Source organism: Kitasatospora sp. NPDC092948 (genome assembly GCF_044754805.1).
Classification (GTDB): domain Bacteria; phylum Actinomycetota; class Actinomycetes; order Streptomycetales; family Streptomycetaceae; genus Kitasatospora.
In genome coordinates, this window is record NZ_JBIVPU010000005.1 from 1 (window position 1) to 57671 (window position 57671).

At 72.6% G+C, this 57671-nt stretch carries 42 protein-coding genes and 1 pseudogene (1 of these 43 running past the window's edge); 15 read left to right on the forward strand and 28 right to left on the reverse strand.

Annotated elements, in window-relative coordinates; translation table 11 throughout:
- Positions 1–60 precede the first annotated feature (60 nt).
- Both ACIQF6_RS16985 and ACIQF6_RS16990 read right to left on the reverse strand, forming a co-directional pair.
- Positions 61–438: a hypothetical protein gene (locus ACIQF6_RS16985; RefSeq protein WP_400895380.1), complete on the reverse strand. Its 378-nt coding sequence runs from the start codon at positions 436–438 to the stop codon at positions 61–63.
- Between the two features lie 656 nt (positions 439–1094).
- On the reverse strand, positions 1095–1322 hold the full coding sequence (locus ACIQF6_RS16990) for a hypothetical protein (RefSeq protein ID WP_400895382.1): 228 nt from the start codon (positions 1320–1322) through the stop codon (positions 1095–1097).
- A gap of 1763 nt (positions 1323–3085) precedes the next feature.
- On the opposite strand from ACIQF6_RS16990, the gene ACIQF6_RS16995 reads away from it, so the two are divergent.
- Positions 3086–3745, forward strand: a complete 660-nt coding sequence (locus tag ACIQF6_RS16995; RefSeq protein WP_400895384.1) for a hypothetical protein — start codon at positions 3086–3088, stop codon at positions 3743–3745.
- 51 nt (positions 3746–3796) lie between these two features.
- Positions 3797–4564: a transposase gene (locus tag ACIQF6_RS17000; RefSeq protein WP_400895388.1), complete on the forward strand. Its 768-nt coding sequence runs from the start codon at positions 3797–3799 to the stop codon at positions 4562–4564.
- A 66-nt stretch (positions 4565–4630) separates the two neighbouring features.
- On the opposite strand, the gene ACIQF6_RS17005 is transcribed toward ACIQF6_RS17000, so the two are convergent.
- Both ACIQF6_RS17005 and ACIQF6_RS17010 read right to left on the reverse strand, forming a co-directional pair.
- Entirely contained in the window at positions 4631–5158 is a 528-nt protein-coding gene (locus tag ACIQF6_RS17005) for a hypothetical protein (RefSeq protein ID WP_400895390.1), read from the reverse strand.
- Positions 5159–5832: 674 nt separating this feature from the next.
- On the reverse strand, positions 5833–6729 hold the full coding sequence (locus ACIQF6_RS17010; protein WP_400895393.1) for a Fic family protein: 897 nt from the start codon (positions 6727–6729) through the stop codon (positions 5833–5835).
- A 1019-nt stretch (positions 6730–7748) separates the two neighbouring features.
- On the opposite strand from ACIQF6_RS17010, the pseudogene ACIQF6_RS17015 reads away from it, so the two are divergent.
- Positions 7749–7955: pseudogene (locus tag ACIQF6_RS17015) on the forward strand (VOC family protein); the annotation flags it as partial.
- A 58-nt stretch (positions 7956–8013) separates the two neighbouring features.
- On the opposite strand, the gene ACIQF6_RS17020 reads toward ACIQF6_RS17015, so the two are convergent.
- From ACIQF6_RS17020 to ACIQF6_RS17070, 11 genes are all read right to left on the reverse strand, one after another.
- Positions 8014–9246, reverse strand: a complete 1233-nt coding sequence (locus tag ACIQF6_RS17020; protein WP_400895394.1) for a hypothetical protein — start codon at positions 9244–9246, stop codon at positions 8014–8016.
- Positions 9247–9636: 390 nt separating this feature from the next.
- Positions 9637–11985, reverse strand: a complete 2349-nt coding sequence (locus tag ACIQF6_RS17025) for a Helicase associated domain protein (protein ID WP_400895396.1) — start codon at positions 11983–11985, stop codon at positions 9637–9639.
- Positions 11986–12065: 80 nt separating this feature from the next.
- Positions 12066–12503, reverse strand: coding sequence for a hypothetical protein (locus ACIQF6_RS17030; RefSeq protein ID WP_400895398.1), 438 nt, complete (start codon positions 12501–12503; stop codon positions 12066–12068).
- The gene (locus ACIQF6_RS17035) at positions 12500–13207 is read right to left on the reverse strand and encodes a helix-turn-helix domain containing protein (protein ID WP_400895400.1); all 708 of its coding nucleotides are present in this window, start codon (positions 13205–13207) and stop codon (positions 12500–12502) included. The genes ACIQF6_RS17030 and ACIQF6_RS17035 overlap by 4 nt, the downstream gene beginning before the upstream one ends.
- Entirely contained in the window at positions 13204–15744 is a 2541-nt protein-coding gene (locus ACIQF6_RS17040) for a hypothetical protein (protein WP_400895403.1), read from the reverse strand. Before ACIQF6_RS17040 ends, ACIQF6_RS17035 begins: the two co-directional genes overlap by 4 nt.
- A gap of 7 nt (positions 15745–15751) precedes the next feature.
- Positions 15752–16084 (reverse strand): helix-turn-helix domain-containing protein, encoded by a 333-nt coding sequence (locus tag ACIQF6_RS17045; RefSeq protein WP_400895406.1) that lies wholly within the window; start codon positions 16082–16084, stop codon positions 15752–15754.
- A 1157-nt stretch (positions 16085–17241) separates the two neighbouring features.
- Positions 17242–17805 carry a hypothetical protein gene (locus tag ACIQF6_RS17050; RefSeq protein WP_400895409.1) on the reverse strand — a complete coding sequence of 188 codons (564 nt, stop codon included), beginning with the start codon at positions 17803–17805 and terminating at the stop codon, positions 17242–17244.
- A gap of 1671 nt (positions 17806–19476) precedes the next feature.
- Positions 19477–20163: a putative T7SS-secreted protein gene (locus ACIQF6_RS17055; protein ID WP_400895411.1), complete on the reverse strand. Its 687-nt coding sequence runs from the start codon at positions 20161–20163 to the stop codon at positions 19477–19479.
- Positions 20164–20233: 70 nt separating this feature from the next.
- Positions 20234–20848, reverse strand: coding sequence for an SMI1/KNR4 family protein (locus ACIQF6_RS17060; RefSeq protein WP_400895413.1), 615 nt, complete (start codon positions 20846–20848; stop codon positions 20234–20236).
- A complete protein-coding gene (locus ACIQF6_RS17065) occupies positions 20845–21372 on the reverse strand; it encodes a hypothetical protein (protein WP_400895415.1) in 528 nt (175 codons plus the stop codon). Before ACIQF6_RS17065 ends, ACIQF6_RS17060 begins: the two co-directional genes overlap by 4 nt.
- 89 nt (positions 21373–21461) lie before the next feature.
- Positions 21462–21893, reverse strand: coding sequence for a DUF6228 family protein (locus ACIQF6_RS17070; protein ID WP_400895417.1), 432 nt, complete (start codon positions 21891–21893; stop codon positions 21462–21464).
- Between the two features lie 432 nt (positions 21894–22325).
- On the opposite strand from ACIQF6_RS17070, the gene ACIQF6_RS17075 reads away from it, so the two are divergent.
- Positions 22326–22769 carry a hypothetical protein gene (locus tag ACIQF6_RS17075; protein ID WP_400895419.1) on the forward strand — a complete coding sequence of 148 codons (444 nt, stop codon included), beginning with the start codon at positions 22326–22328 and terminating at the stop codon, positions 22767–22769.
- 557 nt (positions 22770–23326) lie between these two features.
- On the opposite strand, the gene ACIQF6_RS17080 is transcribed toward ACIQF6_RS17075, so the two are convergent.
- Complete coding sequence (locus ACIQF6_RS17080) at positions 23327–24337, reverse strand: quinone oxidoreductase family protein (protein ID WP_400895422.1); 1011 nt, start codon at positions 24335–24337, stop codon at positions 23327–23329.
- 1002 nt (positions 24338–25339) lie between these two features.
- Here ACIQF6_RS17080 and ACIQF6_RS17085 point away from each other — a divergent pair.
- Both ACIQF6_RS17085 and ACIQF6_RS17090 read left to right on the forward strand, forming a co-directional pair.
- Positions 25340–25924, forward strand: a complete 585-nt coding sequence (locus ACIQF6_RS17085) for a hypothetical protein (protein WP_400895424.1) — start codon at positions 25340–25342, stop codon at positions 25922–25924.
- Between the two features lie 487 nt (positions 25925–26411).
- Positions 26412–26924: a tetratricopeptide repeat protein gene (locus ACIQF6_RS17090; protein ID WP_400895427.1), complete on the forward strand. Its 513-nt coding sequence runs from the start codon at positions 26412–26414 to the stop codon at positions 26922–26924.
- A gap of 520 nt (positions 26925–27444) precedes the next feature.
- Here ACIQF6_RS17090 and ACIQF6_RS17095 read toward each other — a convergent pair.
- Complete coding sequence (locus ACIQF6_RS17095; RefSeq protein WP_400895430.1) at positions 27445–28272, reverse strand: SDR family oxidoreductase; 828 nt, start codon at positions 28270–28272, stop codon at positions 27445–27447.
- Between the two features lie 130 nt (positions 28273–28402).
- Between ACIQF6_RS17095 and ACIQF6_RS17100 the strand changes: the two genes are divergently transcribed.
- A complete protein-coding gene (locus tag ACIQF6_RS17100; RefSeq protein ID WP_400895432.1) occupies positions 28403–29047 on the forward strand; it encodes a TetR/AcrR family transcriptional regulator in 645 nt (214 codons plus the stop codon).
- A 392-nt stretch (positions 29048–29439) separates the two neighbouring features.
- On the opposite strand, the gene ACIQF6_RS17105 is transcribed toward ACIQF6_RS17100, so the two are convergent.
- From ACIQF6_RS17105 to ACIQF6_RS17130, 6 genes are all read right to left on the reverse strand, one after another.
- Positions 29440–29730, reverse strand: coding sequence for a DUF427 domain-containing protein (locus ACIQF6_RS17105; protein ID WP_400895435.1), 291 nt, complete (start codon positions 29728–29730; stop codon positions 29440–29442).
- A gap of 543 nt (positions 29731–30273) precedes the next feature.
- Positions 30274–30600 (reverse strand): hypothetical protein, encoded by a 327-nt coding sequence (locus ACIQF6_RS17110; RefSeq protein WP_400895438.1) that lies wholly within the window; start codon positions 30598–30600, stop codon positions 30274–30276.
- 970 nt (positions 30601–31570) lie between these two features.
- A complete protein-coding gene (locus ACIQF6_RS17115) occupies positions 31571–32242 on the reverse strand; it encodes a DUF4328 domain-containing protein (RefSeq protein WP_400895441.1) in 672 nt (223 codons plus the stop codon).
- Between the two features lie 156 nt (positions 32243–32398).
- Positions 32399–33889, reverse strand: coding sequence for a transferase (locus ACIQF6_RS17120; RefSeq protein ID WP_400895443.1), 1491 nt, complete (start codon positions 33887–33889; stop codon positions 32399–32401).
- 235 nt (positions 33890–34124) lie between these two features.
- Positions 34125–34796: a response regulator gene (locus tag ACIQF6_RS17125; protein WP_400895445.1), complete on the reverse strand. Its 672-nt coding sequence runs from the start codon at positions 34794–34796 to the stop codon at positions 34125–34127.
- On the reverse strand, positions 34793–35992 hold the full coding sequence (locus ACIQF6_RS17130; RefSeq protein ID WP_400895449.1) for a sensor histidine kinase: 1200 nt from the start codon (positions 35990–35992) through the stop codon (positions 34793–34795). Before ACIQF6_RS17130 ends, ACIQF6_RS17125 begins: the two co-directional genes overlap by 4 nt.
- 460 nt (positions 35993–36452) lie before the next feature.
- On the opposite strand from ACIQF6_RS17130, the gene ACIQF6_RS17135 reads away from it, so the two are divergent.
- Positions 36453–37955, forward strand: a complete 1503-nt coding sequence (locus ACIQF6_RS17135; protein ID WP_400895451.1) for an alpha/beta hydrolase family protein — start codon at positions 36453–36455, stop codon at positions 37953–37955.
- A 195-nt stretch (positions 37956–38150) separates the two neighbouring features.
- Positions 38151–38792: a dihydrofolate reductase family protein gene (locus ACIQF6_RS17140; RefSeq protein ID WP_400895454.1), complete on the forward strand. Its 642-nt coding sequence runs from the start codon at positions 38151–38153 to the stop codon at positions 38790–38792.
- A gap of 44 nt (positions 38793–38836) precedes the next feature.
- Here the strand turns inward: ACIQF6_RS17140 and ACIQF6_RS17145 are convergent, their stop codons facing one another.
- Complete coding sequence (locus ACIQF6_RS17145; protein ID WP_400895456.1) at positions 38837–40129, reverse strand: ROK family protein; 1293 nt, start codon at positions 40127–40129, stop codon at positions 38837–38839.
- 281 nt (positions 40130–40410) lie between these two features.
- On the opposite strand from ACIQF6_RS17145, the gene ACIQF6_RS17150 reads away from it, so the two are divergent.
- A complete protein-coding gene (locus ACIQF6_RS17150; protein ID WP_400895458.1) occupies positions 40411–41019 on the forward strand; it encodes an HAD family hydrolase in 609 nt (202 codons plus the stop codon).
- 81 nt (positions 41020–41100) lie between these two features.
- Here ACIQF6_RS17150 and ACIQF6_RS17155 read toward each other — a convergent pair whose 3' ends face one another.
- Positions 41101–45414, reverse strand: coding sequence for an LPXTG cell wall anchor domain-containing protein (locus ACIQF6_RS17155; RefSeq protein WP_400895461.1), 4314 nt, complete (start codon positions 45412–45414; stop codon positions 41101–41103).
- 786 nt (positions 45415–46200) lie between these two features.
- Here ACIQF6_RS17155 and ACIQF6_RS17160 point away from each other — a divergent pair.
- Positions 46201–46467 (forward strand): hypothetical protein, encoded by a 267-nt coding sequence (locus ACIQF6_RS17160; RefSeq protein ID WP_400895464.1) that lies wholly within the window; start codon positions 46201–46203, stop codon positions 46465–46467.
- Positions 46468–46587: 120 nt separating this feature from the next.
- On the opposite strand, the gene ACIQF6_RS17165 is transcribed toward ACIQF6_RS17160, so the two are convergent.
- From ACIQF6_RS17165 to ACIQF6_RS17175, 3 genes are all read right to left on the reverse strand, one after another.
- Entirely contained in the window at positions 46588–46917 is a 330-nt protein-coding gene (locus ACIQF6_RS17165; RefSeq protein WP_400895466.1) for a DUF1330 domain-containing protein, read from the reverse strand.
- A gap of 141 nt (positions 46918–47058) precedes the next feature.
- The gene (locus ACIQF6_RS17170) at positions 47059–47661 is read right to left on the reverse strand and encodes a GNAT family N-acetyltransferase (protein WP_400895468.1); all 603 of its coding nucleotides are present in this window, start codon (positions 47659–47661) and stop codon (positions 47059–47061) included.
- A 113-nt stretch (positions 47662–47774) separates the two neighbouring features.
- On the reverse strand, positions 47775–49832 hold the full coding sequence (locus ACIQF6_RS17175; protein ID WP_400895471.1) for a BTAD domain-containing putative transcriptional regulator: 2058 nt from the start codon (positions 49830–49832) through the stop codon (positions 47775–47777).
- Between the two features lie 208 nt (positions 49833–50040).
- On the opposite strand from ACIQF6_RS17175, the gene ACIQF6_RS17180 reads away from it, so the two are divergent.
- The 4 genes from ACIQF6_RS17180 to lanKC form a co-directional block, all read left to right on the forward strand.
- On the forward strand, positions 50041–50919 hold the full coding sequence (locus ACIQF6_RS17180; RefSeq protein ID WP_400895474.1) for an alpha/beta fold hydrolase: 879 nt from the start codon (positions 50041–50043) through the stop codon (positions 50917–50919).
- Between the two features lie 316 nt (positions 50920–51235).
- Complete coding sequence (locus tag ACIQF6_RS17185) at positions 51236–51517, forward strand: hypothetical protein (RefSeq protein ID WP_400895476.1); 282 nt, start codon at positions 51236–51238, stop codon at positions 51515–51517.
- Between the two features lie 218 nt (positions 51518–51735).
- Positions 51736–54198: a hypothetical protein gene (locus ACIQF6_RS17190; protein ID WP_400895479.1), complete on the forward strand. Its 2463-nt coding sequence runs from the start codon at positions 51736–51738 to the stop codon at positions 54196–54198.
- 1448 nt (positions 54199–55646) lie between these two features.
- Positions 55647–57671, forward strand: the 5' portion of a protein-coding gene (gene lanKC, locus ACIQF6_RS17195; RefSeq protein WP_400895482.1) for a class III lanthionine synthetase LanKC. It continues 483 nt past the right edge of the window; only the first 2025 of its 2508 coding nucleotides appear in the window; it begins with the start codon at positions 55647–55649; its stop codon lies beyond the right edge, outside the window.

Below are 57671 nucleotides of genomic sequence, written 5' to 3' on the forward strand. Positions count from 1 at the left end.
GACCTGTCGATCGTACCGATCACCGCGACGGGCCCGCCGGCCCTTCGGCAGCGGTCCGGTCTACGACTCTTCCGCAGATCTCAAACGCGGTCTCAGATTGAAGGCTTTCATAATCTGCACTGCCAGGCGATCGGGAAGCGGGCGCTCATCATATAGCAACCCGTTGATCTGATGCAGAGAAACCTGAGTCTCCCTCACGATGGTGAGAATTATATCATTCTTTTCCTTTGGAGACTTCCGTAGAATCCAGGCCCGCAGGGCATCCGATTTCTTCAGTGTTTGAGCTTCTCGAATTCGACGATTTGCACCGTCCTTCAATCCTTCCCGATCCCACCCCGAATACCCTAGCGAAAGGATCTCAAGCCTTCCAATTTCGCGCTCCACCTTGGGCACCTCGCCCGGATGGGCCATAGCCAATAGCTGAAGCCATTTGGTCACGTCGGCAAAATTATCCACACCGCATGCCTGAAGATAGGAAACCAGCAGCAGAACATTGACCGGCCTCGCTCCGGATATGGCCGCAGCAATCGCCGAGTGCGAATACCTGGAGCCTCGAGCGACCTCACGAAGAGAGAGGGACCTGTACTGTCGGAGCGATTCCATGGAAAGTCGAAGGTCAAGAGACGAAGAGGCCCGGTGCGGCGGCGTCATGCTCCCGGTTCGCTGCCAGCGCTTCCAGGTCTTGCCCCACGAGGCTCTGCGCCTGGTCTCCGCAGTGAGATCGCCCAACGGAACAGCAGCATGATTGTTCTTATATCTGATATCCCTGCTCGTCTCCTCCCATCTCCGACGCCACTCCTCAATTTCGCCGCCACATGCCTCGACATAGGCCTTAGTCGTGCGCCATGTCGGAAATCTCATTCCCCCGGCTGCTCCAGATAGCGAGGCGACCGACGCGTCGCACATCTGCGACATCTCAGACAGCGTGAAATTCCCCGAATTCTGACGCAGGACGCGCAGGGCCGCAGCAAAATCAACAACTTTTGGATCCGCCCCGTCGGACGGCAAAGGAACTGTCGGCCTACCCACTTCTCTCCCCAGGAAAGCAAAGACTGCGGGGCTCCTCATGAATGGAGCCCCGCATCATCCGACGGCTAGGCCAAGCGGCGGCGCAAGTCGGCCGCAAGGAGGCCGGCTGCTGCAGCCGCCTGAACGGCTGCAGCGATCGTCCAACCCTTGAGCAGGAGCGCCAGGATGAAGACGATCAGCAGGAGAGCGGAGATCGGCGCGGCTTCGCGCCGAGAAACAGTTCGCCTCTTGCGAGACATATGCACCTCTTGAGTCTTTGGAGCAGCAATGTGCTGCAGGTCGATCCGGACCATGCCTAGGCAGCTGGGCGGTTGGCGCCATCCAGCGGCAGCATCATCGTCCCCGACTCGCCGACGGCCTGTCCATTCGCACTGTACAGAAGGTGAAAAACCAGAAGGCGGTTATTCACAATCTGGACACACCATTCGGGGGTCTGAGCTGAAAAATCCTGATCTCAAGAAAAGTCGCAGGTCAGCGCATCGTTTTTCAGTCCTTGTCTTCTGCTGTACACACGGCAGGCAGCTCCGCTGCCAGGGCGGGCATCATCTCTGCAATGATGAGGAAGCCGCTCTCTTGCGAGTGGCAGCTTGATCGTTTGGCACCTCAGTCTCTGATCCGGACCGTTGCCTCGCACAAGCACGGGAACGCCTGTTGGCGCAGGCTGAACCACGAGGGGCCGATCAACCATCGGTCCCTCTCCGTCTATCTGGTGCACCCCATACGACCCATGACGCCAGGGCGATGCCGAGGGCACCTCGTACCGTCGCTGCGAGTGGCGTCCAGCCGCTCGCTAACGTGGCTGACCATGCCGACATGCTCGCGCCTCACGAAATCAACGGGGCTGCCTTGCCGCAGGGAAGCAGCGGAATGGCCCGGACCCTACGACGGCCTCCCACCCGCAGTCGCGGCCTGCCACGCCCACATGACCCAGAGAGAATGGACGGCCTGCCTAGAGGCTCGCAAACGCCAATCCGCAGAGCTACAGGCACACTGGGCAGCGCAGCGAGCCGAACGCGGGGCTTCGGACGAAGCACCCACTCCTCGACCGTTCCAACCAGTGCGGCAGCCCTGCATAAACCGGTGCGTCTCGCAGGAACAAGCGTGGGGTCGCGACTCAGACAGCGCGTCGTGCCTGTGCGCCCACTGCGATGGCTACGTCTGCCTGTCATGTGGCACCACTGAAGTCGACGGCCTCCTCGAGTTCTGCGCCCCCTGCTCCGCCCGAGAGGAGCTCAGCTACAACGACTACTGGGACAACCACCGCTGGGATACCCCTCCAGAGGACTGGATTCCACCAAGAGATCAGCTGTCCCACCTGGTCAACAAACTCGTCGCCATGACCGGGAGGACACATCGCGAGGTTAACGGGCGGATCAACCGGGCGGCGGGCGTGACCACACGGTCAGGGGCAGACGACCAGGTGCTATATCGCGCAGTTGACGCTGCGCGCGTCTGGCTTCACCAAATCGCCAGATCAGCTGGTCCACCACCCGAACGCTGAATGCGCCATCAGCCCGCACGTCGCAGACCGCCGCCGACACCGAAGACGTCATCGAAGCGATGAGCCTGACGGGTGCTCACCAGGTAGTAGGAGCCGCCGGGGTGCTTGATGGACGGGGGCGCGACGCACCCGATCCCCTGCTCCCGCTCCGCTGCCCCGCAACAGCCTCCGCCGGCCTGCACCGGACCGCGCCGGCTGCTCACCGACGCCCTGACGCCCCACCACCCGGCAGCCGTCCACGGCACGGTGCAGCGCGCCTCGGACACCACCCGCCCCACCGCGTACGTCACGCTCGTCACCGCCGCGCCCAGCACCGACGGGCAGCCGTTCGCCGTCCGGGCTGCGCACCGGCCGGCCCACGCTGCTGCACACGATCCGGTCCGGGCCCGGTACCGGCGGTGGACACCCGGCCGCTGCGGCCAAAGGCGGACGAGGTGCCGCTGTGGCCGAGCACCCAGTGGCCCGAACACCGGGGAACCCACCACCATCGCCCACCCCCGGGGCGGCGCGGACCGGTGTTCGCGCGCCGGGTTCTGGTCCAATCACCTCCTGGCCATGTGCCGGTTCACCTCGGGTGGGACCCGGCCGGCACCCGAGTGGTTCGGTGACGACGGCGCCGACACGGACGCCCTGTCCGAAGTCCTCCTGGACGACCAGGCCTGGCCGGCGTTCCGTATCCCGTTCCAAGGCGGTCACAGCGCTGTCGTCGTCTACCGGAACCTCATCGGTGACTTCGGGATCGACTACGTGCTGACCCAAGCGGATTGGCCTCGGACGGAGGTTCTGTCCAGCTTTGACGGCGACTGGTACGGCCCGGGCCTGTCCTGGCGCGACATCGTGCACATCGCCGAGACGCCGGACCTGACCGCACCCGGCGTGTACGACATTTCGGCCCGATTCCTGCTCCTGCTGCCGCTGCTCGCTGACGACGAGCTGCCGCCGGCAGCGCCAGCACGGGTAAGCGCCGCGCTCACAGCCGTCGGAGCCCCCGAGGACTCTGCCCAGCACACGGCGGACCATCTCCTTCGGAACAGGCGGCCCACAGCCAGGAACCGTGGTGGCGCCGACTCCCCTTTGAGCGGCAGCAGCAACCGGCACACTGAGCCGGACTCGGACGAATCGGCAGTGTTGTGGGCACTCAACCTCACCCGATACCAGAACGATGCCCTCGCCGACGCCCTGGAAAGTAGGCCGCTGCCGACACCAGCTTCTTGAGTGCCACGAGCTGGCTCCCGGAGCAGTGATCACGGCTGGGATGATCTCGCCATGGCTGGTGTGATCACGGCGTCGGAGTCGTCCTGGATATCCCCGTTCACGGGGCTGAGCCCGCGCGACTTCGGCAAGCTGATCACGATGCTGCGGCGAGAGGGCGCTGACATCGTGCGGCCGGGCCGGCCCTGGAGCCTTCCGCTGGAGGACCCGGTCCTGCTGGTCGCGGCCTACTGGCGGACCAACCTGACGCTACGGCAGCTCGCGCCGCTGTTCGGCGTGTCCAAGTCGGCGGCCGATCGGATCATCGACCACGTCGGCCCCCTGCTTGCGCTCAAGCCCCGGCGCCGGTTCCGCAAGGACACCGTGCTGATCGTCGATGGCACCCTCGTCCCCACTCGCGACCACACCATCGCGGAGAAGTCGAAGAACTACAGGTACTCCACCAACCATCAGGTCGTCGTCGACGCTCACACCCGCCTGGTCGTCGCGGTAGGCACCCCGGTCCCGGGCAACCGCAACGACTGCAAGGCATGGGCGGAATCCGGCGCCAAGGCCGCCGTCGGCCGGACCACCACCATCGCCGACGGAGGCTACCCCGGCACCGGTCTCGTGATCCCGCACCGCCGGCCCAAGGGCGGCGAGCTCACCGAATGGCAGACCGAACACAATCGCGACCACAAGCGGGTCCGGGCCCGCGTCGAGCACGTCTTCGCCCGGATGAAGGCATGGAAGATCCTTCGCGACTGCCGTCTCAAGGGCGATGGCGTCCACCACGCCATGCTCGGCATCGCCCGCCTCCACAATCTCCTCCAGGCTGCATAGCCCGGGTCTGCCACCGGTGGACGAGGCTTGCCCAGCCACCGGTGGCGATCAATTACGGGACAGCCCTTAGACGACGACCTCGATCGCCTCCATCGGACGCGCCTGCAAGGTTGTGCCGACCTGGATGTAAGAACCGGTCGCCCAGCCCTGCCAGCCGACGTTGCGCAGGTGCGCGTTGGCCGACACCGTGCCGTTGCCGATCTGGAGCTCGACAGCTTCGATCGCCCGGTTCTGGTGCTGGGTGCCGATGTACAGGTCCTGGCCGTCCGCCACGCAGACCCAGGACTGCCAGCCGACGTCGGAGACGTGAGCACGGGCACACAAGCCCCCCGTGCCGGACGTCGCGAAGTTGAGCATCTCAACCTGCTTGGCCAGGCTGGTGGTGCCGGCCATGGCGCCGTTGCAGGCAACGAAGTTCTGCCAGGCGTCGTCCTGAACGTAGGCCTTGTAGCAGATGGAGCGGCCGCTCAGATTCTGCGCGGCGGTCGCCTGGGCAGTGCCGGAGGTGGCGGCGCCGGCGGAGCCGGCGCCGATCAGCGAACCGCTGACGGCGAGTGCCGCGGCGGCCAGGGTCATGGACAGTGCTTTGCGCATGGGCATGCCTTTCCAGGACGTAACCAGTACGGCGCCTTAACGGGGCCGGCACCGCCGAGATGATTAATGCTGTGCACTCAAACTTGGATAGTCAATCTTTAAAGATGTTGATCCGATCGCCTATCGTATGGATATTTTCCGTAAAGTCCGTAATTGATCCGGTGGAATTCTGGTCGCCAGGAGATCAATTTGGCTTGATCCGATGGACGGCAAGCACGCCGGAGCACCGTAGACACCGACGACCAGCCCGGCCCGCCCGGGCGGCCGCGACCTCCGCGGCCCGAAAGCGGCCGAACCGGGACGAGCTCCTCCTCCGCCCGGGCACCGGGCACACGCCCGGCCCCCTGCTCCCCACCGGCGACAGCGGCGACGTCGACCCGGCCGCCGCGCGGCAGCCCAGCCCGTCCGGCTGCACACGGTCGAGGCACCGGCGACGACGGCGACAGCGACGGCGACGGCCACCGAACCACTCGGCCCGCCGACCGACCACCCGAACCCCCAGACCCCCAGACCCGCAAAGCGGCCGAGACGGCGCCGAAGCAGCCGCCCGCCGCCGAGGGCACCGGATCGGGGTTTGACCTTTGACAGGTGACCTTGACCGATTGACATGTGAGTTCGACCGGCCGGGCCAGGGCGCTCCCCGCGGTCGTCGGCCGGATCTCACAGCCGTCCCGCTACCCCTGCGGGGGAAGAGCCGAGTTGCGGCGGGTCTCCTTGATGTGGCTGTCGATGTACCGGGCGAGGATCAGGCCGTCCTGCGGATCGTCGGCCTGGAAGGAGATGCGCCGGAGCAGCAGGACGTCGTCGAGCGTGATGCCTTCGCGGGCCAGGACGAAGACGAGGGCGAGGAAGGCGGCGCGGGCGTTGCCGTCGTCGAAGGGGTGGAAGAAGCAGACGTCGAGGTAGGCGCGGGCGGCGCGGGCGGCGCGGGCGGTGATGGGCAGGGGGTTGTCGTCGGGGTGGGAGGCGCTTTCGGCCAGGCAGGAATCCATCAGGGCACGGGTGTCCGGGCCGATGCCGTAGCGTTCCCGGCCTTCTTTCGCGAACGCGGGCGCGCTGCGGAACGGTGGCGGCTGAGCGGTGTCCAGGACGTGCCGCTGCCATCCGCGGAGAAGTTCGAAGTCGAGTGCGGCACCGCGCGCGGCGCCGTCCCGAGCCAGGCCGAGTGCGGCGAGCATGCCCTGGGCGCGAGCGGGGTCCACCGCGTGGTCGAAGGCGCGGATGTCCTCGGCCGCGCCGTCCCGCGCCGCGGTCACTGGTCGACCGTCGTCGGCGGGGCACTCCTGCCAGGGCACAGTCGCACGCGTGGCGAGCCAGCTCTGCAGGTGGTCCCGAAGGGGCGGGTCGGAGCGCACCCCGTGGTCCGGCCGCAGCGACATCGAGAGCCGCTCGGCGATGTCCTCGACCAGTAGCACGTCGGGGGCCGTCCAGCTCTTGAACCGCCCGCCGATCGCCTGCTCCACCATGGCTTGTGCGACCGGCGGCTCGACTCCCCAGCGGGCGAGGACCCAGACGAGCACCTGGTGGCAGTGCCCGTACCAGCCGCTGCCGCCCCCCGTACGGTCGGCCACCTGCAGGACCAGATGGCGAACCGCGCGCTCCCACAGGATCCGCTGCCCCCGACCGAGACGAGCCCCAGCGGATACCCCTCGAACCGCCCGGCAAGACTCTCCAACCACGCACGCCACTCGGACAACGCAACAACGACCCGCACCGGCGTCTCCTGCGCCGTGGTGATCGAGTCCCTGGGACAGCACCAGCTCCCCACCGGCCCGCCGTCGAAGTCGCCCTCGTCGTGTGCCCAGCGCCAGCCCACGGCCCAGCGGCCGTAGTGCTCGACGAGGGCGTGGGACATCGCGTCGGCCCACGGCCTGCCCTCCCCGTAGCTCCACGCGGTCATCGCCCGATCGGCCAAGGAGAGGTCGGGGCGCGGGGGTACGCGCGAGGCCGGCCCGAGAGAACGCACCACTTCCAGTGCGGCGGCGGCGTCGAAGGGATGCCGGGCAGGATCTACGTCCTCCCAGCTCAGGTGGCCGGGGGCCAGCTCATGGATCACCGCGCAAGCCTGCCGCCCGCCCGCTCTCCCCTCAAGCCGTTTTCCGTGGACGCGGCCCCCGGGCAGGCCCGGTGATGCGCGGGCCGGCACGGCGGCAGCCGACACCCCCCGTCCCCCGTCAAGATCAGGCGGCAGAAACCCGGCACCTGTCAGGATCGGGCGACAACCGGTCAAGGCCGCCTGTCGAAGGACACCGCAGTCGGCAGGTTGTCCCAGCTCCGTCCCAGGTGCAGGACGAAACGCCGTCACCGGGGGAAATGACCTGGGACCGCCCCAGCAAAACGGACATTCCGGATGTGCTGGGGCGCCGGTGGGACAGCGCTGGGACAGGGTTGTCCCAGCACTGTCCCAGGCCGCGATCGGGCGCGGCGGCCGGGGTGCCGGGCAGGCCGGCGGCGCCGGTTGCACAGCGGGTCCGGCCCCGTCCCCGAGCGCCGGCACGGGAAAAGGGCCGGCGCTCGGGCAGGGCGGCCGTCCGCGTCGGCGGGCAGGTCCAGCAGCGGCTTGTAGCCGGCCGCGTCGTCGGTGACGAGCCGCCCGACGATCATCCTCGGCCGCAGGGACGAGCCGGAGAAGAGCAAGCCCCGACCGCACATCGACGTCAACCCCACCGACCACGACACGGACGCCGAACTCGAACGCCTCATGGCGCTCGGCGCCCGCCCGGGGGAGTCCTCGCACCTCCCGGCCGACCAGGAGGGCAACGGGTTCTGTCCGCTTGAGGCCCGCCCCGACCCGCTCCGGCCGGCCTGCTGCTCCTACCAGTTCGCCGGGCGACGGCCGCGGGGGCCGTCGCAGGTCACCAGGTGATGAGGACGTACCCGGGGCCCCCGTCGAGGCCGCTGGCGCCGACGTTCCCGGCGTCGCCGGCGAAGCCCGCCTCGCTCGCGGGGTTGGGGGAGGGCGCGCCGCCGTGGCCGCTCATGCCGCCCGTACCGCCGTTGCCGCCCTGCCCGCCGGATCCGCCGACGCCGGCCCCGGCGGGCAGAGCGGCCACCGCTTTGCCGGGCGCACCGCCTGTACCGCCTCTGCCGCCCTCGCCCCCCTGCCCGCCCTCGCCCCCCTGCCCGCCGTAGCCGCCGTACCCCGCCTTTCCGGGCTCGCCGGGGCCACCGGTGACACCCGGCTCCCCGTTTTCACCCGGGCTGCCGGAGCTGCCGGCCAGGCCGGCGCTCTGGGCGAGGGCAGTCCCGCCGTCACAGGTGGCGGCGGGGCCGCCCGCGCCGCCCGCGCCGCCCGCGCCGCCGTTCCGCGAGGCGCCGCCCGGGCCCCCGGCGCCGCCCTTCGCCCCGCTCCCGCGCCCGCCCTGCCCGCCTCCGCCGCCGCCTTCCCCGGGCGAGGACGACATCCCTGGAGCACCGCCGCCGGCGCCGACGAAGAAGTCGCCGCCAGTGACGGCCGTCTGCCCGGGGGCGCTGCCACTGCCGCCAGTCGAACCGCCGCTTCCCGCGCGGCCGGGCGTGCTGGGCTGCAGCCCGTTGTCGGCGCGGCCTCCCGCACCGCCGGCCCCACCCGCGCCGCCACCCGCGCCGGCGCCGCGCGCACCGCTGCCCACCTGCACGGCGAGCATGGTCGTACCGAGGACCGGCACCGGGACCCTGCACACCACGAAGGCCCCTCCACCACCGCCCCCTCCACCACCGGCCCCGTTTCCGCCGCCCCCCGCGCCTCCGCCACCGCCGCCGGCCGGGCCGGTGACATAGCTGCCCCCGCCGCCGCCTCCCCCGCCGCCACCACCGCCAGAACCCGGGCCACCGAAGCCGCCGGGGCCCAGGGCGTAGACCGTCAGCTCGCTCACCCCCTCCGGGACGGTGAACAGGTACTGGCCCGGCTGGGTGTACACCTCGCTGCCGCCCGCCCGAGGACCGGCCGGGCCGGCCGGACGCCCCCGCTCCTGGCCGCCGGGGCCCCGGCGGGGCGCCTGGGCAGCGAACGCCGTCGGCGTGGTGAGGGCGAGGACCAGCGCGGCGGCGCAGGCCACACCGGTGGCCGCCTGCGCGCGGCGCGCGGCCGGATCATGGACAGGGATCACCGGACGAACACCTCTCCTGAGAAACGTGACATGCAGTGGCGCCCACACGCGCACCGGAGCGAACGAACTGTCGAGCACTTCGCCAGCATGCGCACCAATATGTGGTCCCCCACCCCGCCGCGCCACTCCGCGCTCGCCCCGGACGCCCGCCGCGCCCACCCCGGCAAGCCGACGGTCGGAGTCGCAACGGTGCGCGCGAGACCGGGCTGCCCGGAGCCGACCAGCCGACCTACACATCGCCGTGCCTGAACTGCGGGCCGGAACAGAGCCGAGCCATGGAAGTCGCAGCCCGCAGGACCGGGGCATTGCCGCGAGTGGGAAGCACTCGTCGTGCTGGTCTTCGTCCACGGCGAGTTCCCCCTTCGCTTCATGTCGCTCGGGGCGGCGGCGTCAGCTCCGGAGGGCTTCAAGGAGGACGGTCTGCCGGGAGGTGAGCTTGCCTTCGGTGCGGGCCTTTGCCTGCTTGCGCAGCCAGGTGCCGGGGCGGAACGCGGGGTCGTCGCCGAGGCCGGTGCGGTTGACGGGGCCGTCGAGGGCGCCGCCGGCGGCAAGGTAGGCGAGCAGGCGGCGGTAGGAGCGGTTCCAGTCCGGCTCCAGCCGCCACAGCTCGTCCAACACGTCCAGCTTGGCGACCTGGTCCGCGGTGAGATTCTCGGCCTTGCGCTGGCGGCGCATCCACGCGCCCACCGCGTAGTCGTCGAGCTTGGCGGTCGCGGGGATGGCGAGGTGGCCGTGCCGGCGGTGGAACGCGGCGGCGTGGGCGTAGCCGCGCTCCCAGGCGCCCGCGTTCTTCGACCAGATCATGCCGAGTGCGTCCAGTTCCGAGACGCGGGCCGGGTCGAGCAGGCCCTGGCCGTTCAGGTGGCGCTGGCGGGCGAGCCAGGAGATCAGCTCCGCGTGCTTCGTCCTGTCTGTGGGGTCGAGGTGGCCGTGCTGGAGGTGGAACGCGGTGGCGACGGCGTGCATCCGCTGCCACTCGGTCGCACGCGGGTTGAACGCGCGGAGCTTGACGGTCTGCAGGATCTGTGCGGCGTGCTGCCGTGCGTTGATCTTGAGCCACTCGATCGGCGACTCGGCCGGGGCCGGCTGCTGCCCGCTCTCCCCGGCCTCGGTGGCAGCTGTGGTCGTGGTGGTGTGCGCGGCGCCCTGCGAGCGGGAGGCGCGCAGCTCGGTGATCCGGCCGACCACCCGCGCGTCGTGCGCCGCGAGCGCGCGCAGGACCCGCCAGATGGTGCGGAACGAGGAGGCCTCGATCTCGGTGTCGGCCTCGGCCTTCACGGCCTCGCCAGCGTCGTGGACCTCGGACGGGTCCGCGGCCGCCGTGTCGTCGCCGACCTCCGGCGTCGGGAGGTAGACCGGGATGACGACCCAGGAGACCTTGCCCTGCCGGTAGGACTGGCGCAGCGCACGGCCGACGGCCTGAACGATGTCGATGACCGAGGACTTGGGGTCCGCGAAGCAGATGGCGTCGACGGCGGCGACGTCGATTCCTTCCGTCAGGAGGCGGCTGTTGCAGAGGATGCCGCACTCCTCGCCGTCCTCGCCGGTGTGGGCCTTGAACTCGGTGAAGGCGGCGCGGCGGTCCTTGAGGCGGTCGGCGCCGGCGACCGCCTTCGCCCAGATCCGCTCCGGGCGCTCCGCGTCGGGCAGCAGTTCCGCGGTTTCCAGCAGGGTGTCGGCGAACTCCCGTGCCGCGGACACCCGGGAGTGGAAGGTGATGACGCGGCGCAGTGCGAGGTCGGCGATCGCGCGCAGCACGGCGATCTGCAACGCGAGGCGCAGCAGTTCCTCGTTGGTGCGCTGGGCGCGCAGGTCGGCGACGGCGGGGAGGTTGAGCAGCTCGCGCAGGTCCTCGTCGGTGACGACCGGGACGAGGACGCGGTAGTCGGCGAGGTAGCCGTGCTCGATGCCCTGTCCGAGGGTCCAGGTGAACACGGTCTTGCCGTAGATCGTCTCGTCGTCCATCGAGCAGAGCGCCGGCAGGGCCTGGCGGTCGCTGTCCGGGGCGGTGCCGGCGGGGGCGAGGTCGGCCAGGCCGTCCTTCGCGCGCCGGTCGTCCGCGATCCGCGGGGTGGCGGTGAAGTACAGCCGGCGCGCGGCGGGGACCTGGTCGTCGTCGTGGACCGCCGCCCAGGCCTTGCCGTCCGAGCCGGCGGTGCGGTGGGCCTCGTCGATGATCACGAGGTCCCAGGCGGGCAGGCCGAACTGCCGGTGGGCCTGGACGATGCGCTCCAGCGAGGCGTAGGTGGCGTACACCGTCACCGGCTCGCCCGCCTTCTCCTTGGCGACGAGGTCGGTGATCCGGGCGGCCTGGGTGGTCACCTCGGCGTGGATCCGTCCGCCGGCCTCCGCGCTCTCCAGCGCCTCCTCCCTCGAACACGCCGCCACCGCCAGCCCCCGGCGCCCGCCCCGCAGCGACCAGGCTTCGGCGGTCTGCTCCAGCAGCTCGATCGTCGGCACCAGGACCAGCACCCGGCCCCGAGCGGCCAGACGGCGGGCGCAGCCGGCCGCGATCAGGGTCTTGCCGGAGCCGGTCGCCGCGACCACCGTGGCGCGGCCGCCGTCCCTCACCTCACGCACCGCGGCCGCCACCGCGTCCTTCTGGAACCCGTGCAACGGCAGCGGGTTCACCGCGGCGGTGGTGGTGACGGCGGGCGGCTGTGCCGGGAGCTGCGGCACGGCCCGGGCACGCCGGACGGCCGGCGCGTCCCGGTCGACGGTGGCGGAGGCGGTCTCCACGGTGGTGCTTCTCCTTCGTCGGCCGGGCGGTGCGGGGTGGCCGGGCGGCGGGCAGGCGGGTCGGCGGGCCGGGGCTTTGTTCAGTCGGGGTAGGCGTAGCGGTTGAGGGCGTCGATCAGGCTCTCGACCAGGTCTCCGAACTGGGTGATCTCCCAGTCGGCCTCGAAGCCGTCTCCGCTGAGGAGCAGGTCGGCGAGCTCGTCGGTCAGCTCCTGGGCGTCCGTTTCGGTGGGCGGGGCGGCCGCGTCGAGGACGACGCCGCGTGCCTGGGCGGCCCGGCGCAGCAGGGTGAGTTTGTCGTCGGTGCCGGTGAGCCAGGTCGGGCGGTCGGGGTCGGGTGTCCCGGGTTCGCATGTGGGTGTGGTGGGGGGCCGGCGGGTTGTGCCGGGTGGGGTGCGGGGGTTTCGGGCGGTCCGGCCGGTGGTGTGGCCGTTGTCCTTCGGTTCGGCGGTCTGGCGGCGCGGCTCTCTGTGCTCAGCGGGGCCGGGGCGGTGGTGGGGGGTCTGTTCGGGGCTCACTGGTTCTCCTCGGGGATCCAGCCGCGGACTTCGAGGTAGGCGATGTCGGCGTCCTGGACGGCGCGGCCGGTCTCCACCAGCCATTCGCGCATCGCCTCGGTGACGTCGCCGTGGTGGTCGGCGACCCGCCGGGACCACTCGGCGGCGTCGAAGCCGCCCGTGCTGGCGGAGCCGTAGGTGCGCTCCTCGGTGCCGTCGGAGCGGGGTACGAAGCCGCGGCGGATGCCGCCGGAGTCCTTCTCCGAGCCCGCGCTGTGGACGTACTGGTCGGCTTTCATCCGGACGGTGAAGGCGAGGCGGCCGCCCGCCTGGCCGGTGGCGTGGACGACCGGGGCGAGGTGGCTCGCGCCGGACCTGATGGCCTGTCGTCCGGCGCGGCCGGCCATCGACGCGCCCGCCTCGCCGACGGTGTCCTTGCCGCGCACCCGCGCTTTCTGGCCGGTCCTGGTGCGGCGGCGGCTGGTGTTCGCCCCGGCGATGGAGGACAGCGTCTCGGTGTCGCGTTCGCCGCCGCGTACCGCGCGGACCAGCTGGCGCAGTGCGGCGACCATGCTCGCGCCTTTGCCCTTGGTGAAGAACTGGGAGATCAGGGAGGCGTCGCGGCCGAGCATCTTGGCGATCTGGCGTTTGGTGTAGCCGTGGTCGATGAGTTCCTGGGTGAGGCGGGCGGCTTCGTTCGGCTGGTTCGGGTCGGCCGGGCTCACCGGTCGGTCCCGTTCTCGGTGGCGGTGAGTTCGGCGCGGCCCAGGGCGCGCAGCTTCAGGTACTGCTCCTGGGTGGCGGGGTGCTGGACGGGGCCGGTGAGGTGGCCCTTGAAGAGGTAGTCGCCCGGCTCTCCCCGGTAGGGCCACATCTGGCGCTCGGTCAGGGCGATGCCGTCGGTGCCGAAGTAGACGACGGTGCCGGGCCTGGCGTGGAGGGCGCCGGCGTGGCCGATGATCTCTTTGCCCTGGCGGTATTTCATGTCCAGCAGGGCGGCGCGGGCGCCGGACCACACGTAGGCGGCCCACTCGGGGTGGGCGTAGGGGTCGCGGGAGAAGCCGGCCCGGCGCTGCCAGGTGACCACCGTGTCGTCCTGGCCGAGGATCTCCGCCCCGGCGGGGAGCGCCTCGCCGATGGGGGTGGTGCCGGAGACCAGGCGCGGGCGCTGGGCGAAGCCGCCGAGGCCGAACAGCAGCACGGAGCGGACGGCGCGGGACGCGAGGTAGGCCGCTGTGCGCTGGCGCTCGTCGCCGTGCAGCTTGGAGAGGTTGGTCAGGTCCGCCCACGCGGCTTTGAGGCGCTTGCCCCATTCGTCGAGGGGCTTGCCGTCCTCGAACAGTAGGCCGCCGAGGATCTCGACCTTCCACGGTGCGATGTGGTTGGCGAGGGCGAGGTGGACCTCCGCGCCGCCCGCCCAGGTGGTGAAGGTGGCGCCGGGCGCGGCCGGGTAGGTCCAGGCGCGGTCGCCGGTGACGGGGGCCGGCAGCAGGCCGACGTGCTGCCAGCCGGCCGGGACGGTCACGCGGACGTTCCAGTGCGAGCAGGACATCAGCGCCTTGGTCTGCTCCTGCTCGGTCATCGCGGCGAACGCGGCGGCGGTGATCCGGCGCGGCACGCCGACCGGCGACTTCCACAGGTGCTTGGCGTAGGCGAAGGTCCGGTCGTACTCGACCAGGGCGGGCAGCTGCTCCGGGACGCGCGGCGGCAGGACCAGCTCGGTGCGGCCCTGGCCGCCGGTCGCGTGCAGCAGCCCCCGGAGTTCCTCGGACAGCACCGGGTAGCCGCCGGCCCACTTGCCCGTCGTCGGGATCGTGCGCGACCACAGGTCCCGGCCGGTCTGCGACGGCGAGCCCATCAGCACCGCGTCGTCCCAGTGCCGGCGCAGCGCCTGCCACAGCAGCGTGAACGCCTGACGGCAGGTCACGACGTCCGCGCCGTCCGGATCGAACCACTCCCCCATGCTCCGGACCTCCGTGACCGGCCCGTCCGGCGCGCTCGCGGGGGCGTAGCGGCCGACGGGCTGGCGCTGGTGGACGAAGTGCCCGGCGAGCCTGTCCCGGCCGGCGCCGACGGCGGTCGTCCACCGCTCGGACGGGGTGTTCAGCCACGCGGCGACGGCGTCCTTGAGCGTGGGGTACCGCTCGGCACCGTCGTGCCAGGGCGCGCCGGCGGTGATGTAGACCCGCTCCGTACCGGGCGCGGCGGCCAGGACGGCGTCCAGGATCTCCCCGGGCGTGCGGGCGCCGAGGCCGAGACGCACCACGCGGTCGCGCACGGCGAGGTCGCCGGTCGCGGCGTCCAGGAACACCGTCGCGCGGGCCTGCTGGACGAAGTTCGGGCGCTTGGAGACCAGGCCCGTGGTCACCGCCTCGAACCGTACGGCGGCCGGGCCCTCCGGGAGGGCGGGCAGCTCACGCGGACCGGCCTCGACCACCGGACGCGGCACGGCAGCGACCGGAGCGACCGGGACGACCGAAGCCACCGGGGCGACCGGGACAGTCGGAGCGGCCGGAGCGGCCGGGACAGTCGGGACGGATGGCGCAGCAGCGGGGGTGGCCGGGGCCGGCCGCGCGACGACGGGGGCCGGGACGACCGCGACCACGGACGGCACCTCGGCCAACGGGACGACCGGGGGCTGCTCGACCACGTCCTGCTCCCCGGCCCCGACCGGCACCTCGACGGCCGTCCCGGCCGAGACCGGCTGCTCGAGGACCGGCACCGGGCGGGTCAGCGACGGCGCGACCACGACAGCGGGCCCATCGGCCGACTCCGTCCCTGACGCGGGCGCGGCGGCAACGGCAGCAGCAACGGCATCAGCATCCGCATCCGCCCGGTCGTCGGCCCGGGCGGCGCGGACGGCCGCCGGGGCCGGCTGCTCGGGCACGGGCGCCGGGCGGGCCAGCGACAGCGCGACCACGACAGCGGGCCCATCGGCCAACTCGGCCTCCGGGACCGGGACATGAGTAGCGGCATCGGCATCGGCCCGGTCGTCGGCCCGGGCGGCGCGGACGGCCGCCGGGGTCGGGTCCAGCAGCGGGGCGATCCGCACCACGTCGCCGACCGACAGCCCGGAGGCCTTCGCGACCGCCGCGGCCTGGGCGCCCTCGTACCCCGCGAGCCCGGCCACCTTGCGCGCGCGCTGGGCGGTGAGCCTGTCCAGCTCCTTCTGCGCGGCGGCGACGGTCTTCTCGGCGGCCGTGATCCCGGCGCGCAGCTCGCGCAGGCCGGCGAGCTGGGCGGTGTACGTCTTGCGGTCCATCAGCGGGTCACTCCCCCTCGTCGGCGGGCTGGTCGGCGGTGGTGTGGGGGCGGGCTTGGCGGGCGAGGGTGAGCCAGCCGTCCGGGCCCCGGGTGCCGTGGATGTCGGCCAGGCCCGCGAGCAGGAACGCGTAGGCGCCGCGTTTGGGCGCGCGGGGCCGGGCGGCGCCGCTCTCCCACTTCGCGAACGTCTCCCGCCGGGTGCTCAGGGCCTCGGCCACCTCGACCTGGGTCAGGCCCGCGGCCTTGCGCAGCCGCTCCCGCTCGGCCGGCTCCGGCAGGTCCCCGCCGTCCCTCGCCCTGGCCAGCAGCGCGTCGACCGCCGCGAAAATCTCAGACACCACACACCTCCCAACAGGGAAGTCAGCATAGAACACCGCTGGAAGTACAACATTTTCGGCCGCACAGGCATCTCACTCATGGCCGCATGCGTGCGGCGGGGCGCCGTGGTTCGCGAGCGGCGCGCGACAGCCCGCGACCGGCCGGGCCGAGGAACCCACGAAGACCGGCCCGGGGATTTCCCGCCACCGCGGCAAGGACACGGCCCCGGGCCGGCCGGCACGGCGCGACGGCCGTGCGCGCGCCCTCGCCCCGGATGAAGGGCCGGAGCGAGGGTTCCCGCGGCCGCGTTCAGAGGCCGGCCCCGTCCGTTGCAGCGGCGGGTCCGGCCCGGCCCGGGACGCGCGGTGCGAGGCAGCGCTCCCGGCCGGCGGGGTGCTCGACGGGGCCGGTGAGGCGGCCCCTTTGAGGAGGCCGGTCGCCGGTCCCGCCGCGGCAGAGCCGCATCCGCCGCCCGGTCGGGACGACGCCGCCGGTCCGAAGCAGACGACCATGCCGGGCCGGGCCGGGCGTACCGTGCCGGGCCTGGCGTACAGGGCGCCGGCACGGCCGACGACGTCCCTGCCCCGGCGGTACGTCACGTCCCACAGCGCCACCCGCCCACCCCGACCGCACGCGGGCGACCCACTCGAGGAGCGCGCAGGGGTCGCGGGAGAACCCGGACCTGCCGCTGCCCGGACACCGCACCGGCCACGGCCTCGCGCCGGACACGGCCGCGGGAGAACCCGATGCGTCCTCTGACGCCCGGCGCCGCCGGGCGATCGGGGCCGAACTCGAACGGGTCGAGGAGAGCGCCGCCTTCGGCTCGCAGGGCCGGTTCGAGCAGGCCGAGCAGTGGGGTGCGGTCAGCCTTGCCCCCCGGGTCTGCCCGGTGCTGTCCGGGGCGTTCCAGGAGACCCACGGCGCACAGGTCAACCACTGACTGCTGACTGCTGATCGGTACGCACCGTGCAGGTGTCCGGGGGTTCGCCGGGCGAGTTCGGCGCGTACGGGGCGTCAGCGGCGGGTTTTGCCGCGGCAGGTCCACGGGGCTCCGACCGGTCGGCTCGACAGGTGCTGCCGGCAGGGCCGCGCGGGCGCCCGACGAGGCCGTGGGCGGGGGCGCCCGACGGAGCGGCGGCCTTCAGACCGTCAAACGCCCGCCGTCAGACGCCTGCCGTCAGGCCGTGGCGAGGAGCCGAGTGGCCAGGAGCCCGAGCACGGCCGCCGCGCCGGGCAGGCAGACCGCCAGCAGCAGATCGACGCAGCCGCGCACCACGCGCCGGGGCCCGGAGCGGGCCGCCAGGCCCAGGCGGACCGCCGCATGGCGGGAGACCCGTGCCGTCGCGGTGGCCGGTCCGCCGGCTTCCGGCCGGCCGCCCGGGTGCGGCGGCGCGAGGAGGGCGGCGACACGCGCGAGGACCTCCGGCTCGTCGACCCGCAGCGAAACCCCCCGCGCGTCGGTGAGCCAGAGCTTGTCCCATCCTCGGTAACGACCGGGGAAGCGGCAGCGCCGTATCCGCACCAGGGCCGTGAGGTCGAGGGTCCGCACACCGGTCGGCGTCCGGGCGGTGACCCAGTGCAGACCGGGGCCGTGGCTGACACTGCGACCCGCGACGTGCCGGGAATCGAGGAGCACCGCACCGGCCAGACCGGCTAGCGCCCCGGCGAACTGAGCGCCGCCATGGGCCGCGCCGGCGCGTTCCAGCAGCGCGGGAACGACGACGCCCGACACGGTGGCCACCCCCAGGACGGCACAGCCGATCCGGAGCCGGCGCCTGCTCACCCCGGCCGGAACCCCACAGGGCCCGGCCGCGGCGAGCAGAGCCGCCGCGCGCCGGTCGGGCCCTACGGCCACCGTCCCCCGCCGCCCCGGCTGCGGCTTCCTCCGCCTCTTCCTGCCCGCCACGGAACCCCCTCACCCACGTTCCCCCTGCGATCACCAACGTAGCCCTCCCCTCCTCCCAACCCGCCTCCGTCCCCGGAAAAACCGACCCGCCAGGCCGGCCGGACCCGAACGGCGCACCCGACACGCCGCGACCGAAACCACGCCCCCGACCGGACGCCGCGACCGAAACCACACTCCCGGCCAGGCGGTGCGGCGGGGAAGAGAGCGATCGACGGCGCAGAGCTGCGGGGTGTCATCGGGCCGGCGAGCCCAACAGTGTCGCGTTCCCGGGCAGTCACAGCACCAAGGGCCCATCGGCCGAGCGAGGTCGCGGGGCGTCGCACCGCCCAGTACGAATCCCCGTCCGGCCGTCATCGACTCACCGCGCACACGAACAGAGGACATGCAAAGGGAGGGACAGCAGGCGGAAACCGACCACCACAACCTCCCGGCCCGGCCGGCCGGAGCCGCGCGAAGCCAACGACGGCAACCCGGAACACCCCACGACCGTACGGGAGTTGGCCCGCGCAACACTCCTGGCCGCCGCGACCACGACCACGACCACGACCCAATCGACCCACCGCCCGGAAGCCGCCGGTCGGCTGCGACGGACCCACGACGGCGGCCCAGGCCACCCAAAAACCCGGAAGCCGGAGCCGCCGCGGCCCGGAAACCGGGCACCAGTCACATACACGCCACAGCACCCGCCCGACCCCGTACACACCCGACATTCCTGACCGACCGCCGCGCACAGGACCTACACGCACGGACCGTCCGGCCTCACCCCGAAGATCACCCACCGCTCCGCCAACGGCCCCGAGGGGGCGCCGTGCGGCCGGACCGCCCGGTCCACCACGCCCGCAGCAGGCCCGATCGCGGACGGCAGGCAGCGAGTTGAACGCCGTGTCGCCCACCACAACCACCCTGCCGAGGTCATAGCCGTCCGGCGCCACGTCCGACCCGGCCACCGCCAAACCCGCGCCGACGACCATCACCTTGACCGACGGCCCGTTCACAGACTTCACCAGCGCGCCCGAGGCAACGACACCGGAACGGGACAGCCACCCGGCGAGGCCGGGCACGGGTACGGGTACGGGTCGGCACGGCCGCCGCCGGGCCCCGCCGCCGGACCGCAGCGGAGTCACGCCAACACAGTCGGTACCCCCGCCCCGGTGGTGCGGCCCGAGGGAGCCGCCCGCCCGGAGGCCTGAACTCGCCCAGCAGCAAGGGCCGACACAACGGCGGACACCCCCGTTCCGGGCAGCGCCGCCTTCCGCCGACACGTCGGCGTGACCCTGGCACCGCGAATCCGCTGCCCGTACACCCCGCCCGCAGGGTGTAGGCGATGCCGTCGTGGCCGGTGGCCAGGGCGACGGCGGAGCGGTCCGTCAAACAAAGCGGAGAGGCACCGGAAGGACGGCCGGTGGCCGGGTCGAACACCCCGATCTCCCAGCCGACAGCCGCCACCTGGTGACCCGCGCAGGTCGGACCATTGCCCCGGGCGATCAGATACACGGGGTCGGCCGTTCACGGGAAGGCCCACCGGGCCCGCCACCCCTGCCCGGCGAGCAGCGCGAGCCGCTCCGCACGGCCGGCGTCCCGCCCGTCCGCCCCCGGATCGGAGAACTCGCCCGGCCGGGCCGGCCCCGTCGGGCTCTGCCCGCGCCCCACCGCCTCGTTGTACACGTGGACGTCCCGGTTGTACGCCTCGACCTGCCCCTTGTACCGCGCCCACGCGTCCTTGCTGGCCTGCCGGGACTCCCGGAACACCTCGACCTCCCGCTGCGCCTGGCCCTGCGCCCACTCCACGGTCGACGCCAGCGCGTTCAGCGCCGCGTCCGCGCACGCCTTGCCGGTGACCAGCCACTGCATCGGACAGTCACCGAACCGGCGGCGGAACGCATCGGCCGCCTGCCCCTGCCAGTGCTCGGAATCCATCCGGCCCAGACCCTCGCCCGTGGTCTCGAACGCCGCCGCGAACTTCCGCAGGTGCCCGACCGTCTCACCGAGCGTCCTGACGTCGCCGTGCACCAACTCCTTCGGGCCGTCGGACTCACCGAGGTTGCGCTCGCCGACCGCCGCCCCGAGATCGTCCGCGACCCCGTCGCCCCACTTCTCGACCGCATGACCCCAGCCGTCCAGACCGACGGCCTCCAGCGTCCCGCCCACAGCACGCGCGCCGTGATCGACGACCTTCCCGACGAACGACGACACCCCCCGATCAAACCCACCGCCCGGCCACGCCCTCCACTCCCAACCCGTTGACCAGCGGGAACGGAGAAGTTCAGCCGGAGCACCACACATCCCACTCGGGCTGGCCGACCCCGGCGCGCCGCCTGGCCTCACGCCAGTGCAGGAACGTGGCCGGGTCCCCGAACCATCGATGAGTGAACGGCTCCGGCAGTTGTCCGGTGAGCGCACGCATCAGGAACTCGGCCATGCCGCAATCGAGTTCGACCATCTCCGCGGGATTCGCCATCAGCACGACCGGCCAGTTGTCCAGGTCGGCGTCCGCCGTGTACCAGAGGTAGTCGTAGTCGGAGTCCGATCCCCAGCAGATCAGCTGCTCGGCGCGGAACCGGGAAATCGTTCCTCGAGCGGCGGACAGGGCCTCTCGCACCGTCTCCGTACAACTCACCACCGAACTCGGCAGGCCCGGCAGGTCCGGGGCGTACGGGATGACGACCGCGGCGAATTCGTCGATCTCACCGCCGCCGAACTCACCGATGAACTCCGCGTAGTCGCGAGGCAGGCGCACCCCCAGCTCGGCCTCGGCTCTCGCAATGCCCCGGGCGTCCTCGGCCACGTCGTCCCGCCGGTCCGACAACCGCCTCAGCACGGCCGGGAGCCGATCCTGTCCTCGCTCCGCCACTTCCACGGCCTCCGATCGATCGGTCACGGCGTGCTCCCCACCGTCACAGGCAGGCCCGTTCTGCTGTCGGTGACGCCTCCGAGGTCGGAGAAGCACCGGTCCCTCGTACTCCGAAGACTGTTGCAGACGTCCACCGGTGCGACGGTGTCGCCCGGCCTTCCGCCCGCGTACACGCCCCGCGCACCGATCGCCGCCTTGTACGGGACCGTCCGCTCGTCGCGGTAATGGGGTGTCACCGCGCATTTCACTGCCTGGCCGAGCTCGGCGGACTTCCCGACCTGCTCCTGATAGGTGTACATGTTCGGGCTCATGCCGGGGTCGTCCTTGCACATCCGGTAATGGTTGAACGACCTGCTGCAGGCGAAGAGGTCGTCAAGGTCGGTGCCGCGCCCGCCCGGTTGACTGGCGAGCAGGTGGCGGTTGTTGATCCACGACCTCGGCGTGTCGTTGCCGACATGATAGTGGCAGCCCCGCGCCCGACCCGGCCGCCGGGCCCCCACCGAGGGCGCAGGCCGACCCACCTTCAACGGCACCACCACCGAGACCGGCACCGGCCCCCACCCACTCACCACCACCCCCACCCGGCAGGAACAGCAAGCGGCAGCTGAACACGTGCCCAGCCGGGCCGGCCGTCGGCGGCCTACTCCTCCCGCAGGAACTCCCGCAGGTCTGCGGCTAGCGCCGTCATCCCCTCACCGGCCTCGATCACGGTCGTCACGGTGCAGCGCCAGGCGCCGGGGAAGAACCCGGAGCGCAGGGTCCAGCCCAGATACACATGACCACCCGAGCCGAACGTCGCCGTCACGACCAGGTGATTGTTGACCCAGACCCGCTCGCCCTCCCAACCACGGAAGTCACGCGCGAGACCGTCGAAGAACTCGCTCATGCCGTCCCAGACAGTCACGACCACGACCTCGAGCCCTGCCCGCACACCGTCGTCGACGGCCTCCACAGCAAAGGCGACCTCGGACTCCGCCCGAGACCGGTCGAACAACCGGACAGAGGCCGCCGACGCCCCTGCCCCCTGAACGACGAACTCGACCTGCCCCGGAACCATCTCGATCACACCCACCCGGCGAAGGATACGGACGCCCCAAGCCGACGTCACCACCATTCCCGGCGCCGGAACCGTTCCCACTTCTCACCAACAATTGGCAGCCCATCAACCACCCGGCGCCGCCGGAGAACTCCACCGGCCCGGCCGCGCCCCACACGAGCGACCTGTTCACCGCGGTCCACGACGCGCTCCGGGCCACCGCCCGCGATTCCCGCGGCCGACCCGAGGGCACCCGGGCCCTGATCGACGTCCTACCGCCGCTGTCCGAACACTGATCCGCACGCCCCAGCGCGTAAAAGCTGTGTGCACCGCAATCCCCCCTCGACGCAGTGCCACCCGCATCGGCACCGCAAGGTTCGGGCTGGCCCGCCAGAGGGCGGTGACTTCATCGGCCAGGTATCTGAAAAGTGTTCCGACAGACCGTTCCACTCGCCGTAGTCTCTTGCCGTGGCCAACGAACATGCGGCATCCGACGCCTTCAAGAACCGATGCACGAATGCGGCACAGAGGCTGGAATCCTGCATCGGCTACTCCATCGAGCGCATCTCGTCGAACGAGTCAGGCAAGGACCCCAAGGGGAACACGTTGGATGTGTGGCTGCGCGAGGGACCGCAGCAACCCGACGTAGTGATCTCGCTGTCCGGTCTCCACTCGGTCCGCCCGTGGGAACCCGGACCGGTCCCCGCCCTCACTGACGGGATCTCGCTGATCCACCTGCCAAAAATGCCGTCGCCCTGGCCCGCCGACGCCGTCGACCGACTCGACCGCTCCGACGACCTGCCCGAACTGGTCTGGCTGAGGATCACCGGACCGATCGAAATCGATGCCGTCGCCTCGACTGTGACCCTCTACCAGGCCCAGAGCGACAACGCGGCCTCCGTAGTCCAGTGACGACCTGAAGACACCGACAGCTCAGACGCCAACCACACCCCCGCGAAGCGGGTCGACCGCGGCGCCCGACCATCGACGGTCGCACCCGTCGACTGGACGACCTCACGCTTCAACTCGCCAGGAAATGGCCGGAGTTCCGCCGTCGCTGCTGGCCCGACACCGCCAACCCGCACCTGCTGATCAACAAGCAGACCGCGTTGGGGACCGGGCGCATCAGCAGGAACTCGGTCGCCGCTCCAGCCCTGCACGGCCGGACCGCAACGCGAACTCCGCTCGCCCCCTCCTGGAACAGCCGTTGGGAAAGGCCCCCGCGACTTCACCACGAACCCACGGGTCCACCCCCTGACATCGGAGCAACGGACGTGCGGGTTCGCGCTGAAGAACCTTCAGTCTCTGCGAACTGGCGGCGGTCAAGGGGCGACCCGGATACGCCAGAAGCCCGCCAGAACGTGATCTCGGCCTGCCGAGTGCCCGACGATGTCGGGGATCTTGGCGATGACGGTCGGCCATGCCCTCGACATCTCCGTCTCCAAGATCCCCGACCTCGTCACCCGCGATCAGCTCTGCGTCTCCTCACCGCGCCCAACAGCGGCCGCGCCGGGTACGACGAGCAGCTTGCCGGTGGTACGCCGAGCCTCCAGATCGCTGTGGGCCCGGGCGGCCTCGGACAGTGCGTAGCGGCCCGTTACGGTGACCTCGAGCGCCTTGGAGCGCACCCACTCGAACACATCGGCGGCCCGCCGGAGCAGTTCGGACCGATCGACGACGAAGTCCCCGAGGCTGGGCCGGATCAGGGTCAGCGAACCGCCGTGGGCGAGCCGAATCGGATCGAACGGCGGCACGGCACCACTCGCCGCGCCGAAGAGCACGAGATGGCCGCGGGTTCGCAGGCTGGCGAGGCTCATGTCGAAGGTGTGCGCGCCGACGCCGTCGAAGACGACCGGCAGTCCCTGACCGCCGTTGAGCCGCCTCACCTCGGCCGCGAGATCCTCGACCGCGGAGGAAAGGATCACCTCGGCGGCCCCGGCACGCTTCGCCAGCTCGGCCTTCGCCGCGGTCGACGTCGTGCCGATCACCCTGCCGCCGAGATGGGTGATGAGCTGGGTCAGAAGCAGCCCCATGCCACCAGCAGCCGCATGCACGAGCACCGTGTCGCCCCGCTGAACCGGGTAGGCGTCCTTGACGAGATAGTGCGCGGTCATGCCCTGGAGGAGCACGGCCGCGGCTGTCTCGAAGCCGATGTCGTCGGGCAGCGGCACCAGCCGGGAGGAGTCCACGACGGCCCGCTCGGCGTACGAGCCAGGAATCTCCACCCAACCGACCCGGTCCCCGACCGCGACGTCGACGACGCCGGGCCCGACCTCGACGACCGTGCCGGCTCCCTCGGAGCCCGGGGTGAAGGGCAGCGGGAGGCTGTACCGGCCTTCGCGGTAGTAGACGTCGAGGTAGTTGACCCCCGACGCGGCGACCTCCACGACCGCCTCGCCCGGACCCGGCCGCGGCTGGTCCACCTCGGCCTCCCGCAGCACCTCGGGACCGCCCACCTCGTACACCTGAATCGCTCGCATAACCCCTCCAATAACGGTTCATCCCCCATCAACCCCGTTGACGGCGATCCGAATTCCCGGCAAGCAGACCAGCCCGCCGCCCCCGCCGAAAGCCGAGACGCCTGCTTCGCGCCCGCGCCCCGGGACAGAAGACCGAGGCCGTCAAGGGCCGACGAACGCACCACCCGCCGCTCCCGCACCGCCGTGCGGACGACCGTCTTGTTCGGCCCCCGGCTCCGGCAACCTTCCGCACGATGCCGGACACCCGGATCACGGACCTCCGGCTCGTCCTGGACCGGCTCAGCCACCTACCGCCCGCCCGGCGAGCCGAAGCGCTGCGCGACGAACAGCACCGGCACCAGCAGCAACTCGACCAACCCGCCGAACAAGACACCCACCACCCCACACCCCCCACCGGCAGAGGCCTCGTCCTCACGTGGAACCCCACCACCCGGGGCCCGCAGCCCTCCCCACCGCACGAACACAACCACGTAGGGAAACCGACAACCGCCTGCCCGCCGCCGCCCGAACACCCCTGACCTGCCGGACATGTGACACCCACCCAGGAGAAGCACACCCGGCCACGACGCCCCACACCCGACCGACGAGGCAGCCACCCGCACAACGACCACCGGCACACCAGCCGTCACAGGCCCACCCCGCCGACGCGGTCCCGGCCGGGCCCCCTCGACGACGCAACAGCCGCACAGGCTCCCCCGGCCTCGTCCGCCGCAATCGCCGTGACGGGCCGTACGGGTCCTCACGACCGAATCGCCCGCCGCCAGAGCGGCACTCCCCTCGCGGAAGGCGTCACGGGCAGGGCCGGCGGCACGCTCGCGGCGGCCACGCACTTCCGCCTGGACGACGGCGGGGAGGACGCGGCACGAGCGAATCCGGTGCCGGGGCCGAGCCGACCGGCCACACGGACAAGGATCAACCTCGGTATGCCCGATACCTTTCCGCGCGCCGACGCGTGAATTGTTGCGGGCCGGCCACCGGGGCCGGCACGGAAGGGGGAACGACATGCGACGACAGTGGACCACCGCGCTGGCTGCCGTAATACTCGCCGCGGGGGCGGCGGCGACCACGGTCCCGACGGCCTCGGCCGCCACCAGCACCGACTGCTCGACCGTGTGGGGCAGCCTCGACCGGCAGGACCGAACCGCCCCGTACCAGCCACAGGCACTGACGAACATCCGCACCGGCGCCCACGAATGCTTCGACCGCCTGGTGATCGACGTCCCGGGCACCTCGCCGGAGAACCCGCTCGCCTACCGGATCCACTACATGAACGGCAACACCATCTACCAGGCCGGCTCCGGCACACCGATCACGGTGAACGGCGGCGCCGTCCTGGAGATCGTCGTCGGCGCGAGCACCTACGACCCCGCCACCTGGCAGAAGGTCTACCCGGCCCGGTCGGGCGACCTACTGCCGGGCGTCGACCTCACCGGCTACCGCACCTTCAAGGACACCCGCTTCGCCGGCAGCATGGAAGGCGAGACCCAGTTCGGCCTCGGCGTCCGCGCACGCCTGCCGTTCGACGTCTTCCAACTCGACAACCGACTCGTCATCGACGTCGCCCACAGCTGGACCGCCGCCGACTGACCCCGGCTGCCGCGACACCCCGCGACCCGGCAGACACGCCGCCGCACAGACACCCGCCCGCAACCCGAACCCCCGGAAGAACAAGAAGAACAAGACGACTTGTTCAACCGGAGCTCCGACACACAACCACCCGGGCGCAGGCCGCAACTCGACCACGCGACCCCACCCCTGGGGCAGCCACCGCTGCCGGCTCCTCCCAACCAGACCACCGACGATCAGGCGAGGCAGCGAGCGGACCGCACAGCCACACCCACCACCACACCACCGGCCCGGCGGCCGACCCGGCCGCCGGGCCCACCATGCCTGCGGCCGCACCTGCCGAGACACACCGAACCTGACCGCCGACGCACGAACCGACGTGCACCACAGCGCATCGCAGCGCACGGTCGAACCCGCCAACGCCGGGACGGCTCACGGGCAGACGCCTGCGGACGAGGCTGCACTATGGTGAGCCGATCTTCTGACCCGTACCCATGGAGGCGCAGCAGTGACGACCGACGTGACGCCCGAACTGGCCGAAGCGATCCAGCGCGGCTACGACCAGCGGGACCGGGCGAACATGGCGCCGACGATCGCCTACTTCCAGGCACTGCTCGCCGAACACCCTGGTCACCCGGTCCTCATATACGAGGTGGGTGGCGCCTACGACACCGCGGGCCAGGAGGAGACCGCCCGCAGCTACTACGAGCGGGCGCTCGCCGTGGGTCTCGACGGCGACGTCCTGCGCCGGTGCTTGTGCCAGTACGCCAGCACTCTGCGGTGGCTGGGCGAGCTGGACGAGTCGCTGGCGGTGCTCGACCGCGCCCGCAAGGAGTTCCCCGACTCGGACTCCGTACGCGCCTTCCGCGCCCTGACCCTCAACGACGCCCAGCGGCCGGACGAGGCGGTGGCCGAGCTGCTCACCGTCATCACCGGACACGCCGACGTCACCGACCTCGGACGGTGGGCGGTCGGACTGCGCGGCCTCGCACAGTGGCTCGCCGACGGCCGCCCCGAATAGGAAGCACCCGCCCTGCACAAGGCCGACACAGGAGGGCCTCGGCGGCCGACGGCTCGGTGCGCAATGGCGGGGCCGTGGCCTTCGGGAGCTTGTAGAGGCTCGGTCGGAATATGCGTCCTGGCAGTCCGGCAGGGCACCCGGCGGAGGCGTCCGCGCAGGGCTCGGCGAGGAACAGCCGCACCACCCGGTCCGCGTCCCGTCCCGTCCGAGCCGGGCGGCTACACCGGCGGGCAGGCGGGCAGGCGGGCAGGGCGCACAAGCCGCACTGCGACGAGACAGCCGCCGGCGGGGACGCCCCGGGACCCCGTCGGCGGAGAAGCGAAGAACTCGATCCGGCCGAGGAGACGACCGGAGGCATCCCCAGGGCACATACACCCCGGCCCACCGGACCCGGCGGAGCGGCCCGCTCCCCCGCCGAGGCCCATGGTCGCGGCAGGGAGCGGCACCCGGGCCGTGCGGCCGGCGGGACGGCATCCGGCCCCGGGTCCGCAGGCCGGGCCGACGCTCAGAGGGTCAGCGCTCAGAGGGTCAGCGCGGTGGGCTGGGCGTCCGGGCGCATCGCGGCGTCGGTGCCGCCGTCGACGAACAGGGTGGCTCCGGTGGTGAAGCGGGCCTCCGGGCGCAGGAACTGGTGCACCCAGAAGGCGATGTCCTCGGGGCGGCCGAAGACGCCCAGGGGCATCGGGGTGGGGAAGGCGTCGGCGTCCGGTTCCTCGCCCGCGCCGGTGGAGCCGAGCATCAGCGGGGTGATCACCGCGCCCGGGGCGATGACGTTGAGCAGCACCCCTTCGCGGGCCCACGCCGGCGTGACCGCCGTCCGGCGGACCCAGCGGGCCAGCGCGAACTTGGAGCTCGCGTAGGCGGAGATGCTCGGCGCCGTCTGCGCCAGCCCGGCGGGGAGCGCCGCCTGGGCCGTGCGGGCGTGCTCGCGGGCCGCGGCTTCGTCGTCCGCGAGGAGCAGGTCGACCAGCTTCTCGTCGATCATCGGGACGGTGGTCGAGGAGTTGGAGCCGATCACGACCGCGCGGCCCGCCGAGGAACGGGCGAGGGCCGGACGCAACCCCTCCAGCAGGGCGACGGGGCCGAAGTAGTTGATGGAGGCAACCGCGCCGGCGTCCTTCATCGCGGGACCGACGCCGGCCACCGCGGCCACACCGTCCAGGAGGCCGCCGGAGGCGTCCAGGATGCCCTGGACGGCGGACCGGCGGCCCTCTGCGGTGCCGAGGTCGGCGGTGATGTCGGCGTCGTGGAGGTCGACGCCGATGACGGTGTGCCCGTTCTCCTTGAGGACGGCGGCGCTGGCGGCGCCCATTCCCGAAGCGGAGCCGGTGACGGCGTAGATACCCATGGTGCGAGCCTCTCGATCACTGTGCGCTCGGGGCGCACGGGACTGGCCGGGCGCTCGTTCCGAGCAGTGGCCAATCGACTTTCAATCACTGATTGGATAGTAACCCGAGCGTCTGTGATGCAATGGCGGCATGCCGGACGGAACAGCCCAGAACCCGACCCAGAGCCCCGACCCCGCCTCCACCCGGGACCGGCTGCTGGCCGCCGCCGAGCGGCTCTTCCTCCAACGCGGGGTCGGCCAGGTCTCGGTGCGGGCGATCAACGCGGAGGCCGGACTCAACCCCGGCGCGGTGCACTACCACTTCGGCTCCCGGGACGGCCTGATCGCGGCGCTCCTCGGGCGCGAGCTGCTGCCGCTCTGGCACAGCCGGCTGGAAGCGGCCACCCGCCACACCGCCGCCACCGGCCCCCACCAGGTACGGACACTGGTCACGGCCGTCGCCGAACCGTTCGACGAACTGGTGCGCACCGAACGCGGCCAGATGCTCTGCCGCCTGCTCGCCCAGACCATGCTGGCCGCCGACCGGCCGCTCACCAACTCCCCCTGGGCGGGCACCGCCCCGTTCGAAGTCGTCCTCGGCCGGGCCATGCCCGAGCTGACCGTCCACGAGATCACCGACCGCTGGCGGCTCGCCTTCACCACCCTCCTGGAGACCTACGGCCGCCCACTCACCACCGGCGCAGCCTCCACCGCCGTCCCGCCGTTCCCCCAACTGCCCACCGTCGTCGCCTTCCTGACCGCCGGCCTCACAGCCCCCCGGCCGGACACCGAATAACCGACCGCCGACAGGAACCCGCCCCGGGCAGGCCGAAACAGCGGGATCGGCACGGAATCCGAACCCTGGGCGTCCACGGTGAGCCCCTTCGGCGAGCAGCCTTCGCAGCGACCACCAGGCCGGGACGACGTCGAAGCCCAGGTCGATGCCGGCGGACGGCGGGCGGCGGGCGGGACGCGTTCCGGGCCGCCGGACTGGCGAGAGTCGATCGGCCGCCGACGCCATACGGGCACAACGCGGGGCAGCCGCCACGCGCAGCGGGAATTCCACTCCCCCGCGCTGACGTCGGCGGCTGCTCGGCCGGAGCGCAGCAGCAGCCCGGGCGAGCACGCCGGGGCCACAACTCTCGCCCGGAACACCGAACGGCCGGCCGGCCTCGGCCCGCGGCGCCGCTACTCGGCCGTGGAGACGTCCACCCCGCGCCAGAAGGCGACCCGGTCGCGGACGTGCTCGGCCTCCGGCTTCGGCTCCGGGTAGTACCAGGCGGCGTCCGGGTTCTCGGCGCCGTCCACCGAGACCGTCCAGTAGCGGGCGGTGCCCTTCCAGGGGCAGACCGTCGTGGTGTCGCTGGGAACGAAGAACTCCCGGTTCAGCGCCTCCGGCGGGAAGTAGTGGTTGCCCTCCACCACCACCGTGTCCTGGGACTCGGCCAGCACCGCACCGTTCCACACCGCACGCACCATCGGTGCCACCGCCTTCCCCGTTCCACCGGCACTGCCCTGTCTTCTCGTCAACTCCCCGCACAGGCCGGGCATTCCCGTCTGCGGCACATGCACGCGGGTACCGTCGCAGCCCACCGACGACAACGGCAGGCGCCTGTCGGCCGACGCGGACGGCGCCGGTCCCAGGACGCGCTGCGGGAGCGGAACATCACCAGCGGGACGAGCAACGGCCGGTCGGTCACGGCCCGCCCACACTGCCCACCGTTCCCGGACGGCAAAAGGGCCCCGGATCGGCGCCGCGGTGGGAATTCGCGGGTCGATCCGGGGCCGTTGGCGGGCTGCCCGCCGGGGTGCAGGCCCACCCCGGAGCGGTGGGCGGCTCAGCCTCGAAGTCGTCGGTGGTGACGTCGGTATGGCTGCCGCCTCCGTCAAGTAGGGCGCCCGGGTTCAACCGTCAGCCATGAAAGTAGAACGGCCGGACACCGAGCCGGAGTTGGCGGACAGTGCCCAGTACGACGAGCCGACGTCAACGCCGCACGGGAGCCAGGCCGTGGCGGCGGCCGCCTACTCGCAGCCGTAGCCCGTGATCATCTCCCCCTCGGCGAATCCGCTGGCGCACTCGTAGCGGAAGTCGTTGTCGGCGCGGTCGATCAAGGTGAACGCGGGCAGCTCGCCGTAGAGCTCCGGGCGACATTCCTGCCCGTGAATGAGCCCTTCCGAGCCTTCCGTTCCGTTGCAGTTGATGACCAGCTTGGGTTCGGCTGCGCTTCCGCGTCCCTGCGGGGCGTGGGACGCGCCGGCGGTGGCAGCGGTCGTCATCGCCATCGCGAGGCAGGCCGTGATGCCGGCGACTGCCGCTGCCCGCAGGCCGGTTCGATACAACGCGCTCATGGTGTTCTCCTGACCGATTTCCTGAAGTGGATTGAGTGATCTGTATCCGTACTTCCTGCCCGGGCGGCCAGGAGCAGGTGAATGTCACTCGCCCGGCTCCCCTTGGTCGTTCGCGCGCCTGACGCCCGCCGTGTCGGCGCTCCGAGGGAGCGCGATCAGGCGGGTGCTCCGGCCTTCGAGGCGCTTCGCCCGGCCCGCGGCGGTCGCGAAGTCGCCGTCCGTGCCGTGGGCGCTCTCCGAGCTGAGCGACCGAAGACACGGGCTGGCAGCCGACATCCACGGAGTCGAGCGCGATGACCGTACCCGCCCGCCGCGCCCGGGCCTCGGCCGAGCCGCGCGTCGCCGTCGCCGCTGCCGCTGCCGCTGCCGTTGACATTGCCGATGCCGTTGCCGTTGCCGTCCGGCGCGGCGCAGCGTCCGGTCTCGGCGCTCCGACGTCCTGGGCGTGCCTGCAGCCGGCCAGCATCTTGGTCGATGGTGGTCGCCGGCGGCTGGTGCCCTGGTGGGCGCGGGCGATACGCGGCACCCCGGTCGGGACGTCGCCGGTGTCTCCGGTGACGTAGGTGTCGACCGTGGTGTGCAGGTCGACAGGGACGGGGCCGCCGGTGAGGCAGTGCCGGGCGGGGCCCGGCCACCCGCACCACTGACCGTACGGGCCGCTCCGGCCGGGGCGTGCCGAGCAAGGTGGCGGCGCGCAGGAGAGCATGCAGGCTGGCGTGTTCGTGGGCGAGTTCCGCGGTGGCCGGCGCCAGGCTCCGGCTCGGACCACGGGGTACGGTTCGACGGCCCGGTGCCCGGCCGACGACGCCCGGTGGCCGGGTTGCCGAAGGCCGGGGCCCGTCCGGACCGACCGGGTGTCAGGGTGTCGGGCGGCGGCCTGCCGCGGGAGCCACGCCGGCCGTCTCCGCGGCGCGCGTGTGCAGGTCCGCCGCCAGCGGGTTCGGCGCGAGCGGCGGCACGGATGTGGTGGTCACCGGCCGTCGCCGGCGGTCGGCGGTGTCTGGCTCTGCCAGGCAGTGATCCGCTTGATGATGAGGATGATCAGCACGCCGGCCGCCACGATCAGCACCGTGAGCAGGAGGGACACGTTCGCATTGGAGAGGGCGTCGCCTTCGCTGTGCCAGTCCTGCGAGGCGAGGCGCCACTGGATCGGCTTGACCAGGCCGGCCAGGACGAAGCACGCCCACCAGGCCTTGACCAGTGTGCCGGCGGCGGGGCGGCGGGGTGCGCTGGCCTGCCAGATGTCCGACACGATCTGGTAGGGGTACCAGAGGTTCACCACGGGGGCGATCCACGAGCCGACGACCCAGATCCGGGTGCGGCGCTGCATGTCGCGGCCGCCCAGCGACTCGGCGTTGATTCGCGCCCGCCACAGCCAGACCAGGAACGTCCCGCCCGTCGCAATCCAGAGCACCGCCATCAGCAGCGTCGACGACGACACCGCCGTGAGGGCGTCGTTGTCGGCGGCCTCGAGATCCGCCACCGACGCCGTTCCGTTGACGTAGGCGTGGATGAGTTCATAGGCCCGCCAGTTGGCCACCACGACCACTGTCTCCCGCAGGAGGACGATCAGGACCAGCACCGTTGCGGCCGTGGCCCACCCGCCCAACGGCCGCCGCGGCGTTCCCTCGGCGGCGCTCACGGGACCGGTGCTTCCTTGCCGTGCGCTCTCCATGGTTCCCCTCCCTTGACGTCGGTTCTTTCGAAGTCGTGCCGGGCCCAGCAGCCGGAGGTGCCGGATGTCGGCGCCGACCTGGGTACCGGTACCGGTGCTGGGGTAGTGCCGGGGTGGTGCCGGCTACCAGAGGGCCGCCAGGTCGAGCAGCCGGTACGGCACCGCCAGGACCGCGATCGCGACGGCGCCCTTGCCGAGGGTGGCGAGCGGGTTGCTGTCGCTGCGCAGCACGAACATGCGGCCGCGGACACCCGTCTGAGCGAGCGCGTCCTTCATCGCGCGGGCCGTCCGACGGGCCGGTGACGGCTGCCAGAACACGGCCCGGACCTGTCCGAACGCGCGCCGCAGCCCACCGCGGGGCGGCTCCGTGCCGGGAACGGGCTCGATCGCCCGCACGTGCGGCGTCCAGTCCGCGCCGAACGTGACGGCGGCCGAGATCCAGGAGGTGTCCGCGGCGACCTCCTCCAGCCGCAGCGGCACCGGCAGCCGACCGGCCGTGCTGTTGACCGCGTCCCCGACCCGTCCCGGCGTCAGCAGGACCAGCTTGCCCGCGGGCTGAGTGGCGACGGCCTGCTCGATCTCCCACCGCAGCCCTTCCCCGGTGCCGACCCGCAGCACGATGAGTCGGGACAGGTCCATCAGGCGCAGAATCGTCGGTTTCCAGTCGTCCAGCGGCAGGTAGAACCGGGCCGCGCCGAGCAGGGGCAGCGGCTCCCCCGGCCGGCCCACCGCGATCACCGGACCGAACGCGGCCAGCGCGGTGGCGAGTTGTTCCTCCCGTGAGTGGATGTTCAGCGGCTGCCAGTCGTCGATCCGGGCCGCGGTGCCGTCGTCGGCGAAGCTGCGCAGGTAGAGCACGGGCCGCCTGCCGTCGGCCTGAAGGGCGCGGGCCGCGGGCCGCGCCGAGCGGGGCCGGGCGTACCGCAGCACCAGGAAGCCGACCCCGAGCGCGGCCAACCCGACCGGCAGCATGACGAGTTGATTGGTCACGGACTGCTTGTAGCCCGTCCGCTGTGCCGTGCTGACGGCGGCGTACCCGGCGGTGAACAGGCCGTACCCGGTGCTGCTCAGCGTCAGGAACAACGGCCGGCGCCACCAGGGCTGCCGTTCGGCGAATCGGCTGACCGTGCGGGCGGCCTCCGCAGCGGCCTCCAGCCGCTGCCGGCGCAGTTTCAGCGACGACACGGCGAGGACCGCAGCCCCTACCGAGAGCCACAGCGTCACCTGTGCTTCGGTGCCCACGGCCCTGCGGAGCGCCGCCCGGTCCCGCTCGACGTCCGCCCGCAGCGTGGCGGCGCGGGCCCGGGCGGCCGGCCCGTCGCCGCGGCCCACGAGGTCGACGGTGGTGGAGACCGTGTCCCGGGCGTGTCCGGGCGGGGCGTTCTCCTCGAACCACTGTCGGGTCGCCACGATGTCGGCGCGGACGGCCTGTTCCCCATTCGCGAATCGGTCCACCAGGACGGCGAAGGCTGCGGCGCGGGCCGGGCCGTCCCGAAAGCGGTCACCGGTCCGCACATCCTGGGCGGCGGTGATCGCGACATGCAGTGCGATGTAGGCGGCGATCAGGGCGATCGAGGTAATCAGACGGGCAAGCGTCCGCCGACCGGATGGCATGCAGCACCCCCTGTGCCGGATCATCCCCCTGGTCCGGCACCGAAGATGGTCCCACACACCCGTACGGGACCCGGCCCGTTTCCGATACCCACACCAAACCGACGACCCGTCAACACGGGACGGCGTCGGGAGCGGGGGCCGCTGCGCGGCGTCGCCGTGGCCGGACCGGGACGAGCCGGGCGGAACGGAACGGCGGCAGCGGCAACGGCAGCGGCAACGGCAGCGGGCTTCGGTGTCACGCCCGGGGGACGAGACGGCTCTCGTGGGCGAACACCACGGCCTGGATCCGGTCGCGGAGCCCGAGCTTGTGCAGGATTCGCCCCAGGTGGGACTTCACCGTGGCCTCCGCCAGGTACAGGACGGCCGCGATCTCGGCGTTGGACCGGCCGCGGCCGACCTCGGCGAGTACTTCGCGTTCACGGGCGCTGAGCCGGGCGAGCCGGCCGAGGCGCTCGCGGTGGGCGGGGTCGGCGACAGCGGTGAGGTGCGGGCGGAAGTCGTCCAGCAGGCGGCGGGTGATCCGCGGTGACAGCGCCGCATCGCCCGCGGCCACGCTGCGGATCGCCGCCAGGAGCTCCTCGGGCCTGGTGTTCTTCAGGAGAAACCCCGAGGCGCCGGCGGCGAGGGCGGCGAAGGCGTATTCGTCGAGGTCGAACGTGGTGAGGATCAGCACCCTGCTGTGCGGGCAGGCCCGGGTGAGCTGCCGGGTCGCCTCGATCCCGTCCATGTCGGGCATCCGCACGTCCATCAGGACGACGTCCGGGCTCAACTGCCGGGCCAGGCGCACCGCGTGGGCGCCGTCGGGGGCTTCACCGACCGACACCATGTCGGGCTGGACGCCGAGGATGGTGGTGAAGGCCATCCGGAGCAGCGCCTCGTCGTCGGCGACGAGCACACGGATCGTCATACGGGCGCCGCCGTCCGGCCGTTGCCGAGGGGCAGTCGGGCGTGGACGCGCCAGCCGCCGCCCGGCAGCGGACCGGCCCGCAGCGTCCCGCCGAAGGCCGCCGAGCGCTCGCGCATCCCCACGATGCCGTGACCCGACGACGCGACGGCACCCGGCGGGACGGCTTCGGAGCCCGGAGCGGAGCGGGGGCCGTTGTCGGTGATGTCCACGGTGACGGTGCGGGCCGAGCACTGGATGCGAACCTCGGCACGGGTGCCGGCCGGGGCGTGCTTGAACGTGTTGGTCAACGCTTCCTGCACCAGGCGGTGGACGGTCAGTTGGACGGTGGCGGGCAGCCGGCCGTGGTCGCCCCGCACGTCGAGACCGGTCGGCAGCCCGGCGGCGCGCATCCGGTCGGCCAGGTCCGCCAGTTCGGCGATGCCCGGCAGCGGACGGCGTTCGGCATCCGGCTCGTCGGTGCGCAGGACGCCCAGCGAGCGCCGCATGTCCGTCAGCGCCTGCCGGCCGGTCTCGGTGGCCCGGACCAGCGCGGTGGCGGCCGCGTCGGGCGCGTGGTGCTGCGCGTGGATCGCGGCATCGGTCAGCGCGACCATCACGGACAGGTTGTGGGTGACGATGTCGTGCACCTCCCGGGCGATCCGGGCCCGCTCCTCGGCGACCGCCAGTCGCGCCTGCTGCTCCTGCTGCTCCTCCAGGCGTACGGCCCACTCCTGCGTCGCCGCGAGACAGGCACGCGAGGTCCGGGCGTTCATCCCCAGCGCCACCGCGGCGACCACCGCCGCACTCAACGCGACGAGCGGGGCCGCGACCGCGCCGGGCGTCGCCCAGCGCAGACACGCCAGCACCGCCCCGACCTCCACCACCCCCGCCGCGACCAGCGCAACACTCCGCCGCGACCGCGCGGCCACCGCGCACAGCGCCACCAACAGGGCCGCGTCCGCCGGGAGTTGAACACCCACCAGGCACTGCACGAACGCGCCCGCCACCACCACCCCGAACACCGCACGCGGCGCCCGGCGCCACCACACCAGAGGCAGCACCAGAGCCACCGTCAGCGCCCCGGCCACCGGGACCTCGTGCGGCCGACGCGTCACCCCGACGTGGAGCAGCAGCAACAACAGGAACAGCACCGGCACCAACGCGTCCCGCACCACCGACGACAGACGAAGACCGCGCAGGCCGCTCAGACCGCACATACCCTGCAGACCGCGCAGACCGCGCAGACCGCGAGAGCGGAAACGCCGGTACCGGCCAGCCCCCGTCGGCCACGACAGCCCTGACGGCCCGCCAGCAGCGGGACCGGCCTCCCCCGTTGACCGTTCGGCCGTCGCGCTGGGCCGAGCACCGGCACCACCGGCCCTCGCGGCCGCCTCGGCCCTCGCCCCACTCCTCGAAAGTGCCATCCGGCCCCACCCTCCGACCCCAACCCGGCCCACCTGCCTGCGAGTTCCGGCGTGCACCACACCCCTGCGCGCACCGCACTCCGGCCACCGTAGGACGCGCCGCCGGCCGCCCACATGAGCCCAACGTCCGAGAGCGCCGCCCCGGCGTCCACCCCGAGGAGGAGCCCCGGTACCTCCCGGGGTCGCACCGCCTCCGCCCGCCCCACGTGTCCGCTTGCGACCGCGGTGGCAACCATGGGGCGACCGGGGGCGGATGCGGCACCGCGCGCCCCGCCCCGACGATGGCGATGTGACCGAGATCATCACCCAACTGTCCATGTCCTCCGTAGAGTTCGTCACCGTACTGGCCGCCCTCGCGCTGGTCGCGGCACGCTGGCTCCCTCCCGCGGCCCGACCCCGCGTCACCGTCGTCGCGGCCGTGACGCTCGTACTCTCCGCGGCCGTGCTGGGGGTGACGGGCATCCGCTGGCAGCTGCTGCCGGTCCTGGCCGGCGCCGCCGCTGCGCTGTCCTTCGCTCTCCCCCCGCTGCTGCGTCGGCTGTTCCGGCGGCGGCCGGGGCAGCGGCAGGCCCGGCGGGCCCCGTGGTGGCTGGCGCTGCCCGGAACGGCGGCCTGCACCGCCCTGGTCATCACCGGGCCGATCGCCGCGTGGGCGTTCCCGGTGCCGGTGTTTCCCGAACCGTCCGGCCCGTACGCGGTCGGCACCCGGGTGGTGCAGTGGACCGACCCCGACCGGCCGGAGACGTTCACCGCCGAACCGGACGACCGGCGCACCGTCGTCGTCCAACTCTGGTGCCCCGCCCGGAACAGCTCCGCGAACACGCTGGCCGCCCGCTACCTCGGCCGCACCCCGCAGGAGGCCCGTACCGTCTCCGACGCCCTCGCCCGCGGTGCCGGCCTGCCCGCCTTCCTCCTCGGCGGCGCCGCACAGGCCCGCACCCACGCCCATGCCGACGCGCCCGTCGCCGACGGGGACGAGCGCTTCCCGGTCGTGCTGTTCTCCCCCGGATCAGGCGGCTCCCGCAGCCAGAACACCGCCTGGGCCGAGGAGTTGGCCACTCACGGCTACGTGGTCGCGGCCCTCGACCACCCGTACGACAGCGCCGCGGTCGTCCTCGACGACGGCCGGGTCATCCGCACCGCGACCACCTCCACGGGCGACCGCGACGCCGACGAGAGACTCGCCGCCGACTGGACGGCCGTCCGCGCCGCCGACCTCCGCTTCGTCCTCACCCGACTCGACGACCTCGACCGCGGCACCACCCCCGACCCCCTCACGGGACGCCTCGACACCCACCGCACCGCCGCCACCGGCCACTCCATGGGCGGCGCCGCCGCTCTCCAGGCCGCCCGCCAGGACCCCCGCATCGGCGCCGTCATCGACCTCGACGGGTTCCCCCACGGGCCCACCACCCCCGACCTCCGCCAGCCCGTTCTCGCCCTCACCTCCGCCGCCCGGAACCCCGACCCGCGCTATCTGCCCCGTCTCACCGAAGCCCTCGCCCACGACACCGCCACGACCTACCGCCTCGCCGTCCCCCGCACCGCCCACCTCACCTTCACCGACGCCCCCCTGTACCTCCCGCCTCTGCCCTCCATCACCGGCACCCTCACCCGCGCCGATGCCCCCCGCCTCGTCACCGCCGCCACCCTCGCCTTCCTGAACAGCACCCTCCGCCACACACCCGACGACCTCACCCGCACCCTCTCCACCTACGGCAGCCTCACCGTCCACCACCCGAACACCGCCCCCTGACCCCCCGGCCCCGACTCCCGCGAGCCCGACCCGACCGTCCGCCCCGACCGTCCGGACCGGGCCCGCACCTCCGCGCGCACCCTCGCCCTCCCGACGAGCCGCCGGGAACGATCGGCGTGGCGACGAGCCCTTCCGCCGCCGGCGGTCTACACCTCGACAGGGAACGACCGACGCCTCACCCGGGAGCACGCGCGCATGGGCCTCATCGACCTCGAACTGTTCGCCACCCTCGACCTCGTCGGGCAGGCCCCGGGCGGCCCCGACGAAGACCCGTCGGGGTTTCCGTTCGGCGGCTGGCAGGCGCCGCTGATCGACGAGGTCGTCGGGGCGCAGATCGCCGCCGCGTACGAGGACACCGACGCGCTCCTGCTCGGCCGCCGTACCTACGACATCTTCGCCTCCTACTGGCCCCGCCAGAAGGGCGGCCAGATCGCCGAGCTCTTCAACAGCGTCCCGAAGTACGTGGCCTCCCGCGGCACCCCGGACCTTCCCTGGGCCGGATCCGCACAGCTCGGCGCGGACCTGCCGGCCGCGGTGCGCGAGATCCGCGACCGGCACGAGTGCGTGAAGGTCGTCGGCAGCCTGAATCTGGTTCAGACCCTCCTGCAGGAGAAGCTCTTCGACCGGATCGACCTCTGGATCCACCCGATCATGCTCGGCACCGGCAAAAAGATCTTCGCCGGCGGCACCGTCCCCACCAACCTCACCCTCCACCAACCGCCCGTCGCCGCCCCCAGCGGCACCGTGTACCTGCGCTACCGCCTCGCCCACGGCACACCCGACACCGGCGACATGGGCGCACACGACCACGATCTCGAAACCCGCAGCAACCTTTGACCCCACAGCCGGCCCCGGCCCGGAGTCGGCAGGCCGCACCCGGTTCAGGGCAGCAGGGTGCGCTCCGCGGTCTCCAGTGCGAGGCCGACCGCGCCGACGGCGGCGGACTCGTTGCGCAGCGGGGAGTGGTGCAGGACGGGTGGGGACAGCGCGATGCGTTCCAGCAGGACGCGGAGGTCATCGACGATCGTCGGGTCGCCTTCCACCACGCCGCCGCCGATCACCACGGCTTCGGGGTCGAGCAGGTGACTGAGGGCTGCCAGCGCCGCGCCGATCCGGTCGACGGCAACGGCGCGGGCCTCCGGGTCGGCGAGGTCGACGTCGAGCAACTGTCGCTCCAGCCGGCCTGGCCGGCCCGGATCGACACGCGAGTCGTCACGCCGGTCGTCACCTCGGTCGTCACCTCGGTCGCTACGCCGGTCGTTACGCCGGTCGGCGGGGGCGTCCACGGGCGCGAACTGGCCGAGCTCTCCCGCGGCTCCTGCGGCACCCCGGTGCAGCCGGCCGTGGACGATCAGGCCGGCGCCGACCCGCGCGCCCCAGTGGACATAGGCCACGGTGCCGAGACCGCGGGCCGCGCCGTGGCGGTGTTCGCCGAGCACGCCGAGGTTGGCGTCGTTCTCCACCAGGACCGGGCACTCGGGATACGCGGCACGGAGGTCCGCGAGGAGACCGGCGACCGGCCACGGCCCGTAAGGGGGATGCGGGGCCGTACCGGGCGGTGCGACCAGACCGGGCGTGGCCACCGCGACGGCGCGCAGACCGTTCGCGCCGTTCGGACCATTCGGGCCGCCCGAGCCGTTCGGGCCGTTCGGGCCGTTCGGGCCGTTCGGGCCGCCCGAGCCGCCCGAGCCGTTCAAGCCGTTCAAGCCGTTCGAGCCGGGCAGAGCTGTCAGCAGTGCGGCAAGACGCCCGCAGACCTCGCGCCCGGCCTGATCGGCCGTCAGGCCGTGGCCGTCCAGCCGCCACCGCCCGACCACGTCGCCCTGAAGGTCGGCCACCAGCACCACCAGCCGGTGCGGACCGACATCGATCCCCGCGACGTGACCGGACTCCGCCCGAAAGCGAACCAGCCGGGCGGGCCGCCCGACACCTGACCCGCCGGGGCCGGGCCGATCACCGCCGGCCCGGTCGGGGCGGGCGTCCTCGGCCCAGTCGACCAGGCCCCACCCCTCCAGCGTCCTGACCAGATCGGCGACCGTCGGACGCGACAGACCCAGGTCCGCGGCGATCTCCCGGACCCGGCGCGGGCCCGCCGCACGAACGTTGGCGAGGACGGCGGCCAGGTTCGACCGGCGCAGGTCGGCCTGGCCGGAACCCCTCGGGGGAACGGACATCGACACGGAACCTCCTTGACAGGTGCAGATCCTGACACTTAGAAAGGAAACCCACTTAATTATGGCCGAGCGGCCTCTCGTGCAACACCCCGACCGGCCCGGCCCGACCCGACCGTTCAGCGCACCGCACCGCAGCGCTCCCTGCACTCGTGTCCGCCGACACCGACTCGACGGCCCCCGCATCCCGCCGCATCACCGACGGAACGTCAACTCTTGTGCGGGCGGGGCGCATCCGGTCCCCGGCGGCACCCGACCGACCGTCAACCGCCCCAGGGGAACCCATGTCCGATTCGCTCGACCCCCGCTGGTTCGCCGACCGCCACGCCGTCCTCTTCGACTGGGACGGCACCCTCGCCCACACCCACACCGCCCACTTCAAGGCCCTGACCGACACACTCGCCCCGCTCGGCGTCCCGGTCGACTGGAACTGGTTCCTCGCCCACACCGGTACCTCCACCCCGGAGACCATCAGCGCCGCCCTCCACCAGCACGGCATCACTCCCCCGGAGCCGGTCGACACCCTGGTGACCGCCTGCGAGAAGCGCTACCTCGACCACCTCGACGACGTCCGCGAGATCGGCTGGGTCGCCGATGTCGCCCGCTCGCTCGCCGGACGCCTGCCGACCGCCGTCGCCTCCGGCGGCATGCGTGACACCGTCGAGGCCACCATGAACCACCTGGGCCTCGCCCACCTGTTCAGCTGCACCGTCACCCGCGACGACGTCACCGCGGGCAAGCCCTCCCCTGAAATCTTCCTCCTCGCCGCCCGCCGGCTCCGCGTCGACCCGGCCCGCTGCCTCGTCCTGGAGGACACCGACTCCGGTCTGCTCGCCGCCCGCCGCGCCAACATGGCCGCCGTCGACATCCGCACCCGCACGCTCACCACCTGACCCGCAACAGCGGACCGCCCCCGGAGCCCGAAGGCCCCGGAGGCGGTCCGCTTCACCGAACGAACGGTGACACTAAGGGAGTTACCCCACGAACCGGTCCGCGTTCGCACGACGCCGTGCCCGGTACAGCAGCACACCGCCCAGCGTCAGCAACCCACCGCCGGCCAGACCGGCCCCCACCAGACCCTCGGGCGAACCCGTGTCCGGCAGATGGCCCTTCCCACCGCCGTGCGGCGGCTCCGACGGACGCTGCGGCTTCCCGCACTCCTCCTTCTCCGGGCACGCGGACACCGTCACGCACAGCTCCACCGGCGCACTCTCGACCACCTGACCCTGCGGATCACGAGCCGAAGCCGTCGCCGTGTTCGTCACATGACCGGCCTTCGCATCCGCCTCCGTCACCGTGTACGTCCCACGGCACGTGGTGCTCTGACCCGGGTTCAGCGTCGTCGCCTCACACACCACCGACGCCACCCGGTCGTCACGGACCGTCACGCCCGTCAGCACCGTCGCCCCGGTATTGGTCACCGTGTACGTGTACGTCACCGTGTCACCCACCCGCGCGGAACCCTTCACATCCGCCCGCTTCGTGATCGACAGCGACGAGGCACTCGACGTGGTCTCCACCGTCGCCTCACCCGGCGCACTCTCCACCGGCCGACCCTCCGGATCGGTACCCGACGCACGAGCCGTGTTCGTCACGTGACCAGCCTTGACGTCCTCCTCCGTGATCGTGTAACTGCCATGGCACGTCGTGCTCTGCCCCGGGTTCAGCGTCGCCGCGCCGCACGTCACCGACGCGACACGGTCGTCACTGACCACCACACTGCTGACGGCCGCGGTACCCGTATTCGTCACCGTGTAGGTGTAGTTGACGGTCTCACCGACCCGGAACGGACCGGCCGCATCGGCCTTCTTCACAATGGACAGCTGGGCCACGCCCACCACCGGAACATCCACCTCACCCGGCGGACTCTGCACCGGCTGCCCGTCAGGGCCAGTACCGGTTGCATGCGCGGTGTTCGTCACGTGGCCCGCCTGAGCGTCCGCAGCAGTGATCACGTACGTGCCATGGCAGGTCGTGCTCTGACCGGGGTTCAGCGACGTCGCGTCACAGGTCACGGAGGCGACGTGGTCGTCGGTCACCGCGACGTTGTGAATGGCCACCGTGCCCGCGTTGGTGACGGTGTACGTGTAGTGCACCGTGTCGCCGACATGGAACGGACCGGCCGTGTCGGCCTTCTTCACCATCGACAGCGCGGCCTCGCCCACCACCGGGACGGTCGCCTCACCGGGCGGACTCTGCACCGGCTGACCATTGGGGTCGGTACCGTTCGCGTGAGCGGTGTTGGTCACATGCCCAGCCGTGACGTCGGCAGCCGTCACCACGTACGAACCGTGGCACAACGTGCTCGCACCCGGGTTCAACGACGTCGCACCACACGTCACCGACGCAACATGGTCATCACTGACCGTCACATTGCTGATGACAGCCGTGCCCGTGTTGGTCACCGTGTACGTGTAGTTCACGGTGTCGCCTACATGGAACGGGCCCGTGCTGTCCGGGGTCTTCTGGATCGACAGTGCCGCCTCTCCCGCGACGGGCACCGTCGCCTCACCAGGCGGACTCTGCACCGGCTGACCACTGGGATCGGTACCGTTCGCATGAGCCGTGTTCGTCACATGACCAGCCGCCACATCCGCAGCCGTCACCACATACGAACCGTGACACAACGTGCTCGCACCCGGATTCAACGTCGTCGCGCCGCACGTCACCGACGCAACATGGTCATCACTGACCGTCACATTGGAGATGACAGCGGTACCCGTATTGGTCACCGTGTACGTGTAGTGGACCGTGTCACCGACATGGAACGGACCAGCGGAGTCCGCCGCCTTCTCAATGCCCAACGCGGCCTCGCCCACCACCGGCACCGTCGCCTCACCAGGCGGACTCTGCACCGGCTGACCACTGGGATCGGTACCGTTCGCATGAGCCGTGTTCGTCACATGACCAGCCGCCACATCCGCAGCCGTCACCACATACGAACCGTGACACAACGTGCTCGCACCCGGATTCAACGTCGTCGCGCCGCACGTCACCGACGCAACATGGTCATCACTGACCGTCACGTTGCTGACGACGGCCGTGCCCGTGTTGGTCACCGTGTACGTGTAGTTCACGGTGTCGCCCACATGGAACGGGCCCGTGCTGTCCGGGGTCTTCTGGATCGACAGTGCCGCCTCTCCCGCGACGGGCAGCGTGACCTCGGCCGGCGGGCTCACCACCTCGTCTCCCTGCGGGTTCGTGCCCGCTGCCTGGGCCACGTTGGTCAGTTGACCGAGCGCCAGGTCTGCCGCGGTCACCACGTACGTACCGTGGCAGGTCGTGCTCGCACCCGGGCTCAGCGTCGTCGTGGTGCACGACACCGGAGAGACGTGGTCGTCCGTGACCAGCAGCTGGTCGAGCGCTGTCTGCCCGGTGTTCGTCACCGTGTACGTGTAGGTGACGGTGTCGCCGACGTGTACCGGGCCGGCCGTGTCCGCCGCCTTGTTCAGGGACACGGACGACGGGCCGATCACCGGGACGGTGGCCTGTGTCTCGGGGGAGGTGACCGGTTGGCCGTTGGACGTTCCGTTCGCCGTGGCGTGGTTGGTCACCGAGCCTGTCGCGGCGTCGGCTGCCGTGATCACGTAGGTCCCGTGGCACTGGGTGCTGTCGCCGGGGCTGCCTCGGGGGGCGAGGGTCGTGGTGTCGCAGGTGATGCCGGTGACCCGGTCGTCCGTCACGGCGACGTTCGTGATCGTGGTGCCGCCGGTGTTGCTCACCACGTACGTGTAGGGAACGGTGTCACCCACGTGGAACGGGCCGGGGAGGTCGACCTGCTTGAGGACGTCGAGGCCCGGCGCCTCCACGAGGGGCACGTCCTCGGACGACGGGGGCGACGTCACCGGGTCGCCGTCCGCCGTGCCGGTGGCCACGGCGGTGTTGGCGACGTGGCCCGCGGCCGCGTCCGCCGCTGTGACGGTGTAGGTCGCCGTGCAGGTGACGGTCTCGCCGGGTTGCAGGACGCTCACCGGGCAGCTGACCGGCCCGACCTTCGGGTCGTTGACGCCGAGGTTGTCGATCGGGACGTTGCCCGAGTTGGTGACGACGAAGTCGTACGGAATCTGGCTGCCGACCGTCAGGTCCGCCGGCAGCGGCTGGTGGGCCTGCTTGACCAGGTTCAGCTCCGGGAGCGGGTCGTCGGTGGCGATCACCACGTTGCGGATCAGATGCACGTCGGTGAAGTCGCCGGTCGAGCCGGCGAAGCCGAACTTGTAGGTCGCGGGGACGGGTTGGGGTGCCGGCGTGGTCAGCACCTGGTGCTCGCCGGTGCCGTCGTTGAAGTCGATGTCGACGGTCACCACCGGGGACGGCGCGGGGCTCACGTGCACGTGCACCCGGCGGCGCGACGGCTCCAGCAGGGCCTGGGCCTGAGCAGGCGTCACGCCGGGCGGCAGCGAGGTCAGCGGGCCCTGGAGCAGGCCCGGAAGCGTCGACGGCCAGGGGCCGGTGGTGCTGAAGTTGCTGGTCGTCGCGGTCAGGAAGCAGTAGCCCTCCGTGTCGTGGCCGGGGCCACGCACGGTGACCATGTTGGGTCCGGGCGCCGGGACGTGGAAGGCCGTTCCGGCGGGGGAACGGGTGGGGCAGCCGTTGCCCCGGTGCTCCCAGTCGCCGAAGTAGTTGCCGAGCACGTCGAGGCCGACACCGAGGTAGCCGGAGTCGACACCGGGCAGGATCGCCAGGTTGGGGTCGTCGTTGGGCAGCTTCTGCGCGTAGCCGAGGCTGCCGCCGAAGGCGCCGGGGTGTGCGAGCGAGACATCGCCGTTGACCAGGAAGAACGAAATGCCGTCGGCCGGGGTGGCGGGCGTGGTGCTGCCGTACTGCCACTGATCGAAGGACACGTCCAGGCCGGCGCTGGCCGGCAGCGCCTGCTCGAACAGCACCGCGCCGTTCTCGTCGTGACTGGAGTCGGTGATCCGCAGGTAGCCGAAGGGCGCACTGTCCAGCGGCGGCACCGGCCCGGTCTCCGGGACCGGACAGCCCGTCAGCTGGCGGCCGTCCGGCGGGAGCGGGGTCGTGATCGGTCCGCCGGTGAGGCAGGCCGCACCGACGGCGATGAACCGCGAATCCGCAGTCGCACCGGTGAAGTCCTCCTGCAACAGCGGGGACCCGGTGGCTCTGACCTGCTCCGGCACGGCCGCCGCTCGGTGCGGGGCCGGGCCGCCGGCCGCCTGGGCGCCCAGAGTGGCGGCCAGGCCTGTGCCGACCAGGCCGAGGGTGGCTGCGGCGCTGATGAAGCGGGCCGTTCGCGATCTGAGCCGCAACGGTCCGCGGAGATGTCTCGTCATGCCCTTGACTATGTGCAGCCACTACATGCAGTTATCAGTTTGTACTATAAGTGGACCTAGAGAATCGCTCGGATGCGCGAACCCGGGATGCCGACCCGGAATCAGCTCCACCGCGATCATGGGGACCTGATGAGAAATCAGGAACGCCGACGCTCCCTCGCCCACCTCGCCGCAGCCTCGCAACCTCGGGGCGCAGCAGGCCGGCGACCGGCCCCGGCGACCGCGCGAGTGTGCGAGTGCGCAACCGGCGACTGCGCGGCGACAGGGCGGCCGAGCATGTGTTCGACGAAACCGCCACCCGCGAGACGTCGACCGGCCCAGCCGCCGCGCCGCCACCCCTCCCCCGCCGCACCGCCTCCCGGCACCCACGAACGACGCCGCACGGCCGGAGCGACGGACCGACCCCGGACTCCGCCGACCGACCGGGAGTCCGGCAGTCCGGCAGTCCGGCAGTCCGAGCCACCGGTCGGTCGGGGACGCGTTTCTGATGGATCGTCAGATTTCTGGCGCCGCCAACACCCGCACGGCCGAACCGAACCCGCCGCCCAGAAGAAGCGGCCGACAGTGCCGGCGGCGGCGGACCACCCGTCCTGCGCCACCGGGGCGACCACCCAGGGGTGAACCTTCGATCCGCCCCTTTCCCGCAGCCGCAAGGGTTTCTGACGGTCCGTCAGGTCCACACGGACGCACAGTCCCGTTGCAGCCCTCCGGATCCCATGTCGTCCTGGAGTCGTCGGGGCCACAACCGGTCCCGACGAGAAACGAACTACTCGGAGGAAATTTCCCATGCGTGCTATCAAGCGTGTTCTGGCCGTCGGCGCTCTCGCTGCCCCCCTGGTTCTCGGCTGCGCCGGACTCGCCGCGGCCCACGACGGTGTCGGCGCGGACTTCAACCACGGCCAGTTCGTCGCGAACGAGGAGGGCGCCGGCCTGGCCGACGTCAACTCCGAGGTCTCCCCCGACTGCGTCGACCACATCAAGGGCTGGGTCTTCGCGGGTGACGACGGTGTCGACGGTTCCTACACCCAGTCCGGCGCCCACTTCGGCGGCTGACCTCGGACGAGGTGCCCACTCAACAGGGCTGACGTAGCACCAGGTGCCCGGCGGGAACTCCACCCGCCGGGCACCGGCGCGTCTCCGGAAGGTCTCGCCGACGGCGCGCCGGCGGAGCGGTCAGTGCGGGTCGAGGGAGTGCTCGGCCCGGTAGCCGGCCGGAACGCCCTCGGCGATGATCGCGTCGGCCGTCATGTGGCGGGTGCGCAGGTGCAGGATGTCCTGGTAGGCGGGCGAGGCGTACCAGGCCTGGGCCTGCTGGTAGTCGGGGAACTCGATCAGGATCAGGCCCTGCTTCCCCCAACTCCCCTCCAGTGTCTCGAACTTGCTGCGGTGGACGAGGAACCGGCCGCCGAACGCGTCGAGGGTGGCGTCGATGCGCCGCAGGTACTCGACGATGTCGGGGCAGGGCTCGGTGGCGTGTACCTGGGCCAGGGCGTAGGCGGGCATCGCGGCGCTCCCATGGTGTCGGGGGGGTCGGGCTGACGTCCACGACGCTACGCAGCGGCGGGGCGGCGCGAATCCGTCATCCATAGGTAGGCCGGCACATCGGCCGGGGCCGGGGCCGCGGCCGCCGCTCGTGGGGGTGGGTCAGGCGTTCCACTCGCGGGCGAGGAGGGCGTAGACGCATTCGGTGCCCCAGCGGTCGCCGTCGAGCTCGTTCTCGACCAGGACGGCCTCACGGCGCATTCCCAGGCGTTCACAGACCCGGACGGAGGCGGTGTTGAGGGCGTCGAGCCTGGCAAAGAGACGGTGAACTCCCAGGGATTCGAAGGCAGTTGCGACGAGTCCGCGAGCCGCTTCGGTGGCGTAGCCCTGGCCGGCGTACTGCGGATTGAAGACCCAGCCGATCTCGGCCTGGCGGGAGCGGGCGTTGGTGAGGGTGACGACGACCTCGCCGAGCACGCCCGGCCGGTCGGCGCGGCAGACGGCCCACATCAGGCCGTCGCCGTCGGCGCTCCAGCCGGTGTGGGCGCCGCGGGTGACGATGGACGTCTCGCAGCCCTCGCGGGTGAGCGCGGGGCGGTAGAGGTAGCGGACGACCTCGGGCAGCGCCTGGTACGCGTAGCGGTCGTCGGCGTCGGCCACGGTGAAGGGGCGCAGGATCAGCCGCTCCGTGGAGATGGTGGCCGGGATGACGGGCGGTGCGGCGGCCCGGGTGGGTGCCGGGAGGTGGTGTGCGGCCTCGGTCATGGGTCCCCCTGGTCGGTGTCGGCGGTGTCGCGTCGGTCTCACTGCGATGTCGGTGTCACTGTGACGTTGGCACACCATAGTTGACGGTGGGACGGGGTGTCGGGGCGGCGGGTTCAGCCGGTCCCGGTGCAGGCCTTCGCCTCGTCGAGGTAGCGGGCGACCGGGCCGAGGGTGAGCAGTCCGGTGGCGGCACCGGCGTGCTCGGCTCGGGCGGGCAGCAGGGCGGTGCGGGCGCGGGCGGCGAGTTCGGGGAGGTCGAGGCGGGCGGCGGCGTGCGCGGTGAGCGACCAGAGGGCTTCCTGCAGGTGGTCGCGGGGCGGGGCGGGGGCTGCGGCGAGGGCCGCGCGGGCCTCGTCGGGCCGCTGTCGGGCGAGCAGGACGAGGGGTTCGGTCCAGGGGCGGTAGGGGCCCCAGTCGAGCTGGGGGTCGGTGGGCGCGGGTCGGTCGTGCAGCAGGCGCAGGCCGAGCAGGGCGAGCGGGAGCAGCCCGCGGTGCAGGCCGGGCATGCCGGCGGTGCGCAGCGCGTCGTCGGCGGCGCGGTACTGGGCGGCGGCGGTGGCGGCGCTCGGGCCGCCGGGTTCGGTGCTGCGGGTGGCGGTGACGCGGGCGGCGTACCACTGGGTGAGGACGTGGACGAGTCGCGCTTCGGTGTCGGCGGCGAGTTGTTCGGCGGCGTGGGCGTGGGCGGTTCCGGCATCGAGGTCGCCGAGGGCGGAGGCGGACTGCAGGCGGACGAGCCGGCCGAGGACGGCGAAGTTCGGCAGGCCGTGGCGGGTGGCCAGGTCGAGGATCTCGGCACCGGTGCGGTCGCGGTGGGCGGCGAGTCCGGGCCGGGTGAACGACTGTAGAAAGACGCCGTTGAGGGCGAACACCAGCAGGGCCGGGTCGTCGAGTTCGCGGGCTGTGAACTCGGCCTGCCGGGCGGCCTGTTGGGCGCGCGCGTGTTCGGCCTCGGTGAGGTCGGCGGTGCGGCTCTCGACGGCGATGGTGGCCAGCAGGCGGGCGGCCGGGGCGGGCGGCGGGTCGGTGCCGAGGGCGGCCAGGGTGTCCTCGGCGGCGACGACGACGGCGCGGGACTGTTCGGGGTCGTCCGCCCGGCTCCACAGCGCGGGGACGTCGAAGGCGCCGATGACGCGGGCGGTCAGCTGCGGGTCGCCGGTGCGCTGGGCGGCGTGGATGGCGGTGAGGCGGTCGCGGCGGGCGCGGACGAGGGCGTCGCCGCCGGCGAGGGCGAGGGTGCGGGCGAGGTCGACGGTGGTGCGCGGGCCGAGCCGCAGCCCGGGCGGGCCGAAAGGCGCGCCGAACGGCGGGCCGAGCGGGTCGATGGACGGGCCGAGCGGCGGGCCGGTGCGGGTGGTGGCGGTGTTCGGGGTGGGGGCCGGTGCGGTGCCGTGCAGGATGTCCTGTTCGAGCTGACGCAGTTCGGGGCCGGGGTCGAGGCCGAGTTGGTCGGCGAGGGTCGTCCTGGCCCGGCGCAGGGTGGCCAGGGCGTCGGCCTGGCGGCCGGCCCCGTACTGGGCGCGGGCGAGCAGGGCCCAGGCGGGTTCGCGCCAGGGGTGTTCGGCGACGTGTGCACGGAGGTCGGCGGCGAGGGCGTCGCCCCGGCCGTGGTCGAGGAGGAGGCGGGCGCGCAGTTCCACCGCGTCCAGGCGGAGTTCTTCCAGGCGGATGCGTTCGCGTCGGGCCCAGGCGCTGTCCGGGAGGTCGGCGTAGGCGGGTCCGTGCCAGTGGGCGAGGGCCGCGCCGAGTTCGTCGGCGTCGGCGTCGGCGGGGTGGCGGCGGGCGCGGGCCAGGGTGTCCAGGAAGTGGTGGGCGTCGATGTGCGGGCGTGGCAGGTGCAGGGCGTAGCCGGGGCCTTCGGTGACGATCAGGCGGGGCGGGGTGCGGGGTGGGCGGCCGGGTTCGAGGGCGCGGCGGAGGGCGGCGACGAAGGTGCGCAGGGCGCCGACGGCGCGGGTCGGGGGGTCGGTCCACAGGTCGTCGACGAGGGTGTCGGTGGTGACGAGGCGCCCTTCGGCGGCGATCAGTCGGCCGAGTACTTCGCGGTGGCGGGGTCCGCCGAGGTCGATGGGGGTGCCGTCGGCGTGCCGGGCGCGCACCGGGCCGAGCACGTCGAGGCGGACGTCGGAGTGGGGCGAGGGGGCGTGGTCGGTGCTGCTGTCGGTGCGCATGGCCCCATCCTGCGGGTGCGGGGCCGATGCGGGCGAACGGCGCTGATCGGTTGCTGATCGGGGTCGGGGAGGCTGGTCCGGTCGGCGCTGCTCTCCGCCGCTCCACCATCTCGATACCTCGACACCTCGATATCTCAACCTCTCAACCTCTCGATGTCTCGGTGTTTCGGCGTCTCGACATCTCGATGTTCCGAAGGACGGTTCTGTCATGACATTCGCTTTCCCGGGTTTCGATTCCGTCCGGGTTCCGGTCGCACCGGGTGTTGAGTTGGACGCGGTGGTGGGCGGTTCCGGCAGCCCGGTGGTACTGCTGCACGGTTTTCCGCAGACCCGGCTGATGTGGCGTCGGGTCGCGGAGCGGCTGGCGGCCGAGCACACGGTGATCTGCCCCGACCTGCGCGGTTACGGCGCCAGCGACAAGCCGGCGGCGACCGGTCCGGAGGTGTATGCCAAGCGCACAATGGCTGCGGATGTGGTCGCTCTGGCGGGGGCGCTCGGGCACGAGCAGTTCGCGCTGGTGGGTCACGACCGGGGCGCGTTGGTCGCGTTCCGCGCCGGGCTGGACCATCCGGAGACGGTGACGCACCTGGGGATCCTCGACGTCGTGCCGACGCTCGACATGTGGAACGTCCTGCACGGCGTGTCGGCGGCGGTGGGCTACCACCTCTACCTGATGGCGCAGCCTCCGGGCCTGCCCGAGGCGATGATCGCCAACAGTGCGGACGCGTTCTTCGGGTCGTTCCTGGACGCCTGGGCGGCCGACCCCGCCGCGATGCCGCCGGGGGTGCGCGCGGAGTATCTGCGGGCGAGCGCGGCGGCCGTTCCGTCGATCGTGGCGGACTACCGGGCCTCGGCGGGCATCGACGTCACGCACGACCAGGCCGATCTCGACGCCGGCACCCAGCTGGCGATGCCCGTCATGGTCGTTCAGCAGGACTGGGGCGCGCAGCTGGGCTACGACGCCGCCGCGGTGTGGCGGGCGTGGGCCCCGGACCTCGACCATCGGCTGACCCGCGCTGGGCACTTCATGGCGGAGGAGGCGCCGGAGGAGATCACCGCGGCGATCCGGGATCTGCTGGCACGGTAGGTCCAGGTCGCCCGGTGGGTCGGGTCGGGCGCGCAGGTGGAGCGGTGCCGGGGTGGTCGAGGGCGTCAAGGAGGCACGGCACATAGCGGTGGACGCCATGGGCGGTACTCCCCGCGGAGCACATGGCCATGTCCGTATTTCTGTCGGAGCATCAACTCCCTTGTGCACAAAGGCTTCTCCGCACCCCTTCGGCCCGTGGTGGCCGCTCCGCCGCAGGTATGGGAGGGGGCCCGTGCACGGCGGTCGGCCGGTGGTGGAAAGATCCGGCTGCCGCAGTGAAGTGCTGTTGGCCATATGGGGTGGGGAGTGTGCGGGTATGACGACGTATCGGTTGGTGTGCATGGTGCTGATCTGGGCGATAGCCGTGTCGCAGGTGGTCCGGGTCCTGATGCTGGGCCGCAAGCCGCCGTTCCGCGACGCGCACGCGACCTCCCCCCGGCTGTTCGCCTTCGCTTGGCTGCTGATTCCGACCGGTTGCACGCTCGGCCTGTTCAGCCCGGACGGGGGCCCTGTGCTGTGGATGGCCGGCACCGCGCTCCTCCTGGTCGGCCTCCTCCTGACCGGATGGGCCTGCCGGAAGCCCCGGGCTCGGGCCTGACCGGCCCGGCGGACCGGGTGCCGCCGCGTCCGACGGGACGTCGGACGAAATGCCGGACGGAACGTCGGACGCGATGTCGGACGGGACGTCGGACGGGACGTCAGGGGGCGGGCGGGACAGCGGCGGTGTCAATCGGTCGGCACGGTGCCGCGGTGCCCGGTGGCGGTGGCAAGGTGTACCTGCACACCGAACAGAAGTCGCAAACGGGGGAGGACTGCATGACCGGAGACGGGACCAACGATCTGATCGCCGCGGACGGGGAGGTCGAGGCGCCCGCGACCGACGGCCACGTCGCGCCGCCCGGGTACCGGCCGTATCCGCGGCTGTCCCGGGAGCAGGGCGCGGAGGCGGTGCGGCGCGGGGGCTGGCTGTTCAAGGCCGACGACGGGCACGACCCGGACGGGGCGGTGCCGGTGGAGGCGGTGGAGGGGGCCTGGCAGGTCGACGGCCGGGGTGTCCCGCTGCGGTTCTGGCCGAACCCGCGCTACGGGGCGCCGCTGCCGGAGCAGCCGGTCGCGGAGGCCGCGGTGCCGTTGCCGCCGCTGCTGGCCGGGCGGCACCCGGCCGGGCGGGCGCTGCTGGGGTGGCTGGAGGATGCGCACGCGCCACGGCTGTGCCGGGTCGCCGGGTCGAGCGGCAGTGGCCGCACCCATCTGCTGCACTGGCTGGCCGCCGCCTGCCCGGCGGACCATCCGCATCCGCGCCGACGGACCGAAGTGCTGGTGTCAGCGGCCGAGTTGACGGTGGACACCTTCGTGTGGCGGCTGGCGGGGCTGCTCGGCGTTTCGGCGGGCACCCCGGACGAGCTGGTCGCGGCGCTGATCGACGGGGCGCCGCGGGTGCTGGTGGTGGCCGACCTGGACCGGGCGGGCGGCGGCCTGCTGTCGGATGCCGCGCAGCGCATCGCGGCGGAGGTGCTGCGTCCGCTGCTGCGGGTGCCGTGGCTGCGGATGGTGGTGGAGTGCGCCTCGGACACGCCGGCTGCGGCGGCCCTCGACGTGCCGGCCGCCGTGCTCGACCTGGACCAGCCGCAGTGGACCGACCTGGAGGCTTTCACCCGCTGGTCGGCCGCGCTGGCGGACCGCCCGCTCCCGGCGGAGGTCTACCCGTCGCCCGCGCTGGCCCTGCTGGCCGCCCGCACGGGGGACGGGCTGCTGCTCGACCCGGCGGCCTCGCCCGCGCGGAAGGCCGACGTGCTGGCCGAAACCTGGTGGGAGTCGCTGTCGGAGTTCGCCCAGGCCGCGGTGGTGACGCTGGCCTCGGTCCGGGGCGCTCTGGACACCGAGCTGTGGGGCGAACTGCCCGGCAGTCTCGGCCCGTTCGCGGTGCACGAGGCGGTCGAACTGCTGCTGCCGGCCGGCCCGGACGGGCGGTTCCGGGTCTGGCCGGACGCCTTCGCCGAGCGCCTGGCCCGGCGGGGTCTGGACCACCTGTCGCTCCGTCAGAACGTCCTGCCGGAGCAGCCCGGCCCGCAGGACGCCGACCGGCTCGGCCTGGTGCTGCGCCACGCCGTCCGGACGTCGGTCCCGGCCGACGACCTGCTGACCGACCCGGCCGTCCTGGTGCACGCCGATCCGCTGGCGGTCGGCCTCGCGCTGGAGCACGGGGCCGCGCTTCGGGCCGCGGGCGCCGAGCAGCGGGCGGAGGAGGCGCGGGCGGAGGCGCGCCGGGAGGCGCTCGCGGACGGGAAGGAGTTCGACGAGGAGTCGGCCCGTCAGTTCTCGGACGCCGACGGCTCGGCTGCCGAGCGCACCCCCGTGCACCGGGCGTGGCGGGCGGCCGGTTCCCGGGTCACCGCGACCGCCGATCCGGCCGAGCGCGCGTCCGCCCTGCACTGCTGGACGGCCGGCCCGGACGGCGACCTCGCGGAGCGGTTCGCCGAGCTCGCCGGGCACGGCTGGCGGGCCCGCTGGGCGTTCGCCGACGAGGCCGAGCCGGTGTACCGGCTTGCCCGCAACAACGGCCCGGAACACGAGGGCGGGCTCGCGGTCGCCGTCGGCTGGGACGTCGTGGTGCTCGACCCGGCCACCGGCCGCCCCTCCGGCGGTTCGCCGGCGCGGCTGACGGACCGTTCCACGGTCGCACTGGCCACCGGTGCCGACGGCGGCGTCTGGGCGCTGCGGCGCAGCGGCGCGGCCGAGGAGCTCCGCCCGTCCTCCGACACCGCGCGTCGGCTGCTGGCCACAGTGGCCGACGGGGCGACGGCGATCGCCGCGCGCGGCGGCGACCAGCGGGCGGTGGCGGCGGGCGACGCGGCGGGCCACATCCACCTACTGGAGGACCGGGACGGCTCCGCGGCGGTGCGCAGCGACGCCCCGCTGCACGCCGGTCCGGTGACGGCGGTCGACCTCGCGCACCACGGCGGTCAGCACCTGCTGATCAGTGGCGGCGCGGACGGCGGCGTCCAGGCGTGGATGCCCGGGCGCGGCATGCTCTCGGCGCCGCTGCCGGCCCGTGACACCGCGGTCACGGCGGTCGCGGTCGCGACCACCGCGGGCGGCCTGATGTGTGCGGCCGCGTGGGCGGACGGCCTGGTCCGGGTCGTGCTGGCCGGCGCCGACCGGATCACCCACGACCTGCATGTCGGCACCCCGGTGGTCGGCCTGGTCCTCACCGACGAGGGCCGACTCTGCGTCGCGACCGGCACAGGCGTCCTCGGCATCGACCTCACCCCCGCATAGCGCAGCCCACCGCACCCCGACCGACCGTCAAGCGCGCCGGTCGGGGTGCGACACACCTGAGGCCGCCGAGCCGAAACACCGTCCCGTCAGGTACTCGTGGGGACGCCGCCGCCCGGGCCGAGCTCGTGGCACCGGCGGGTTTTCACGCGGGCGGCGGGGCGCAGCGACGGCGACGACCTTCGCAGGGCGCGCGGCACAGCGCGTAGCACCCTGACCGGCCGTCAGGCACGCCGGTCGGGGGCAGCACACCTGAGGCCGCCGAGCCGAAGGACCGTCAGGTACTCGTGGGGACGCCGCCGCCCGGGCCGTGGCCGTGGCACCGGCGGTCCTTCACGCCGGCGGCGGGGCGCAGCACTCAGCGACGGCCGCTTTCGCACAGGCGGCAGGGCACAGCGCGCAGCGACATGCGACGGCTTCCGCAGCGCGCGCCGCGCAGCCCACCGCACCCCGACCGGCCGTCAAGCGCGCTGGTCGGGGTGCGGCACGCTCGCGGCCGCCGAGCCGAAGGACCGTCAGGTGCTCGTGGGGACGTCAGTGCCCCGGGCCGCGGTCGTGGCACTGGCGGCTTTCACACAGGCGGCGGGGCACAGCGGTGAGGCCTTTCACACAGGCGGCAGGGCGCAGCGCCCAGCGACGGCGGCGGCTTCCGCAGGGCGGGCCGCGCAGCCCGCAGCAGCGACGGCTCTCGCACGGCGTACCGCGTCAGCCACGCACCCCGGTCCGTCACTGCCGCGCTTACCCCGTCCCCCGTCCGGAATCCCCGCTCGCCGGCCGGACAGCCACCTGGGGCGCGCATTCCCGACCGGGGCGCGTGATCGCAGCCGCACGCCTGGGGCGCGTTCATGGGGGCGGCAGCCGGGACGACGGGCGCGCGCGGCGTGCCGCCATCCCTCGCGCGCCCGTGGCGCGCCGGTCGGGTACCGGCCAGCGGGTGCCGGATCGGGGCCCGGTCCGCGGACCTGTGCGCTCCGACGTTGTGCCGAGGTGCGACCCGGGCGGGGCCGTACCGGCGTATGCGACGGCGGGGCGGTGGCGCGGGCCGCCTCAGTGTGTCGCCGCTGGCGGGAGGTGGGGACGGGCGGGCGCGGCCCGCGGACGCGGTGCCGGCCGGCCCGGGAAAGCGCGCGTAAAGGGGAGTTCTGGGGACCGGAAGGCGCCCCTCCGGCATGCGCCCCCGGAATCCGGCCAACCCTCGCCGAAGCCCTTTCGACGGTCGCATCGGCCCTTGCAGACTCTCGGTGGCGGTCAGCCGATCGCACAATCTGCTCGACCGACCATCGCCTCGCTGCCGTGCTGTTCCGGCTTCGCGCCGTCCGGCGTCCGGGCGCTTCCCTCCCCTGCGATTCCACTCCCCGCGACTCCGTCTCCCTACGACTCCGTCTCCCCCACCACACGACTCCGCTTCCCTGCGACTCCACTCCCCTGCGACGCGCCATGGAGCTGTTCCGATGGACATGCGTTACGAGGCGTACTCCTACGCCGATCCGGTCTTCTACGACTCCCCGGTCCAGTGGGCGGCCCGCGACGAGTTCCCGGCCGCCACCGAAGCCGCGCCGGCCGGCTGGGTGCGCAGCCTGCGCGAGGTGTGGGTGGGCTACCAGCCTGCCTCGCCGCCGCTGCCGGAGCAGGGCTGGAAGATCCACGTGTCGGCCTGCCTGGACAACGCGCCGTGGATCCTGGACGTGGTGCGGGCGTACTGCTTCGAGCACGGCGTGGCGTTCAAGTTCCTGCGCAGCCCGGCGCTGGTCCAGACGCAGAACGCCAAGTACGCCTCGCGCGGCTCCAGTGGGAAGTTCATGACGTTGTATCCGGCCGACGAGGCGCAGTTGGAGCGATGTCTCACCGAGTTGGACGACGCCCTGGCGGGGGTGCCCGGCCCGTACATCCTGAGCGATCTGCGCTGGCGGCGCGGTCCGCTGTACCTGCGCTACGGGGCGTTCACCGAGCAGTGGTGCCGCAACGAGGAGGGCGAGTTGGTGCTGGCGCTGCGGGAGCCGTCGGGCGTGCTGCGTCCCGATGTGCGGCGGGCGGCGTTCGACCTGCCGGCCTGGGCGCCGGTGCCGGCGGTGCTGGCCGAGGCGGTGGCGGGCCGGGGCCGCAGCAGTGTGGACGACTTCCCGTTCGCGGTGGAGCGGGCGCTGCACTTCTCCAACGGCGGCGGGATCTACCTGGCGCGGCGGGCCGGCGGCGGCGAGCAGGTCGTCCTCAAGGAGGGCCGGCCGTTCGCCGGGCTCGACCAGCGCGGCGAGGACGCGGTGCAGCGGCTGGTGCGCGAGCAGCGGATCCTGGAGCGGCTGGCGGGTCTGGACGCGGTGCCTGCGGTGCTGGGCGATCTGACGGCGTGGGAGCACCGGTTCCTGGTGCAGGAGTACGTGGCGGGCGAGGGGCTGCACCACTGGTTCGGCCGGCGCTATCCGCTGGTGCATCCGGAGGCGGACGAGGCGGCGGTCGCGGCGTACCGCGAGGAGGCGACGGCGGTGCTGGACGCGGTGGAGCGGGCGTTGCACGCCATCCACGGCCGGGGCATCGTCTTCGGCGACCTGCACCCGCGCAATCTGATCGTCCGCGACGACGGGTCGGTGGTCTTCATCGACTTCGAACTCGCTTCTCCGGTCGATGAGTTCGTGCGCCCCGCGCTGGGTGCGGCCGGGTTCGCCGCGCCGGCCGGGCTGACCGGCTTCGCGGTGGACGAGCATGCGCTGCGGGCGCTGCGGCTGTGGGCGTTCCTGCCGCTGCTGCCGCTGACCGTGCTGCACCCGGCCAAGGGCGCGGCGCTGGCCCGCTCGGCCCGCAAGCGCTTCGAGCTGCCGGACGGCTTCCTGCCCGAGCCCGCCGCCCCGCACGAGGGGCAACTCGCCGCCGTGGAAGGCCTGTTCGGCGAGGGCCGGGACGGCTGGCCCCGGCTGCGGGACGGCCTGGTGGCGGCGATCGGCGCGAGCGCCACGCCCGAGCGCGCCGACCGGCTGTTCCCGGGCGACCCGGCCCAGTTCACCCACGACGGCCTGGGCCTGTCGTACGGCGCGGCGGGGGTGCTGTGGGCACTGCACGCGGTGGGCGCGGACGTCGACCCGCGGCACGTGCGGTGGCTGCTCGACGCGGTGGAGCGGCAGCCGTGCCGGCCGGGCCTGTTCGTCGGCGCGCACGGCACCGCCTGGGCGCTGGACCGGCTCGGGCACCGCGAGAGCGCGCTCGACCTGCTGCGCCGCCTCGACAAGGACGACGCGCCCGGCGCCGGCGCCGATCTGTCCTCGGGTCTGGCGGGCATCGGCCTGGCCCAGTTGCACTTCGCCCGCGCCACCTGCGACCGCGCCCTGCTCGCCGCTGCCGCCACCAGCGCCGACCGGGCCGTCTCGGCGCTCCGGCTGGGTGAGCCCCTGCCGCCCACCGCCCGGCCCGGGCTGCTGCACGGCGCGAGCGGCACCGCCCTGCTGCTGATCCGGCTGTTCGAGGAGGCCGCGAACCCGGTCCTGCTG

What these genes read in the sequence shown, in the direction of transcription:
- ACIQF6_RS17145 (WP_400895456.1), bottom strand. Translation starts at nt 40,129, where the DNA reads ATGTCCGTTCCCCCGAGGGGTTCCGGCCAGGCCGACCTGCGCCGGTCG.
- ACIQF6_RS17085 (WP_400895424.1), top strand. Translation starts at nt 25,340, where the DNA reads ATGCGACGACAGTGGACCACCGCGCTGGCTGCCGTAATACTCGCCGCG.
- ACIQF6_RS17190 (WP_400895479.1), top strand. Translation starts at nt 51,736, where the DNA reads ATGACCGGAGACGGGACCAACGATCTGATCGCCGCGGACGGGGAGGTC.
- ACIQF6_RS17000 (WP_400895388.1), top strand. Translation starts at nt 3,797, where the DNA reads ATGGCTGGTGTGATCACGGCGTCGGAGTCGTCCTGGATATCCCCGTTC.
- ACIQF6_RS17110 (WP_400895438.1), bottom strand. Translation starts at nt 30,600, where the DNA reads ATGAGCGCGTTGTATCGAACCGGCCTGCGGGCAGCGGCAGTCGCCGGC.
- ACIQF6_RS17130 (WP_400895449.1), bottom strand. Translation starts at nt 35,992, where the DNA reads ATGTGCGGTCTGAGCGGCCTGCGCGGTCTTCGTCTGTCGTCGGTGGTG.
- ACIQF6_RS17175 (WP_400895471.1), bottom strand. Translation starts at nt 49,832, where the DNA reads ATGCGCACCGACAGCAGCACCGACCACGCCCCCTCGCCCCACTCCGAC.
- ACIQF6_RS17180 (WP_400895474.1), top strand. Translation starts at nt 50,041, where the DNA reads ATGACATTCGCTTTCCCGGGTTTCGATTCCGTCCGGGTTCCGGTCGCA.
- ACIQF6_RS17125 (WP_400895445.1), bottom strand. Translation starts at nt 34,796, where the DNA reads ATGACGATCCGTGTGCTCGTCGCCGACGACGAGGCGCTGCTCCGGATG.
- ACIQF6_RS17095 (WP_400895430.1), bottom strand. Translation starts at nt 28,272, where the DNA reads ATGGGTATCTACGCCGTCACCGGCTCCGCTTCGGGAATGGGCGCCGCC.
- ACIQF6_RS17140 (WP_400895454.1), top strand. Translation starts at nt 38,151, where the DNA reads ATGGGCCTCATCGACCTCGAACTGTTCGCCACCCTCGACCTCGTCGGG.
- ACIQF6_RS17040 (WP_400895403.1), bottom strand. Translation starts at nt 15,744, where the DNA reads ATGGACCGCAAGACGTACACCGCCCAGCTCGCCGGCCTGCGCGAGCTG.
- ACIQF6_RS17135 (WP_400895451.1), top strand. Translation starts at nt 36,453, where the DNA reads ATGCGGCACCGCGCGCCCCGCCCCGACGATGGCGATGTGACCGAGATC.
- ACIQF6_RS17120 (WP_400895443.1), bottom strand. Translation starts at nt 33,889, where the DNA reads ATGCCATCCGGTCGGCGGACGCTTGCCCGTCTGATTACCTCGATCGCC.
- ACIQF6_RS17185 (WP_400895476.1), top strand. Translation starts at nt 51,236, where the DNA reads ATGACGACGTATCGGTTGGTGTGCATGGTGCTGATCTGGGCGATAGCC.
- ACIQF6_RS17160 (WP_400895464.1), top strand. Translation starts at nt 46,201, where the DNA reads ATGCGTGCTATCAAGCGTGTTCTGGCCGTCGGCGCTCTCGCTGCCCCC.
- ACIQF6_RS17155 (WP_400895461.1), bottom strand. Translation starts at nt 45,414, where the DNA reads ATGACGAGACATCTCCGCGGACCGTTGCGGCTCAGATCGCGAACGGCC.
- ACIQF6_RS17100 (WP_400895432.1), top strand. Translation starts at nt 28,403, where the DNA reads ATGCCGGACGGAACAGCCCAGAACCCGACCCAGAGCCCCGACCCCGCC.
- ACIQF6_RS16990 (WP_400895382.1), bottom strand. Translation starts at nt 1,322, where the DNA reads ATGGTCCGGATCGACCTGCAGCACATTGCTGCTCCAAAGACTCAAGAG.
- ACIQF6_RS17170 (WP_400895468.1), bottom strand. Translation starts at nt 47,661, where the DNA reads ATGACCGAGGCCGCACACCACCTCCCGGCACCCACCCGGGCCGCCGCA.
- ACIQF6_RS17150 (WP_400895458.1), top strand. Translation starts at nt 40,411, where the DNA reads ATGTCCGATTCGCTCGACCCCCGCTGGTTCGCCGACCGCCACGCCGTC.
- ACIQF6_RS17165 (WP_400895466.1), bottom strand. Translation starts at nt 46,917, where the DNA reads ATGCCCGCCTACGCCCTGGCCCAGGTACACGCCACCGAGCCCTGCCCC.
- ACIQF6_RS17005 (WP_400895390.1), bottom strand. Translation starts at nt 5,158, where the DNA reads ATGCGCAAAGCACTGTCCATGACCCTGGCCGCCGCGGCACTCGCCGTC.
- ACIQF6_RS16995 (WP_400895384.1), top strand. Translation starts at nt 3,086, where the DNA reads ATGTGCCGGTTCACCTCGGGTGGGACCCGGCCGGCACCCGAGTGGTTC.
- ACIQF6_RS17105 (WP_400895435.1), bottom strand. Translation starts at nt 29,730, where the DNA reads ATGGTGCGTGCGGTGTGGAACGGTGCGGTGCTGGCCGAGTCCCAGGAC.
- ACIQF6_RS17080 (WP_400895422.1), bottom strand. Translation starts at nt 24,337, where the DNA reads ATGCGAGCGATTCAGGTGTACGAGGTGGGCGGTCCCGAGGTGCTGCGG.